This is a genomic window from Streptosporangium amethystogenes, assembly GCF_000721075.1.
GTDB classification, from domain to species: domain Bacteria; phylum Actinomycetota; class Actinomycetes; order Streptosporangiales; family Streptosporangiaceae; genus Streptosporangium; species Streptosporangium amethystogenes.
In genome coordinates this window covers 57672-115342 of the sequence record NZ_JOEQ01000023.1, presented here as the reverse complement: position 1 = coordinate 115342, position 57671 = coordinate 57672, and the positions used below count along the sequence as shown (strand labels likewise).

Annotated in this window: 46 protein-coding genes (2 of these 46 cut by a window edge); 24 read left to right on the top strand and 22 right to left on the bottom strand. The window is 71.2% G+C overall.

Annotation, left to right across the window (positions count from 1 at the left end):
- Both IG98_RS54385 and IG98_RS0128380 read right to left on the bottom strand, forming a co-directional pair.
- On the bottom strand, nucleotides 1-181 hold the 5' portion of the coding sequence (locus IG98_RS54385; protein WP_281178537.1) for a DUF5709 domain-containing protein. The gene continues 125 nt to the left of window position 1, outside the view; 181 of the gene's 306 nt are visible here — the first part of the coding sequence; the start codon lies at nucleotides 179-181; the stop codon falls past the left edge of the window.
- 111 nt (nucleotides 182-292) lie between these two features.
- Nucleotides 293-646, bottom strand: a complete 354-nt coding sequence (locus IG98_RS0128380; RefSeq protein ID WP_030918723.1) for a hypothetical protein — start codon at nucleotides 644-646, stop codon at nucleotides 293-295.
- A 252-nt stretch (nucleotides 647-898) separates the two neighbouring features.
- On the opposite strand from IG98_RS0128380, the gene IG98_RS0128375 reads away from it, so the two are divergent.
- Nucleotides 899-1753 (top strand): helix-turn-helix domain-containing protein, encoded by an 855-nt coding sequence (locus tag IG98_RS0128375; RefSeq protein ID WP_030918720.1) that lies wholly within the window; start codon nucleotides 899-901, stop codon nucleotides 1751-1753.
- Between the two features lie 5 nt (nucleotides 1754-1758).
- Complete coding sequence (locus IG98_RS0128370) at nucleotides 1759-2001, top strand: DUF397 domain-containing protein (RefSeq protein ID WP_051753080.1); 243 nt, start codon at nucleotides 1759-1761, stop codon at nucleotides 1999-2001.
- 48 nt (nucleotides 2002-2049) lie between these two features.
- Here IG98_RS0128370 and IG98_RS0128365 read toward each other — a convergent pair whose 3' ends face one another.
- The 3 genes from IG98_RS0128365 to IG98_RS0128355 form a co-directional block, all read right to left on the bottom strand.
- The gene (locus IG98_RS0128365) at nucleotides 2050-2526 is read right to left on the bottom strand and encodes an NUDIX domain-containing protein (protein ID WP_030918714.1); all 477 of its coding nucleotides are present in this window, start codon (nucleotides 2524-2526) and stop codon (nucleotides 2050-2052) included.
- Nucleotides 2527-2618: 92 nt separating this feature from the next.
- Complete coding sequence (locus IG98_RS0128360) at nucleotides 2619-3164, bottom strand: GNAT family N-acetyltransferase (RefSeq protein WP_030918711.1); 546 nt, start codon at nucleotides 3162-3164, stop codon at nucleotides 2619-2621.
- 86 nt (nucleotides 3165-3250) lie between these two features.
- On the bottom strand, nucleotides 3251-5038 hold the full coding sequence (locus tag IG98_RS0128355) for an ABC transporter ATP-binding protein (RefSeq protein WP_030918708.1): 1788 nt from the start codon (nucleotides 5036-5038) through the stop codon (nucleotides 3251-3253).
- Between the two features lie 362 nt (nucleotides 5039-5400).
- Between IG98_RS0128355 and IG98_RS0128350 the strand changes: the two genes are divergently transcribed.
- Together IG98_RS0128350 and IG98_RS0128345 are read left to right on the top strand one after the other, a co-directional pair.
- Nucleotides 5401-7449, top strand: coding sequence for a M6 family metalloprotease domain-containing protein (locus IG98_RS0128350; protein ID WP_084195715.1), 2049 nt, complete (start codon nucleotides 5401-5403; stop codon nucleotides 7447-7449).
- Nucleotides 7450-7637: 188 nt separating this feature from the next.
- Nucleotides 7638-10184 (top strand): tetratricopeptide repeat protein, encoded by a 2547-nt coding sequence (locus tag IG98_RS0128345; RefSeq protein ID WP_169750196.1) that lies wholly within the window; start codon nucleotides 7638-7640, stop codon nucleotides 10182-10184.
- A 46-nt stretch (nucleotides 10185-10230) separates the two neighbouring features.
- On the opposite strand, the gene IG98_RS0128340 is transcribed toward IG98_RS0128345, so the two are convergent.
- Nucleotides 10231-11103, bottom strand: a complete 873-nt coding sequence (locus tag IG98_RS0128340) for a hypothetical protein (RefSeq protein WP_051753061.1) — start codon at nucleotides 11101-11103, stop codon at nucleotides 10231-10233.
- A 160-nt stretch (nucleotides 11104-11263) separates the two neighbouring features.
- Between IG98_RS0128340 and IG98_RS0128335 the strand changes: the two genes are divergently transcribed.
- The gene (locus IG98_RS0128335) at nucleotides 11264-12061 is read left to right on the top strand and encodes a tyrosine-protein phosphatase (protein ID WP_030918698.1); all 798 of its coding nucleotides are present in this window, start codon (nucleotides 11264-11266) and stop codon (nucleotides 12059-12061) included.
- A gap of 70 nt (nucleotides 12062-12131) precedes the next feature.
- Here IG98_RS0128335 and IG98_RS0128330 read toward each other — a convergent pair whose 3' ends face one another.
- Nucleotides 12132-13178: a Gfo/Idh/MocA family oxidoreductase gene (locus tag IG98_RS0128330; protein ID WP_211264129.1), complete on the bottom strand. Its 1047-nt coding sequence runs from the start codon at nucleotides 13176-13178 to the stop codon at nucleotides 12132-12134.
- Nucleotides 13171-14079 (bottom strand): proteasome assembly chaperone family protein, encoded by a 909-nt coding sequence (locus IG98_RS0128325; RefSeq protein WP_030918694.1) that lies wholly within the window; start codon nucleotides 14077-14079, stop codon nucleotides 13171-13173. Before IG98_RS0128325 ends, IG98_RS0128330 begins: the two co-directional genes overlap by 8 nt.
- Before the next feature lie 101 nt (nucleotides 14080-14180).
- Here IG98_RS0128325 and IG98_RS0128320 point away from each other — a divergent pair, with 101 nt between their 5' ends.
- A complete protein-coding gene (locus IG98_RS0128320; RefSeq protein ID WP_157594567.1) occupies nucleotides 14181-14573 on the top strand; it encodes an ankyrin repeat domain-containing protein in 393 nt (130 codons plus the stop codon).
- 71 nt (nucleotides 14574-14644) lie between these two features.
- Nucleotides 14645-15634, top strand: coding sequence for a 4-epi-cubebol synthase (locus IG98_RS0128315; RefSeq protein WP_342666853.1), 990 nt, complete (start codon nucleotides 14645-14647; stop codon nucleotides 15632-15634).
- Nucleotide 15635: 1 nt separating this feature from the next.
- On the opposite strand, the gene IG98_RS0128310 is transcribed toward IG98_RS0128315, so the two are convergent.
- Nucleotides 15636-17747: an ATP-binding protein gene (locus IG98_RS0128310; RefSeq protein WP_037971516.1), complete on the bottom strand. Its 2112-nt coding sequence runs from the start codon at nucleotides 17745-17747 to the stop codon at nucleotides 15636-15638.
- 167 nt (nucleotides 17748-17914) lie between these two features.
- Between IG98_RS0128310 and IG98_RS0128305 the strand changes: the two genes are divergently transcribed.
- The gene (locus IG98_RS0128305) at nucleotides 17915-18097 is read left to right on the top strand and encodes a hypothetical protein (RefSeq protein WP_030918684.1); all 183 of its coding nucleotides are present in this window, start codon (nucleotides 17915-17917) and stop codon (nucleotides 18095-18097) included.
- A gap of 99 nt (nucleotides 18098-18196) precedes the next feature.
- Here the strand turns inward: IG98_RS0128305 and IG98_RS0128300 are convergent, their stop codons facing one another.
- Together IG98_RS0128300 and IG98_RS0128295 are read right to left on the bottom strand one after the other, a co-directional pair.
- Entirely contained in the window at nucleotides 18197-19090 is an 894-nt protein-coding gene (locus tag IG98_RS0128300; RefSeq protein ID WP_030918680.1) for an ABC transporter permease, read from the bottom strand.
- Nucleotides 19087-21678: a CocE/NonD family hydrolase gene (locus tag IG98_RS0128295; RefSeq protein ID WP_157594566.1), complete on the bottom strand. Its 2592-nt coding sequence runs from the start codon at nucleotides 21676-21678 to the stop codon at nucleotides 19087-19089. The genes IG98_RS0128300 and IG98_RS0128295 overlap by 4 nt, the downstream gene beginning before the upstream one ends.
- A gap of 223 nt (nucleotides 21679-21901) precedes the next feature.
- On the opposite strand from IG98_RS0128295, the gene IG98_RS0128290 reads away from it, so the two are divergent.
- Nucleotides 21902-23062, top strand: coding sequence for a hypothetical protein (locus IG98_RS0128290; protein ID WP_030918673.1), 1161 nt, complete (start codon nucleotides 21902-21904; stop codon nucleotides 23060-23062).
- Here the strand turns inward: IG98_RS0128290 and IG98_RS0128285 are convergent.
- From IG98_RS0128285 to IG98_RS0128265, 5 genes are all read right to left on the bottom strand, one after another.
- Nucleotides 23020-24051 carry a copper resistance D family protein gene (locus tag IG98_RS0128285; RefSeq protein WP_030918670.1) on the bottom strand — a complete coding sequence of 344 codons (1032 nt, stop codon included), beginning with the start codon at nucleotides 24049-24051 and terminating at the stop codon, nucleotides 23020-23022. The genes IG98_RS0128290 and IG98_RS0128285 overlap by 43 nt on opposite strands.
- Nucleotides 24048-24638: a copper resistance CopC family protein gene (locus tag IG98_RS0128280; RefSeq protein ID WP_030918668.1), complete on the bottom strand. Its 591-nt coding sequence runs from the start codon at nucleotides 24636-24638 to the stop codon at nucleotides 24048-24050. The genes IG98_RS0128285 and IG98_RS0128280 overlap by 4 nt, the downstream gene beginning before the upstream one ends.
- A gap of 98 nt (nucleotides 24639-24736) precedes the next feature.
- Nucleotides 24737-25924, bottom strand: a complete 1188-nt coding sequence (locus tag IG98_RS0128275) for a 2-oxo acid dehydrogenase subunit E2 (protein WP_030918664.1) — start codon at nucleotides 25922-25924, stop codon at nucleotides 24737-24739.
- A complete protein-coding gene (locus tag IG98_RS0128270; RefSeq protein ID WP_030918660.1) occupies nucleotides 25921-26907 on the bottom strand; it encodes an alpha-ketoacid dehydrogenase subunit beta in 987 nt (328 codons plus the stop codon). Before IG98_RS0128270 ends, IG98_RS0128275 begins: the two co-directional genes overlap by 4 nt.
- A complete protein-coding gene (locus tag IG98_RS0128265) occupies nucleotides 26904-27833 on the bottom strand; it encodes a thiamine pyrophosphate-dependent dehydrogenase E1 component subunit alpha (protein ID WP_245651747.1) in 930 nt (309 codons plus the stop codon). The genes IG98_RS0128270 and IG98_RS0128265 overlap by 4 nt, the downstream gene beginning before the upstream one ends.
- Before the next feature lie 493 nt (nucleotides 27834-28326).
- Here IG98_RS0128265 and IG98_RS0128260 point away from each other — a divergent pair, with 493 nt between their 5' ends.
- The 10 genes from IG98_RS0128260 (at nucleotide 28327) to IG98_RS0128220 (ending at nucleotide 46754) form a co-directional block, all read left to right on the top strand.
- The gene (locus IG98_RS0128260) at nucleotides 28327-33846 is read left to right on the top strand and encodes a non-ribosomal peptide synthetase/MFS transporter (RefSeq protein ID WP_030918653.1); all 5520 of its coding nucleotides are present in this window, start codon (nucleotides 28327-28329) and stop codon (nucleotides 33844-33846) included.
- The gene (locus IG98_RS0128255; protein ID WP_030918650.1) at nucleotides 33843-34022 is read left to right on the top strand and encodes an MbtH family protein; all 180 of its coding nucleotides are present in this window, start codon (nucleotides 33843-33845) and stop codon (nucleotides 34020-34022) included. The genes IG98_RS0128260 and IG98_RS0128255 overlap by 4 nt, the downstream gene beginning before the upstream one ends.
- Nucleotides 34019-34267, top strand: a complete 249-nt coding sequence (locus tag IG98_RS0128250) for an acyl carrier protein (RefSeq protein WP_030918647.1) — start codon at nucleotides 34019-34021, stop codon at nucleotides 34265-34267. The genes IG98_RS0128255 and IG98_RS0128250 overlap by 4 nt, the downstream gene beginning before the upstream one ends.
- Complete coding sequence (locus IG98_RS0128245; RefSeq protein WP_245651746.1) at nucleotides 34264-35757, top strand: class I adenylate-forming enzyme family protein; 1494 nt, start codon at nucleotides 34264-34266, stop codon at nucleotides 35755-35757. The genes IG98_RS0128250 and IG98_RS0128245 overlap by 4 nt, the downstream gene beginning before the upstream one ends.
- Before the next feature lie 2 nt (nucleotides 35758-35759).
- Nucleotides 35760-37343: a condensation domain-containing protein gene (locus IG98_RS0128240; RefSeq protein WP_030918641.1), complete on the top strand. Its 1584-nt coding sequence runs from the start codon at nucleotides 35760-35762 to the stop codon at nucleotides 37341-37343.
- A complete protein-coding gene (locus tag IG98_RS0128235; protein ID WP_084195712.1) occupies nucleotides 37340-38833 on the top strand; it encodes a condensation domain-containing protein in 1494 nt (497 codons plus the stop codon). The genes IG98_RS0128240 and IG98_RS0128235 overlap by 4 nt, the downstream gene beginning before the upstream one ends.
- Entirely contained in the window at nucleotides 38820-40316 is a 1497-nt protein-coding gene (locus IG98_RS49155; protein WP_051753060.1) for a condensation domain-containing protein, read from the top strand. Before IG98_RS0128235 ends, IG98_RS49155 begins: the two co-directional genes overlap by 14 nt.
- 56 nt (nucleotides 40317-40372) lie before the next feature.
- Nucleotides 40373-42223 carry a non-ribosomal peptide synthetase gene (locus IG98_RS49150; RefSeq protein WP_051753059.1) on the top strand — a complete coding sequence of 617 codons (1851 nt, stop codon included), beginning with the start codon at nucleotides 40373-40375 and terminating at the stop codon, nucleotides 42221-42223.
- Nucleotides 42220-45330 (top strand): non-ribosomal peptide synthetase, encoded by a 3111-nt coding sequence (locus IG98_RS0128225; RefSeq protein ID WP_037971513.1) that lies wholly within the window; start codon nucleotides 42220-42222, stop codon nucleotides 45328-45330. The genes IG98_RS49150 and IG98_RS0128225 overlap by 4 nt, the downstream gene beginning before the upstream one ends.
- 152 nt (nucleotides 45331-45482) lie before the next feature.
- Nucleotides 45483-46754: an MFS transporter gene (locus IG98_RS0128220; protein ID WP_030918631.1), complete on the top strand. Its 1272-nt coding sequence runs from the start codon at nucleotides 45483-45485 to the stop codon at nucleotides 46752-46754.
- Between the two features lie 34 nt (nucleotides 46755-46788).
- On the opposite strand, the gene IG98_RS0128215 is transcribed toward IG98_RS0128220, so the two are convergent.
- Together IG98_RS0128215 and IG98_RS0128210 are read right to left on the bottom strand one after the other, a co-directional pair.
- Entirely contained in the window at nucleotides 46789-47586 is a 798-nt protein-coding gene (locus IG98_RS0128215; protein ID WP_030918628.1) for an SDR family NAD(P)-dependent oxidoreductase, read from the bottom strand.
- On the bottom strand, nucleotides 47583-48590 hold the full coding sequence (locus tag IG98_RS0128210) for an AurF N-oxygenase family protein (protein ID WP_030918624.1): 1008 nt from the start codon (nucleotides 48588-48590) through the stop codon (nucleotides 47583-47585). The genes IG98_RS0128215 and IG98_RS0128210 overlap by 4 nt, the downstream gene beginning before the upstream one ends.
- A gap of 180 nt (nucleotides 48591-48770) precedes the next feature.
- On the opposite strand from IG98_RS0128210, the gene IG98_RS0128205 reads away from it, so the two are divergent.
- Nucleotides 48771-49703 (top strand): DMT family transporter, encoded by a 933-nt coding sequence (locus IG98_RS0128205; RefSeq protein ID WP_051753058.1) that lies wholly within the window; start codon nucleotides 48771-48773, stop codon nucleotides 49701-49703.
- On the opposite strand, the gene IG98_RS0128200 is transcribed toward IG98_RS0128205, so the two are convergent.
- Complete coding sequence (locus tag IG98_RS0128200; RefSeq protein ID WP_030918618.1) at nucleotides 49648-50250, bottom strand: TetR/AcrR family transcriptional regulator; 603 nt, start codon at nucleotides 50248-50250, stop codon at nucleotides 49648-49650. The two genes, IG98_RS0128205 and IG98_RS0128200, sit on opposite strands and share 56 nt — an antisense overlap.
- A gap of 17 nt (nucleotides 50251-50267) precedes the next feature.
- Entirely contained in the window at nucleotides 50268-51203 is a 936-nt protein-coding gene (locus IG98_RS0128195; RefSeq protein WP_051753057.1) for a sensor histidine kinase, read from the bottom strand.
- Nucleotides 51204-51368: 165 nt separating this feature from the next.
- On the opposite strand from IG98_RS0128195, the gene IG98_RS0128190 reads away from it, so the two are divergent.
- The 4 genes from IG98_RS0128190 to IG98_RS0128175 all read left to right on the top strand — a co-directional run bounded on the left by IG98_RS0128190 (nucleotide 51369) and on the right by IG98_RS0128175 (nucleotide 56146).
- On the top strand, nucleotides 51369-52547 hold the full coding sequence (locus tag IG98_RS0128190; RefSeq protein WP_030918612.1) for an acyl-CoA dehydrogenase family protein: 1179 nt from the start codon (nucleotides 51369-51371) through the stop codon (nucleotides 52545-52547).
- An 84-nt stretch (nucleotides 52548-52631) separates the two neighbouring features.
- Nucleotides 52632-53612, top strand: a complete 981-nt coding sequence (locus tag IG98_RS0128185) for an acyl-CoA dehydrogenase family protein (protein ID WP_030918610.1) — start codon at nucleotides 52632-52634, stop codon at nucleotides 53610-53612.
- 11 nt (nucleotides 53613-53623) lie between these two features.
- Nucleotides 53624-55099, top strand: a complete 1476-nt coding sequence (locus tag IG98_RS0128180) for an AMP-binding protein (protein ID WP_030918607.1) — start codon at nucleotides 53624-53626, stop codon at nucleotides 55097-55099.
- A gap of 291 nt (nucleotides 55100-55390) precedes the next feature.
- Nucleotides 55391-56146 (top strand): dienelactone hydrolase family protein, encoded by a 756-nt coding sequence (locus tag IG98_RS0128175; protein ID WP_245651745.1) that lies wholly within the window; start codon nucleotides 55391-55393, stop codon nucleotides 56144-56146.
- A gap of 50 nt (nucleotides 56147-56196) precedes the next feature.
- Here IG98_RS0128175 and menC read toward each other — a convergent pair whose 3' ends face one another.
- The gene (gene menC, locus IG98_RS0128170) at nucleotides 56197-57297 is read right to left on the bottom strand and encodes an o-succinylbenzoate synthase (RefSeq protein ID WP_030918602.1); all 1101 of its coding nucleotides are present in this window, start codon (nucleotides 57295-57297) and stop codon (nucleotides 56197-56199) included.
- A gap of 172 nt (nucleotides 57298-57469) precedes the next feature.
- Nucleotides 57470-57671: the 3' portion of a dipeptidase gene (locus IG98_RS0128165; RefSeq protein WP_030918598.1), read on the bottom strand. Its footprint extends 836 nt past the window's final position; 202 of the gene's 1038 nt are visible here — the last part of the coding sequence; the start codon falls outside the window, past its right edge; it ends in the stop codon at nucleotides 57470-57472.

Sequence of the window (57671 nt, the reverse complement as noted above, 5' to 3'; positions counted from 1 at the left end):
GGTCCTCCTCGCGTGGGGGCCGCCGTTCGTGGTTCGGGGCCTCACGCCAGAGACGTTCGTCAAGCGTGTCCTGATGTCCGGGATCGTCCGGGCGGATCTCGTGGTGAAGACCGAGGTCATCGGTCCACTCCTCGACTTCGATCGCTTGCTCGTCGCTTAGACCTTTACGGTCCGGGGGCATTTGACTCATATTCCGGCCCTACCCGTTTTGCGCCCGAAAACCCACAGGTCGGAGCATGGCCCGGCGGCCGCCTCTTCAGTCGCCGAGCCGTCCCCTGCCAAGCGGGTACGGTCACCCGTCGCCGTCGCCGTCGCCGAGCCAGACGAGGTCGGAGCCGAGCCGGTACGCCGCGCTCTGCGGGCTCTTCCACCGACCGAATCCCCGGGGCGTGCCGACGGTGGCCGCGTCGCCACCCGGCAGGGCCAGCCCGTAGGCCACCAGTCGCGCTATGATCTCCTCGTCCTCGGCCTCCCGGACCAGCGCGAACACGCGGGGCAGCCCTCCGGCCAGTGCCCGCACTTTCTCCCTGCTGAGCGGCGAATCGGACTGCCAGGACAAACCGCCTCCGCCTCCTCCGGTCTCGCCGTGCCACGAGGCCATGCCGTGGTAAACAGTCGGGTAGTCGGAACCGTTGAAGTGCTCCATCTCGGGTGCTTCCTTCCGGCATCGGGGCCGGGGCGGGCATGGCCTGTCAGCGAGGCTCGCCCCGGTCTCCTGCTCTTCCCTGGTGTTCCTGTGACCACGTGACCGTCCCGTGGTCGGACGCTGCCATTTCTTGCGCTCTCTGTGAGCGGGCGGCTACGTTGGGTATAGAGACACGCGGTTATCGAAGTTCACAAGCTGTATTTGCCAGGCTGGCGAAGCTCTGGCCTGTACAGCCCAGCCTGGAAGGTGGGTATGGCTGCTCCGAAGTGGGTGACGCTCCGAGCGCAGTGGCTCGGCCAGCAACTCCGAGAGTTGCGTGAGGCCAACTCCCTGTTGCTCAAGGATGTGGCCGAGTATCTCCAGCGAGACCCGTCCACCGCGGGCCGCTTCGAATCGGGGGAGTATCCGATCCGGCGCCCGGACCTGCTGGCTCTCCTTGATCTGTACGGCGTGGCCGACGGCAGGCGGCGCGAGAGCCTGATGAAGCTCAGCCAGGAGGTCTGGCAGAAGGGCTGGTGGGACGGGTACGCCAACGAGGTCGCCGGTGCGTTCGTTGACTATGTGTGGCTGGAGTCCCGCGCGGCCGAGATCCGCTCCTTTGACAACACACTGCTTCTCGGGTTGTTTCAGACGCAGGAGTATGCGCGGGCGGTGATTGCGGCGGCGGAGTTCGGTGCCGAAAAACAGCAGATCGAGCGATGGGTCGAGTTACGCATGACTCGTCAGGAGATCCTCCGAGGTGACGACCCTCCACGCCTGTCAGCGATCATCGATGAAGCGGTGTTGCACCGTGAGGTCGGTGGTCCGGAATGTCAGATGGCGCAGCTACGTCATCTGATCGAGTGCGCCGCCCGCCCGAATATCGAGATCCGAGTGCTCCCGTTCAGTGCTGGTGCGCATGCCAGCCCGACAGGTGCTTTCCGAATACTGGCGATGAGGAATCCCTATCCTGAGGTCGCCTATGCGGAGACCCCGAAGGGTGCTATTTACGTGGAATCACCCGATGCTGAGAGCTTCATGCTGACGTACGATAATTTACAGAAGCTCGCCCTCGGCCCTGAAGACTCGGCCGAGCTCATCTCCGCAATAGCAGAAGAAATGCGGTGAACGCGATGCAAGAGCACAGCAAGCCCAGCTCCGCTGAACTGGCCGGTGTGGCCTGGCACATCAGCACGAAGAGCGAGAACGGTGGCGGAAGCTGTGTGGAGGCCGGGCCGTTGCCTGACGGTAGTGGGCGGGTGGCGGTGCGGCACAGTCGTCGGCCTGATGGTGAAGTGATCGTTTATACCCGCGCGGAGTGGGAGGCGTTCGTCGGCGGCGTCAAGGACGGGGAGTTCGACTTCTCCGGCACCTGAGCCGAGGGGCCTGAACGCGACGACGGCCCGTCAGGCCCGGCCCGTCGGTCACTCGTCCGACAGATAGACGGCACGTCCTTCGCGCCGGGCGAGGCGGGCGGTGCTCAGGCGGGTGGCGGCGTTCTCCTCCAGGAGGGTGGCGGCGGTGTGCCACGGAAGGAACGCCACCTCGTCAAGCTCCTCGGCCTCCGGGCTGATCTGGCCGGGATCGCTCAGCACCCCGCCGTCGAACACGAAGTGGATCAGTGAACGGGGGCGTTCCCCCGACGGTGGCGCCCAGTGGACCACGAGGAGTTCACCCACCTCGACGGGCACGCCGAGCTCCTCGGTCACCTCGCGCCTCGCGCACGCGTGGGGCGCCTCGCCCTCTTCCACGACCCCACCGGGGAAGTCCCAGGTCGGCCGGTAATTGGGCTTGACCAGCAGCACCCGGTCCTCGGGGTCGGTGATCAGCAGGCAGGCGCAGGTGAACACGGTGGGCAGGGTGGCGTACCAGGTGACGGGGTCGAGGTAGGGCTTGCTCACCCTCGCCACGCTACCGCCGCGAGCCGCCGGTCACGGGCAAGGCCCGCCGAGCCGTCACCGGTCGTCCGCATCCGGACAGACGGCTCTCTCGCTCAGCCGAGCTTCTTGACCAGCACCTCGAACTCCAGGTCGTCCCTGGTCGGCAGGCCGAAGCTCTCGTCGCCGTAGGGGAAGGGGGCCGTCTCGCCGGTGCGGATGTAGCCCCGGCGCACGTACCAGGCCAGCAGTTCCTCGCGGACCGAGATCACCGTCATGCGCATCTCGTCCACCCCCCACTCGTCGCGGGCGAGACGCTCGGCCTCGGCGAGGACCGCCTTACCGAGGCCGCCGCCCTGCAGCGTGGGGCGTACCGCGAACATCCCGAAGTACGCGTGTCCGCCCCGGTGCTCCACCTGGCAGCAGGCGATGATCTCGCCCTCCGACTCCACGACCAGTACCCGGCCGTCCGGGTTCCGCACCGCGGCGGCCACGCCACCGGCGTCCGTCCGCTGCCCGCCCAGCAGGCTCGCCTCGCTCGTCCAACCGGCCAGGCTCGACTCGCCCCGATAGGCCGACTCGACCAGGGAGACCAGGGGGATGACGTCCGCGTCGGTGGCGGCGCGGAAGGTCGGTTGGGCGGTCCGCGAGAGGCTGTTCATGCGGATTGTCCTTCAACAGTCGATGGGGATGGCGAGGCGTCCGACGCCGTGGGGTCAAATCTAACGGGGGCCGCCGCTCACCCCGGTCAGGCCGTGGTGAGGGAGCGGTCGCGGTTGACCAGGGCGGCGTAGGGGCCGCCGGCGGCGAGGAGATCGTCGTGGCTGCCGCGTTCGACGATACGGCCCCGGTCGAGGACCACGATCTGGTCGGCGTCGCGGATCGTCGACAGGCGGTGGGCGATCGTGATGGTGGTCCGGCCGCGCGACAGGGTGTCCAGCGCCTCCTGGACGGCGCGCTCGGTCTGGGTGTCCAGGGCGCTGGTGGCCTCGTCGAGGACCAGTACGGGCGGGTCGCGCAGCAGCGTCCTGGCGATGGCCAGGCGCTGCTTCTCGCCGCCGGAGAAGCGGTAGCCGCGCTCGCCGACCATGGTCTCGTACCCCTCGGGCAGTGACGCGATGTGGTCGTGGATCCGGGCGGCCCGGGCGGCGGAGACGATCTCCTCGTCGGTGGCCGAGGGGTTGGCGAACCGCAGGTTGTCGGCGATCGAGGAGTGGAACAGGTAGGTCTCCTGGGAGACCACGCCGACCGTCTGGGCCAGGGCCTCGAAGGTCAGCTCGCGCACGTCCACTCCGTCGATGGTGATCCGCCCGCCGGTCACGTCGTACAGCCGGGGCAGCAGGTAGCTCAGCGTGGTCTTGCCCGAGCCGGTCTCGCCGACCACGGCCAGGGTGGTGCCCGCGGGAACGACGAGGTCGATGTCCGACAGGGTCGGGGTCTCTCCGTAGGAGAAGTCGACGTGCTCGAAGCGGATCTCGCCGCGTACGCTCTTCGGCGTGTGGGTGCCGGGGTGGATGTCCACGGCCAGGTCCAGGTACTCGAAGACCCGGGCGAACAGCGCCAGAGAGCTCTGCACGTCGACACCGAGCCGGAGCAGTGACACCGAGGGGCGGAACAGGTTCAGCTGCAGGGTGGTGAAGGCGACGACGGTGCCGATGGAGATCGCCGAGGTCAGTCCGGTGGCCCAGTAGATCATCGCGGGCATGGCCGCCATGATGATCTGGATGGTGGACTGCCGCCAGCGCCCGGCCATGCTGGAGCGGAGTTCCAGGACGGACAGTTCGTCCGAGGCGACGGAGAACCGTCTGGTGAGCTCGGGGCCCTGGCCCATCGTCCGTCCCAGCAGGATGCCGCTGATCGACAGCGACTCCTGGATCATCGACGACAAGGCGGCCATCTTCCGCTGCCGCTCGGAGGTGATCTTCCTGCGTTCCCGGCCGACCCTGCGGCTGATGCCGACGAAGAGCGGGAGCAGCAGCAGCGACACCACGGTCAGCCGCCAGTCCAGCACGAGCATTGCGATGACCGTCGCGATCACGGTGGTCAGGTTGGAGACGATCGCGGCGGCGGTGGAGGTGACCACCAGTTGCATGCCGCCGATGTCGCTGGCGATGCGCGACTGCACCTCGCCGGTCCTGGTGCGGGTGAAGAAGGCCATGGACATGCGCTGCAGGTGGCCGTAGACGGCGGTGCGCAGGTCGTGCATGACGCGCTGGCCGACCCCGTTGGAGATCAGCATCTGGATGACGTCGAGCACGCTGGTGGCGACGGCGACCGCGACCATGCCGAGGACGAGCAGTGTCAGCAGGCCGGTCCGACCGTGCGGGATGGCGTCGTCGAGCACCGCGCGGAGCATGAACGGCGAGGCCAGCGAGACGAGCGAGGACGCTCCGATGAGGGCGCCCACGATGATCAGCCGGCCCCGATAGGGGCGGAACAGGCCGACGACGCGCCGCAGCGGCGCGCGGGGCTCACTGTTCGCGGGGGATGCCTCGTCTTCGGGAGGCGCTTCGTCCGCGGGGGGATCGTCGGTCATACGAGGGTTTTCGTGCCGTTCGACACTTCTGGTCTGTTCCGTCATGGAACTCCCTTCTGGAGTTTGCTTGAACTAGAGATTACTGTGCTGGTCAGGCCCCTTCTCGGGCAGTCGACTCGTGGAGGAGTCCGCTCGGTGGGAGAGGGGCGGGGGAAGCGGCCCGCACTCGAACATGTCGCCGTCGGCCGTTCGTGCGGGAAACCTGACCCGTGAGGCTGGGAATCTCCCGGCTCCAGGTGGGGAGAAGATCGGCAACTTTCCTGACGGCGAATCGTTGATCTATCCGAAAGTGATCTATAACGTCATTTAGCGTGACTCGTCCCCCCAAGTTGCTTAAAGTGCTGATCGCCGCAGTTGTACTGATGCCTATCGGTCTCGCCTCCCTGCCCGCCTCCGCCGACCCCGCTCCGGACCCGGAGCACCCCTGGCGCCTGGAACACTGGCCCCAGACCCAGCCCTGGCAGCAGGACGCCCCCGAGGCCTCGGCCGCGCGGCGCGCCGAACCCGCGACCCCGGCACCGATCGACCCGCAGAACTGGAAGAACCCGGACCACATGACGTGGGCCGACTACCGCAAACCCCCCGGCACCAACTGGGCCGACCCCGCGGTCAAGGGTTCCAAGCGCACCTTCCGCGGCGCGCTCGTCCTGGCCGACTATCCCAACCAGCCGTTCGTGGTCACCCAGCCCAAGGGCTCGACGGTCTTCAGAAACCCCAGCGCCGAGGCCCACGACGTCCCCCGGGACCAGGTCGCCGGCTTCTACCGGGATTTCCTCAACACCCCCAACGACCTCAACCGGGGCCACACCATCCACGAGTACTGGATGGAGGACTCGCAGGGGCGCTACGGCGTGGAGCTGACCGCGTTCGGCCCCTACCAGATGCCGGGCAAGTCACACGAGTACGCCATGGAGTTCCAGGGAGGCACCGCCTGCCCGGCCGGTGACGCCTGCAACCGCAACATCAGGACCGACGCGCGGGCGGCGTGGGTCGGCGACGTCGGCCAGGAGGTTCCGGCGGGCTTCGACTTCGTCTTCTACCTGAGCGCGGGCCAGGACGAGTCGGCCACCTGGCAGGAGTTCGGCCCGATCAAGTTCCCCACCAAGGAGGCGGTGACCGACGACTTCGGCCCGCCCGACCCGGCCCTGCCCAACTGGGCCAAGACCCGCTACGTGGAGTGGACGTCCTGGGCCTCGGCCTCCTCCATCTGGCCCAACGCCGGGGGCGGGTCCTCCACCCAGGCGGAGAGCTCGGGACAGGGCGTCTACGCGCACGAGCTCAGCCACATCCTCGGCATCGGCGACAACTACAACAACCCGTTCGGGGTGCCGCCGCGCCGGGCGTACACCGGCGTCTGGGAGATGCTCAGCCGGGGTAGCTTCAACGGCCCCGGCGGCCCGCACAGCCGCTGGCTGATCCCGCCCACCTCCGGCGGCTCCATGGGAGCCCAGCACATGCTCCGCAACAAGGCCAAGCTGGAGATGGTGGACGAGGCCAACGTGCTCCGCCTGTCCAGAGAGGCCCTGGCCGAGTCGGGGCTCGTCGTGGCCAAGGTGACGGCCCGCGTCGCCCAGCCGGGACCGGGCGGTCTGTCCGGGGTGAACATCGCCTTCGCGGACGGCGACCGCAGCCCGGCCTGCGACGTGAACGCCGACCCGCTGTGCGACGGCGGCGGCTACAACAACTACACCGTCGAGGTCGTCGACAGGATGGGCGCCGACTCCTTCACCCCCGACTCCGGCGTCCTGCTGGCCAAGACGAAGAACCAGGACCGGGCTCCCTTCGAGTGGGTGATCGACGCCAACCCGCAGGACATCGGCATGACCGACTACGTCCTGCCGGACGGCACCGCCGTACCCATCACGGTCGGCGACTACCGCCAGCTGTCGGACGCCCTGTTCCACGCGGGCACCGGCTCGGGCTCCGAGTTCGAGTACGTGGACGAGGCCAACCGGCTCCACTTCTACGTCCTGGATCTCAAGCGCGACCGCAAGGGCGTGCTCTCCTACACGGTGGCGATCCGCTCGCTGGACGGCGCCGGCCCGAACAGGCGCGGGGTGAAGGTGCTCCCGTCCGTCGGCCTCCCGTCCGGCGACGGCCCTTCCACCTGCCGCTTCCCGCTGTTCAACACCGGCAGGGCCGCCCAGGCCGCCGGGCAGCACCCCGAGGACGTGAGCGCCTATCTCAAGAGTGACGTCTACCGGCTATCGGCGAAGGTCGAAGGCCGAGGCTGGACCGCCTCGCTGCCCAACGAGCTCGCGACCGCGGACTCGGGTAAGAGCACGTTGGTCGCCGTCAACGCCCTGCGGGCGGCGGGCGGCAGCCACCTCGCGAAGGTGACCCTGACCGCCACCTCGGAGAGTGATCCGGCCAAGACCGCCAAGGCGACCTGCCAGGTGCTGGGGCGCTGAGGCCCGGACCGCGTCACCCCCCGGTGGGGGTGACGCGGAAGGTGTCCGGAGCGAGGGCGCACAAAGCGTTCCTCGTGGAGAATGGAACTGACCGTCCGGTTGCCGGGGGTTGCCCGGCCACCGGACGGTCGTTCGCAGGGCGTGTCGTGGTCTTCCTACGAGGGGTGCGAATGGCCGGGCCGTCGAACGTGCCTGATCGGCGTGGCTCCAGAGCGCCGAGACGCCGGATCCCGCTGGCGGCGCCCGCGGTGGCGGGGATCGCCGCGGCCGTGGCCAGCGTCCTGGCGACCTCGCTGGACGTGTGGGAGCTGCCCACCGAGGCCAAGGTGGGCGTCACCGCGGTCGCCGGCCTCCTGGTCGGACTGCTCACCTGGGCGACGACCGGCAGGCAGTCCGAGGAGCAGGGCGCGGCCGCCACGGCGCCGTGGCGGCCGCCGGACCAGTGGCCGCCGGTCTCCGCGCACTTCACCGGCCGTACCGAGTCGCTGGCCGAGCTGCGCGAGGTCTTCGCCGCGCGCCGCCGCTCCAGGGACCACACGCAGAACGCCTCGCCGCTGGTCGTCTCGGTGTACGGCAGGGGCGGGGTGGGAAAGTCCGTGCTCACCGCCAGGTTCGGCCACGAGATCGCCGGGAGCTTTCCCGACGGCCGCCTCTACGCGGACCTGCGCGGCGAGGTGGAGGCTCCGGTCGGTCCCGAGGAGGTGCTGATCGGCTTCCTGCGCGCGCTCGGCGTCCGGCTCACCACCGACCCCGGAGGTCTCGCCGAGCTCCGCACGCTCTGGCTGACCTGGACCAAGGGCAGGCGCATCCTCATCTGCCTGGACAACGCCCACGACGGCGACCAGGTCAAGGACCTGATCCCGGCCGAGCCCGGGTGCGCGGTCCTGATCACCTCCAGGCAGCCGCTGTTCCTGCTCAACACCTACGACAAGCGGCTGTCGGTGTTCAGCGAGGCGCAGGGCGTCGAGCTGCTGGCCCGGCTGGCCGGAAACGACAGGGTCGCCGCGGACCTGGGGTCGGCCCAGGAGATCGTACGGATGTGCGACCACCTGCCACTGGCCATCAGCATCTGCGGCGGACGCCTGGCCACCCGGGAGAACTGGACGCTGCGCCGGCTCGCCGACCGGCTGCGGGACGAGCGCCGCCGCCTGGACCAGCTTGAGCTCGCCCGCAGGCTGGACAAGAGCGTGCGGGCCTCCCTCCAGCTGAGCTACGACGACTGCACCGGCCTGCAGCGCCGCCTGCTGCGCCTGCTCAGCCTGCTGAGCGCCCCCGATGTGCCCGGGTGGGTGGCGGGGGAACTGCTCGCCACCTCGGAACCCGAGGGCGCCGACCAGCTGGAGGCGCTCATCGACGCCCAGCTCGCCGAGTGCTCGGGTACCGACCTCTCCGGGGTGATGCGCTACCGGCTGCACGACCTGGTCAGGATCTTCGCCCGCGAGCTGGCGTTCTCCGACGATGACGAGAGTCACCGCCGGGCCGCCATCGAACGGGTCCTGTCCGGCTACCGCCGCCGCGCGGAGGCGGCGGCCGTGGCCCGCTGGCCACAGGACTGGGGACGCAGGGTCAGGGCCGCCGGGCCGGGAGGGACGACGCAGGCCCAGGTCTCGGCGGCCGACTGGCTCAACGCCGAGCGGCTGACCCTGGTCGCCGTGATCGGCCAGGCCAGGAGCATGGAGATGTGGGAGCTGGCCTGGGGGCTCGGCCGGGCCTTCTGCTCGCTCTGCCACTCGCTGCGGGCCTACTGGTCCGACTGGCGGGTGGTCGCCGAGATCCTGTGCGAGGCCGCGGAGCGGATGGACGACCGGCGGGCGCTGGGCATCGCGTTGCTGGACCGGGCGGCGGTGGCGGGCGGCCAGGGCGGCCACCACAGCGCCGCGGCGGACGCCGAACGGGCTCTGGAGATCTTCACCGACCTCGGCGAGTCCTGGTGGGCGGCGCGGGCGATGCGCACGGTCGGCATGACCCTGTTCAACAACGGCAACCTGGACCGGGGGCAGGGCTACCTGATCGGCGCGGTCACCGCCTTCAAGGGAGAGGAGGACCGCTGGTGGACGGCCAGGACCCGGCGCAACCTCGCGGAACTCAGGCTCGCCCAGCGCAGGCCCGAGGAGGCACGTGAACTGCTGGAGGAGGCCCTGGGGGTGTTCGAGCGCGACCGCAACCGCTATTCGGAGGCGCAGACGCTGCGTGCCTACGGAGAGGTGCTCGGTGTGACGGCCAGGGGGCTGCTCGCCGAGGGGGATCGCCACGCCGCCGAGGAGGACTTCGCCAGGGCCGGTTTCAGCCTGGACCGGGCGGCCGAGATGTTCCGGCTCCGCGGCGAGCTGTGGGAGGAGGCCAGGTGCCTGCGAGCGGCAGGGGAGGTCGGCAACCCGGCCAACGCGCTCCGCGAGCTCACCTACGTGCGCCGGGCCACCGAGATGCTGACCGCGCTCGGCGACTCGTGGGGCGTCGCCAGGGCCGAGCTGTCGGCGGGACGCGCCCACGGGCGGCTCGGCCGTACGCGGGAGGCACAGGAGTCGCTGCTGCGGGCGGTGCGCGACTTCGAGGAGCTGGGTGACCGCTGGTGGATGGCCAGGAGCCTGCGTTACCTGGGGGAGGCGTATCTGGAGGCGGGTGAGCGGCAGGCCGCGCTGGACGCCCTGCGCCAGGCCCAGGACATCTACCGCAGCCTCGGCAACCAGTCGGGGATGGGCCGCACCCTGGAACTCCTGCGCCGGGCGGAGGGCTGAGCGTCCCCCGGCGTACGTTCATCGGGCCGAGAGCGCGTCCGGGGCCTCAGGAGTCGGTGGCCGTCAGCAGGTGCCTGGCGGCGTCGCGGGCCTCGTCGATGCTCCGGTGGAACAACTCGCCGATCTGCCGGGCCTGCTCGGTCAGGCGTTCCAGGTCGGGGATGGCCGGCGCGTCCTCCGCCGTCTCGGCGACCAGCGCCTCGTACTGCGGGGTCCGTTCGGCGAGCACCTGAAGCTGCCGGTGGGCGAGGTAGAGACCGTCGGCCCGGTGGACCTGCCTGGCGTACTCCTCCAGCGCGCGGATCCGCCTGGTCAGCGAGCTCTCGGCGGCCTTCATCGCCCCGACATAGGGGGTGAACGCCTCGGCCACCTCCGGCGGGGGCGCGTCCGGTACGAGCCGGTGGTGCTCGGCCCTCAGCTTTGACAACCGCACCAGTCTCGTGGCGATCTGCCAGGTCTGGGCGGGTAGCGTCACCATGTTGTCGATCGTGTCGAGCAGTCCCGCCCGGTTGATCCAGGAGTCGAGCACCGTCTTGGTGGCGTCCTGCGCGCGGCGGAGCAGGTCGCCGCAGTCGGCGTCGAGATCCTCGGGCAGGATGAACCGGTCGCCGTGCTCCACGGCCAGCCGGACGCGCCGCCGCTCGCGTAGGCTCCGGGGGTCGTCGCTCAGGCCGCGCAGCGCGGCGATGAAGATCAGGATGAGGGCGGCGAGGAAGCCTCCCGTGCTGCTCAGCCACATCATGAGCAGCATGAGCCCGGCGATCGCGAGGGCCTTGACGGGATCGGGTATCCAGGCCCGGGGGACCTGTCCCAGCCGGGCCGCGCGCAGCGCCTGCGGGCCGGCGCGCAGGACCGAGGAGATCGAGTCGGGCAGAGCCGGATCGATCAGCAGATGCGGGGAGCGTCTCCTCGGATCCACGCGACCTCCTTGCATCAGGGCACGGACGGGCACCCTCACTCTTCCTCATCGAGAAAAATGCGGTGCATTTACGGACGCGGTACATGGACATCGGCAATTACGGAAATAGGTCCTATGTGTTAACTGGCCATACGTAAAGGGGCGTATAAACTTGGCGGCGATGAACGACTTCACGCGTTGGATTGATCTTGAAGGTGCCGTCAACGTACGCGACCTCGGCGGGCTCGCCACGGTGGACGGCGAGACCACACGCTTCGGCCGCATCTACCGGGCCGACAACCTGCAGCATCTGACCGAGCGGGACATTCAGCTGCTCGTCGCAGACCTGAAGCTCCGCAACGTCGTCGACCTGCGCTCGGGTCCCGAGGTGCGCCTGGAGGGGCCGGGGCCGCTCACCGGGGTGCCGGAGGTGAACATCCACCACCTCACCCTGTTCGCTGAGGGCGGCAGATACACCGATGTCGAGGCCGACACCATCGAGGGTGACAGGGTGCTGCCCTGGACGGCGCGGGACGAGGAGGACCTCGCCGAGTTGCGGGTGACCGGCTACTACTACGCCTACCTCCGCGACCGTCCCGATTCGGTCCTGGCGGCCCTGCGCGCCATGGCCCGCGACGACGGCGCGGCCCTTGTGCACTGCGCGGCGGGCAAGGACCGCACCGGTGTCGTCAGCGCCCTCGCGCTGGAGGTCGCCGGTGCCACCCGTGAGGCGATCGTCGCCGACTACATCGCCACGGGTGACCGCCTGGAGGGCATCCTGGCCCGGCTGCGTTCCAGCGCCACCTACCGTGACGACCTCGACAACCGCCCGGCCGACGACCACCGTCCGAGGCCCGAGTACATCGAGCAGTTCCTGCACGTCCTGGACAACCGGTTCGGCGGCCCGCTCGAATGGCTCGCCTCGCACGGCTGGAGCGAGAACGACTCCGGTCTCCTCCGCGCCCGCCTGCGCGACTGAGGACCTCTGTCAGATCGTGCGACCGGCCCGCGCCTCCGGATGTCGAGCGGTGGTGCGTCGTCAGGTCTCCTCAGAGGGTGACGACCCGGCGCTCGGCGGCCGAGCGCCGGGCCGCCTCCAGCACGGTGAGAGCCTCGACGACCTCCTCGGGGCCGACCGGCGGCGGAGCGCCCCGGCGCAGACAGGCGGCCACGGCCGGGTAGAACCCGGCGTAGCCGCCGGGTTCGGTGGGGACGGCGCGGTTGTCGTCGTCGGTGCCGAGGGTGCCCCACCGCTCCGGAGGCTCCACACCGAAGCCAAAAGAGGCGGGGGTGAGACCGGCGCGCAGCTGCTCCTCCTGCACGTCCAGCCCGTACTTCAGGTAGCCCGCCCGCGAGCCGAGCACCCGGAATCGGGGGCCCAGCCGGGAGGTGACCGCGCCGGCCCACAGGTGGGAGCGGGCCCCGCCCGAGTGGGACAGGGCGATGAAGGTGTCGTCGTCGGCGGTCACCCCCGGGCGCCGCACGTCCGACTCGGCGTAGACGTCGACGACCGGGCCGAGCAGGCGCAGAGCCTGGTCGACCAGGTGGCTGCCGAGGTCGTAGAGCAGTCCGGCGACCTCGTCGGTGCCGCCCGTCTCGCGCCAGCCGCCCTTCGGCACCGGCCGCCAGCGCTCGAAGCGCGACTCCAGCCGGGTGACCTCGCCGAGCTCGCCCGCCGAGACCAGCCGTCCGAGCGTCAGGAAGTCGCCGTCCCAGCGCCGGTTCTGGAACACGGTCAGCATCAGGCCCCTCGCGCGCGCCAGCTCCACCAGGCCGCGCGCCTGTCCGGCGGTCGCGGCCAGCGGCTTGTCCACCACGACCGGCAGGCCGGCCCTCAGGGCGACCTCCGCCAGCGGGACGTGGGTGCGGTTGGGGGAGGCGATCACGACCAGGTCGACCGGGTCGGCGCCGTTCCACAGGTCGGCGGCGTCGCCGACCACCCGCGCACCGTACTTCCCCGAGGCCTCGGCGGCCCGGCCGGGGTCACCGGTGACCACCGCGGACAGTCGCATACCGGGGGTCGCGGCGATCAGCGGGGCATGGAAGAACGCCCCCGCCACGCCGTACCCGACGAGGCCGACGCGCAGCTCAGTCACCGCGATGTTCGTCGCGTTCGGCCAGGAACGCCTCGAACTGGGCGGCGAGCTCGTCGCCGGTCGGCATCTCCGCGGACTCGGCCATCAGGCTCTCGCGCTCGGCGCCCGCGGCGAACGCGTCGTACTGCTGTTCCAGGCCGGTGATGGCGGTGGACAGCTCCTGGGAGGCCTCGATCTGCTCGGCGATCTCGGCGTCGGTCTTCCCTGCGGCCTCGCGCAGGCCTTCCAGCGGGAACACCAGCCCGGTGCTCTTGGTGACCGCCTCCAGCGCGGTCACCGCGGCCGAGGGGTATTCGGCCTGCGCCAGGTAATGCGGAACGTGCACGGCGTAGCCGAGGGCGTCGTGCCCCTTGGCGCCGAGCCGGAGCTCGATCAGCGCGGTCACGCTGCCGGGCACCTGGACCTTGCCGAAGGCGCTGGTCTGACCGGCGACGAGTTCGGGCCGGCTGGCATGTCCGGTGACGCCCAGCGGGCGGGTGTGCGGGACGGCCATCGGGATGCCGTGGAAGGTCACCAGTCTGCCGATACCCAGCCGGGTGGCCAGCATTTCGACGGCAGAGGTGAACAGCTCCCACTCGCGGTCCGGCTCGGGGCCGCTGAGCAGCAGGAACGGTGTGTCCATGCTGTCATGGACGAGGTGCAGCGTGAGCTCGGGGCTCTCCACGGCCACCCAGTGGTCGCTGTCGAAGGTCATGGTGGGCCGCCGGGAGCGGTAGTCGAGCAGGCGGTCCACGTCAAAGGTCGCCACAACCCGGTGCTCCAGCTCGTCGAGCAGATGGGTGATGGCGAGCCGTCCGGCGCCACCGGCGTCCACGAACCCGTCGAAGTGGTAGAGCAGCACCGGATCGGTCAGCTCAGGGACGTCTCCACTGAGCCGGTAGAGATCCGTCGGGTCGAACACCGTTTTCCAGCCTTTCGTCGATCGTCTCTTCAGCCCAACCCACGGGGGGCCCGCTGAATTCCGGATGCCCTCGGCGATCACAGGCACCCTATCGGGGCACAATGGGTCACATGCAGCCTGACCCTGAGCTTGAGGGGTTCGCAACCCGTCTGTTCGACCTGGCGAGAGCCGGTGAGACGGAGACGCTCCGCGCCTATGTCGAGGCAGGGGTTCCCGCCGACCTCACCAACGACAAGGGCGACACACTGCTGATGCTCGCCGCCTACCACGGCCACGCCGAGACGGTCCGGGCACTCGCCGCGCTGGGCGCCGACCCAGGCAGGGCCAACGACCGGGGGCAGACGCCGCTGGCGGGTGCGGTCTTCAAGAAGGAGCCCGACGTGATCAGGGCGCTCCTTTCGGCCGGTGCCGACCCGGATGCCAGAACTCCCTCGGCGACGGACACGGCCCGGATATTCGGCCAGGACGAATATCTGAAATGGTTCGGTCATTAACCTGAAAATTGCGATATCCAGGTGTTTACCGATGTATAGGAAAACTATCGTCCTTCAGCCATCCTTGAGGAGTGGGAACTACTACTACGCGTAGGTCAGGCCTACCGCTTCGCGTCCCCCCTTTACCCTGTCCCTTTCCCAGCGAGGTCAGCCCACATGTCGAAAGGGTCAACGCCGAGACCCTCGACTGGCTGGTGGGCACCGGCATCCTGGAGGATGCCGAGACCGTGGAGCGCTATCGGCGGGCGAAGTACGGCTGGCTGGGGGCCCGTACGTATCCCTACGCCGAGCACCACATGCTCCGCCTGGTGACCGACTGGTGCGTGTGGCTGTTCGCCTTCGACGACGCCTTCTGCGAGTCGGGCCGCGGCGCAGGTGAGATAACCCGCGCTCTGCCCCGGCTGTTCACCGTCCTCGACGACCTGGAGGCCGGGCAGCAGGTCGACGACGTCTTCGCCAGGACGCTCCTGGAGATCAAGGGCAGGATCGCCAAATACGGGGACGACGACCAGCTCGACCGCTGGTGCTCCGTTACCAAGGACTACCTCTTCGCCCAGGTGTGGGAGGCCGCCAACTGCGAGGCCGATGTGGTCCCGCAGGTGGACGACTACCTCTTCATGCGGCGGCGCACCGGTGCCATGCTCACGGTCTTCGCCCTCATCGACGTCGCGAGCGGACGCGCCCTCACCCCCGAGGAGTGGCGCCACCCCGACGTCAAGGCGATCACCGAGAGCGCCAACGACGTGGTGGTCTGGGACAACGACCTCATCTCCTACGCCAAGGAGAGCGAGGGGGTCAACTCCCGAAACAACCTGGTGAGCGTGCTCGCCAGACACCGGGGCTACTCCCGGCAGCAGGCGATGGAGGCGATCGGCGCCATGCGCAACCGGGCCATCGCCGACATGGTGGCGCTGCGCCCCTCCCTGGAGAGACTCGGCTCCGAGGCGGTGCTCGCCTACGTGCGCGGCCTGGAGTTCTGGATCAGTGGCAGCGTCGACTACTCGCTGACCAGTTCCCGCTATACGACGGCCTGGCAGCAGGAGGAACAGCCCGCCGGGTGACTCACCCGGAGACCTGACCGTCCTCGTGGTCTCCGAGCGCGAGGACGATCAGCTCCTCCAGGTTCAGCTTCCTGCCCCGGGAGAAGGCCTCCTCGTGTGCCTCGTCGCCGAGGATGCGCCTGCACTCCTTGACGCAGCGGTCGTGCTCGGAGTTGAAGAACGGGGAGCCCATCTGCGGCATCCCGAAGGTCCGCCAGTTGGCCTGACCACCGCCCATCAGCAGGGAGGCGAGCACCGGCTGGCCGTCCTCCAGCGCCTGCCTGGCGACCACCTCGATCGCCAGGCCGATGCCGAGCACGTCGTGGAAGTAGCGTTTGAGGCGGAGTGCCTCACGGGCGTTCGAGGTGGCCTCGGGCGAGCGGCCCATCGCCTGGCACACGCTGGCGAGCGCGTAGATGGCGTACGAGCGCAGCCACAGCTCGCCGCGCTGGGTGCAGACCGCGATGCAGTCGCGCAGCAGCACCTCGGCCTCGGCCGGCTCGTTCTGGATGAGCAGCACCATGGACAGCTCGACGATCGAGGGGAGCAGACCCGGGTTGAGCTCCCGCCCGCTCTTGTGGAACTCGATCGCCACGCCCAGCAGCGCGCTCGCCTTCTGCAGGTCGTTCTGGAGGAAGGCGGCGGTGCCGAGCATCTTGGTGGCCAGGATGACCGCGCCCGAGTCGCCGACCCTGACGGCGTCCGAGCTGCACTGCTCCGCGGCCTCGATGGCACCGCTGATGTTGCCCTGCGCGCTGTTGATGTAGGACAGCACCCAGAGCGCCTTGCACCGCTCGGTGCTCGGCTGGCGGGCCAGATCCAGGGTCTTCTCCAGATAGAGCCTGCCCTCGCGGGCCAGCCCGCAGGCGACCCACATGAACCACAGGGAGGACAGCAGCTTCAGCCCGGACTGCACCTCGCCGGGGGTGCGCAGGCAGTAGTCGAGCGCGACGCGGATGTTGTCGTGCTCGTGGCGCATTCTGACGTACCAGTAGACCTGGCGGGCGCCCGACCAGGCGTCCTCGCTCCTTGAGGCCAGCTGCAGGTAGTAGTCGCGGTGCTTCTCCCTGATCCGGTCGCGCTCGCCGAGCTTGTCCAGCCACTCCTCGCCGTACTGCCGCAGGGTGTCGATCAGCTGGTAGCGGTGCCCGGACGGCGTGCCGTTGCTCAGCAGGATCGACTTCTCCACCAGGCTGGAGATGAGGTCCATGATGTCCTCTGAGGGGAGACTGTCCCCTGAGCAGACGTAGCGGGCGGCATCGAGCTCGAAGTCTCCCGCGAAGACCGACAGCCGTGCCCACAGGAGCCGCTCGGCCGGCTCGCACAGCTCGTGGCTCCAGCCGATCGCGGCCCTCAGCGTCTGGTGCCTGGGCAGTGCGGTGCGGCTGGCCCCCGCGAGCAGGCTGAACCGGTCGGCCAGCAGGCCGAGGATCTGCTCCACGGAGAGCGCGCGCATCCGGACCGCGGCCAGCTCGATGGCGAGCGGGATGCCGTCGAGACGGCGGCAGAGTTCGGCCACCGGGCCGATGTTGCCCTCGTCCAGCATGAAGTTGGGCACCACCGCACTGGCCCGCGCGACGAAGAGCTGAACCGCCTCGTTGGTGAAGACGTCCTCGCCCGGGGAGTCGCCGGGGACGGTCAACGGCGGGATGGTGACCGTGTACTCGCCCCTGGCGTTCAGCGACTGGCGGCTGGTCGCCAGGATGGTCAGGCCCTTGGCGCTGCGGAGCAGGTCCTCGAAGAGCGCGGCGCACGCGTCGACCAGGTGCTCGCAGGTGTCGATGATCAGGAGGATCTCGCGGTCGCCCAGCCACTCGATCAGCGTCTCGTCCGCCGAGCGGGCGGACTGGTCGGCGATCCCGAGGGCCGAGGTGATCGTGTGGCGCACCATCCCCGAGTCCTGGAGGCGGGCCAGGTCGGCGAACCAGACGCCGTCCTTGAACTGGCTGCGCATCAGGTGCGCGATCCGCAGGGCGGTGCGTGACTTGCCGACCCCTCCGATACCGGTCACCGTGACCAGGCGGTGCTCGCCCAACCGCTGCCTGAGCGTGGTGAGCAACCTGGTGCGCCCCACGAAGCTGGTCAGCTCGTTGGGGAGATTGCCGTCTCGCCGCCATCCTGCTGGCGTTGTCATGGCGCCTCACGGGGGTCGCGGAAACCTGCCCTCGCATCGTACCCGCTGGGCTTTCGGCTGTCTCAGGCGTCGCCAAGCCCCGCCGCTCTTCTCCATGGAGAGACAAGCCCCGCCCCTCTTCCCCGCGGTGAGAGAAGAGGGGCGGGGCGGATGGCTAGCATGGGCATGTGACAGTGCTCGAACCCGATGACCTGCGTCCCGACGACCTGCGTCCCGTCGACCTCGCCGACGACGGCCTGCCGGTCCTGCCCGACCAGACCGCCGACGACACCGACGTCGGCTGGAGCGAGTGGCGCGAGGCCGACGACGACGCCCGCCTGATCGAGGAGCGTCCCCCGCACTGGGGCTAGGCCCTGGACCCTCTGCCCGCCGCGGTCGGTCAGGCGGCGCCTCGCCTTGCGAGACCCACCTGACCGATCCTCACCACGGCAGGATCCGCGGGACAGGGCTCAGGAGACCACGTCCTTGCTCCGGAAGCGGCGGAAGGCGAACGCGACCAGGATCGCCGAGTAGGTGACCGCGACGGCCACCCCCTTGAGCATGCCCTCGTACGAGGGCTGGGGTGCCAGGGCGTCCAGCCACGCGTTGTTCCAGAAGGTCGGCAGGAACTCCCTGAGCGAGCCGAGCGCCTCGACCGCCTGCAGGATGTTGCTGACGATCACCAGGCCGACCGCGCCGCCGACCGCGCCCAGCGGGGAGTCGGTGCTGACGGAGAGCAGGAAGGCCAGGGCCGCGACCACGAACTGGCTGACCAGGGCGTAGCCGATCACCACGCCGAACCGGGGCAGCACGTCCAGCGCGGCGATCGTCTCGCCGGTCCCCGGCACCCGGACGTCGTTCCAGCCGAAGGCGAGGGTGCCGGCCAGCAACGCCATCACCGGCAGGCAGACCACCGCCGCCGCGGAGTAGCCCATCGCGACGACCAGCTTCTGCCGCAGCAGCCGGTCGCGCGGGATCGGGGAGGCCAGCAGGTAGCGCAGCGACGACCAGCTGGCCTCGCTGGCCACGCTGTCGCCGCAGAACAGCGCCACCGCGATGACCAGCAGGAAGCTCGCGGACACCGACAGGGCGAACGCGGCGAAGTTCAGGCCGCCCTCGACGGCCAGGTCGGAGATACGCAGCGAGGTGCCGGGCGGCGCCGACCCGGCGCCGACCTTGAAGGCGATCACCAGGATCCATGGCAGCGCGAGCAGCAGGCCGAACATCACCAGCGTGCGGCGCCGCTTGAACTGGCGGACGATCTCCACGGCGAGCGGCAACGTACGGCCCGGCGCGTACCCGCGCGCCGAGCCGTTCCGCGAGAGGCCGGCCGGGACGGTGAGGGCGGCGTTGGAGTCGCTCATGTCGTGTTTCCGATCAGGTCCAGGAAGACGTCCTCCAGGCGGGTGCCCGAGCCGTTGACCGGGGTGCGGCTGGCCAGCAGCTCGCTCACGGTCCCGGCCGTGACCAGGCGCCCGCGGTGCATGACCACCGCGCGGCTGCAGGTCTGCTCGACCTCCGACAGCAGGTGGCTGGAGACGATGACGGTGCGGCCCTGTTCCGCGTAGCGGATCAGGACCTCGCGCATCTCGCGGATCTGGGGCGGGTCGAGTCCGTTGGTGGGCTCGTCCAGTACCAGCAGATCGGGCAGGCCGAGCATGGCCTGGGCGATGGCCAGGCGCTGGCGCATGCCCTGGGAGTAGGTGCGGACGGCGCGGTCCAGGGCCTTGCCGAGCCCGGCGATCTCCAGGGCCTCGGCGAATCCGGCGTCCTCGGCGGGCCGCCCGGTCGCCTTCCAGTACAGCTCCAGGTTCTCGCGGCCGTTGAGATGCGGCAGGAAACCCGGGCCCTCGACGAACGAGCCGAGCCTGGACAGCACCGGTGCGCCGGGCACCACCCGGTGACCGAAGATCCGGATCTCGCCGCCGTCGGGCCGGATCAGGCCCATCAGCATGCGCAGGGTGGTGGTCTTGCCCGCCCCGTTGGGGCCGAGCAGGCCGAGCACCTGGCCGTGCTCCACGGTGAACGACAGGTCGTCCACCGCGCGCTCGCCGTTCCGGTACGCCTTGGTCAGCCCGCTGATCCGCAGCGGTACGGAGGCCAGTTCGGGATCGTGCTCGTCGGTGGTGCGGCGGCGCCCGGCGAGCAGCAGGACGGTCGCGACGACGAGGGATGCCAGCGGCAGCGCCCAGATCCACCAGGCGGGGTTGGTCGAGGGGGTGCGCAGAGCTGCGTGGGTGGGGACGGTCACGGCCGGCGAGGCCAGGGCGACCCGGTAGACGGCCGGGGCCGCCGGGGTGCTGTAGCCCAGGTCGGTGGTGGTGAACGCGACCCGCAGCCGGTGTCCGACGTCGAATCTGTGGTCGACGGCGGGCAGGGTCACCGTGGCCTCGCCCGAGCCGTCCGCGCCGGTCGTGATCCTGAGCGGGGCGACGAGCCCCTCGGGCAGGACCGGCGCCTGGGTCGCGCCCGCGACGTCGTAGAGCTTGGCGAACAGGGTGACCTCGCCCGCCGTGCTCTTCGCCTCGCCGCTCCCGGTCCGCGCGTCGGGCACGGGTTCCAAGGTCACCCGGACCCGTACCGTCGAGCTGCCGGTGACCTGGAGCGGGGCGGTCAGCGGGGAGGAGTCGAAGGTGGCGCTCTGCCCCGCCATGTCGAGGGACAGGTTCACACCTGAGCCACCGGCGAGGCCGCCGAAGCCGGGCACCGCGGAGATCGAGGAGGGAGAGCCGCCGGGAGGGTTGGCCACCGGCTGGTCGGGGCCGCTGAGCGGTACGGAGGTCTGGCCGCTGCCCGACAGCCCGGGGTAGCCGTCGGCCGTGGCGTGCAGCTGGAGCGGGCGGCGGGTGCCGGGATCGCGGCCGCCGTCGCGGGTGACCGTGAAGGCGCCGCCGGCCTGGGCCGCGTCGCCGATCTCCTTCAGGTGGCGGTCGAACCAGCCGAGCGTTTTTTCGTGCAGCCAGTCGACCTCGCCGTTGCCGCCGTCGTGGCCGCCGTCGAACCAGGCGACCTGCACCGGGGCGCCGGTGGCGGCGACGGCCTTGGCGTTGGCGTCCGCGTGGCCCAGCGGGAACAGCGAGTCGCGCTGCCCCTGCAGCAGCAGCGTCGGAATCCTGATCTTCCCGGGCACCGAGATCGGGCTCGACCTGCGCAGCGTCTCCACCGCGCTCGCCGTCGCCCGGCCGCTCTGGGCCACCTGCTGGTACATGTCGCAGATCTCCGGCAGGAACCGGCCGCAGCGCACCTCCTCGGCGGTGAGCGGCCGCTCCTCACCCTCACCGTCCCCCTGGCCGGGGCCGAGGGCGGCCGGGGCGGGGCCGCCCCTGCTGAAGAAGAGCCCGGCCCACATGCGCTTGAACACCCCGTTCTGGGGCCCCTGCCCGGTGGCGTCGGGGAACAGCGCGTCGGCCAGGTCGTACCAGGTGATCTGCGGGACGATCGCGTCGATCCTGGGGTCGTGGGCGGCGGCCATCAGCGCGATGGCCCCGCCGTACGAGCCGCCCGCGATGCCCACCCGCGGGTCGCCCGCCGCGTCGAGCCGGACCTCGGGCCGCTTCGCGACCCAGTCGACCAGCTGGCGCACGTCCTTGACCTCGTAGTCGGGGGAGTTCAGCGCGATCTGCCCCGAGGAGCGGCCGAAGCCCCGCGCCGACCAGGTCAGCACGGCGTAACCGTCCTGGGCCAGCCGCACCGCGGCGTCCCTGACGCTCTGCTTGCTGCCGCCGAAGCCGTGCGCGAGCAGCACCGCCGGAGCCCTGCCGCCTCCGGCGGGAGGGAAGAAACTCGCGTCCAGCGTGACCCGCTGGTCGTCGCCCGGCCCGTCGAGCACTGTGATCATCTGCTCCTGGGCCCGTACGTCCGGTGCGGACGGCCAGACCAGCCAGGCCACGACGCCGACGGCCAGCACGGTGACCACCGCGATCCAGGTGACCCACCTTGCCGCACGTTTCACCGGTTCTCCTTGAGCGTGGGAATCCCCCCTTCGAAAGAGGGAGGGGTGTCACGGGAGCTTACTGATCCAGGCTGAGATGCTCCTGAGACGACTCTCAGGAGCATCCCCGCCGGTCATCCGGGAAAGGACGATCGCCTGTGTCGGAAGGGTGGGCGGTCGCCCCGATCACTCGGGGATGTCCCTGATTGCGGACCGAGGTGAAGGAGCGGCATCATTTCGACACGTGAAGCCAGTAGAAAGCCTCCGAAGAAGAGCCACTCCGGTCATCGAGTGGGCTCTGCCGTATTGGACGCGAGGAAAGGCCGGCAGGGAGACCCCGGAGGACCTGTTCAGGCTCCTCTACTTCGGGTGGCTGGTGGCTTTTTCCTTCAAGGTGCTCGGGGCCTCCTGGGACGTCTCCTGGCACTTCAAGTGGCTCCGTGACGACCTGGCCCCGCCGCACCTGCTCAACAGTGTCGGCACCGCCATCGCCCTCGCGCTCACGATCATCCACATCTACACCGGTTACGGCGTCGACAAGCTCGCGCAGCGCCTCATCGCCTGGGGTACGGCGATCTTCCTGATCGCGGTGCCGCTCGACCTGATCAACCACCGGGTCAACGGGCTCGACATCACCTCGTGGAGCCCGTCCCACCTGATGCTCTACATCGGCACGCTCTTCATGCTCTGCGGCGTGACCTGGGGCTGGTTCATCCGGGCGGTTCCCGGCCGGACGCGCACGCTGGTCCTCGGCGGGCTCTTCGTGTTCCTCTTCGAGAACGTCTGGTTCCCGGAACAGCACCAGGAGTACGGGGTCTACGGCCTCGCCGCCTGGGACAGGGGCGAGCCGGACGCGGAGCCGATCCTGATCAGGTTCGCCGCCGACCAGATCGGCCTGCCGGTGGACGACCGGGCGGTGGCGCTGCACTTCACGCTGCCCGTGCCCGACCAGCTCTACCCGCTCTACGCCGTGATCGCCGCCATGCTGGTGGCCGTCTGCGCCCGCGCGATGATCGGCCGGATGTTCTCCGCCACCGCGGTGGTCGGCGCCTACGTGGTCTTCCGCACTCTGATCTGGCCCCTGCTCGCGGTCGTCGACTTCCCGCGCTCGGCGGTGCCGGTCTTCCTGATCGCCGGGGCACTCGCCGTCGACCTGGCGTTCCTGATCAGAATGCCCGTGGTCAGGGCGCTGGTCGGCGCACTCGGCGTCACCCTCATCGTCGACCAGGCGCTCCGCTTCCAGCACGCGATGTTCATGGCGCCCCCGCTGGTGCCCCCCGCGACCATGCTGATCGGGGGGGCGGGGCTGGCCGTCCTGTGGCTGGCGTTCGAATGGGCGTGTGGCCGCTACACGCTCCGGGCTCAGGACAGGGAGGCCGTGGTCAGCGCCACCGCCACCCCGTAGGCGAGTCCCATCACGGTGATCTCGGCCGCCGCCCACGCGACGACCGCCGTCGCCCGCCGCTCCGCGATGTGCGGCAGCAGGCGGAAGCGGATGTGGGCGGCGAACGGGATCAGCAGGGCCACGCAGGCGACCTTGGCCACCACCAGCGGACCGTACTGACCGCTCAGCAGCGCCCCCGGCAGCTCCACCCCGGGGGTGAGGGCCATCGTGGCGAGCCCGGTCACCAGCCCGGAGACGCTGACCAGGACCAGTGCCAGGGTGGCCAGCCTGGAGAACTTCGGCAGCACCCGCGCCAGCAGCTCCCGGTCCGCGGCGACCAGCAGGATGACGGTGAGCAGGCCGCCGGTCCAGGCCGCCGCACCCATCACGTGCAGTTCCATTGAGATCATGATGGGGTCGTGCCAGACCGAGTTGACGGCGTGGCCGGTGACCGGGATCGGCAGCAGCCCGAAGAAGGCGATCACGATCCGCAGCTCGGCGGGGACCTTCTCGCCGTACCGTACGGCCAGCAGCCCGATCCCGGCGTAGGAGAGCGCGCAGGCGGCGCTGAAGAGCATGCCCTGCCCGGCACCGACGCCATCCACGTACTCGGCGATCATCGACGGGGTGGGGATCAGCCCGGGGTTCAGCTCGGCCGTCTGGAAGACGATGATGAGCAGTGCCAGCAGCGCCCACGCCCAGGCGAAGGTCACGGCCATCGGCCGCGCCCGGCGCATCACCGGTTCGGTCCGCTCGGGGTCGTCGAACCCGAGCATCTTCGGCAGCAGGCTCAGCCCGACCACCGCCACCGTCGCCAGGTCCAGCAGCACCCGCAGCACCGGCAGGCCGTACTCCACCAGCGGCCCGGGGATGACGATCCCCGGCACCGCCTCCTGCGCGGTGAACGCGGTCGCGGCCAGCACCGCCAGCACGCCCCCCGACACGAACCCGCCGGCCACCAGCCTCCTGGCGGTGCCGGCCTCGGGGACCCGCTCGGTGGTCACGGTCATCCCGCGCCCCCCTCCTTCGTACGGCGCATCGCCACGACGGTGGCCCCGCCGAGCAGGACGATGGAGGCGGCGATCCACAGCACCGCCATCCCGGCCCCGCCGTTCTGCGCGGCCTCGGCGGCCTGGGCGCCCAGATCGGGGCTCTGAGCTGCGGCGGCCGGGTCTGTGGGTGCCGGGTCCGTGGGTGCCTGCCCGGTACCGGCCTGCGCGGAGGAGGCCGGGCCGGGTGCCGTCAGGGTGAAGGTGATCTTGCTGGAGACCGGGTGGCCGTCGGCGGAGAGGATCCGGTAGCCCACCACGTACTCCCCGGCGGGGCCGAGGGCCTTCACGCGGACGCTGGCCTTCGTCCTGTCGACCGCCGTCTTGCCGTCCTCCCACCGTGTGCCGTCGGGACCGGTCACGCTGATCTGCGCGAAGCCCTGCCGGACGGGCTGGTCGAAGGTGAGCGTGATCGTCTCGGGTCCGGTGGCCAGCTCGGCACCGTCCTTGGGGTCGCTGTCGATCAGCACGTTGTGGGCCTGAGCCGGGGGGACCGCGCAGAGCAGCGCGGCGCACGCGAGCAACAGGACCGTGAGTAGCCGCCTCACCGGTCGTGGCCTTCCGTTGGGTACTTCATGACCTCGACATGTTCCCACCTTCACCTCGCGCTGGGGAACGGCGTCCGGAGGCAGGGGCGGCCGGGGCGTCAGACGTCGCCGTTTCCCGGTTTCTCCAGGGCGGACCTGAGCGCGCCGAGGAACTCCGCCGCGTCGCGGCCGTTGACGAAGCGGTGGTCGTAGGCGAGGCCGAGGGAGACCACCTTCCTGGTGACGAAGGCGCCTTCGCGGGTCTGCACCACCTCGGGGCGCGGGGCGCCGAGGGAGAGCGCGCAGATCTGGCCGGGGAAGACGATCGGGATCGCGGTGATCACCGAGGTGTCGGTGTGCAGGGTGAGCATGATGTTGCCGCCCACCAGGTCGCGTTCCCTGAAGGTCCCGCTCAGCGCGGTCTTACGGAAGCCCGCCAGGTCGCGGGCGATCTCGTCGAGCGGGCGCCGGCCCGCGTCGCGCACCACCGGTACGTACATGCCGCCTCCGACGTCGACGGTCACCCCCACCTCCGCCGTCGTGGCGCGGCGGGCGCGGCGGCCGTCGACGGGGGTGGCGAAGAAGAGGGGGAAGCGGTCGAGCAGTCGCCCGGTCGCCCGGACGAGCAGTTCGGGCAGGCCGATGAGAGCACGTAGCCGCTTCGTCTCCGCTCGGGCGAAGGGCAGCGCGTCCGTCACGTCCACCCGCATGACCGTGAAGGAGGCGGGGATCTCCCGGTGCGACCGCTCGACCACCTCGGCGGTACGCCGCTGTGCCCTGGACGGCTCGATCAGCTGGGAGTCGTCCTGGTCAGGCGGGATGAGCGGGGCGGTACCCCTCATCGGTTCGATCGGGGGAAGGGTGACGCTCACCGCGCCGCCCGTTCTGGCCCGCGAGGTGTGCGGCGGGACCAGGTCGGCCCGCCTGACCACCTTCCTGCCGAGGGCCCGGACCTGATCCATGGAGATGCCGTACTCCGCCATGGCCTGCCGGGCGGGGGCGGTGATGACGATCTCCTCCGGCTCCGCGCCGGTCTCGGCGGGTGCGGATGCGAGATCGTCTCCGGGGTCCTCGCCGTCGGGCAGCAGGCGGGCGATGACCTGGCCGGGAGAGCACTCGGCGCCCACCTGAAGCAGGTGCCGCAGCGTCCCGTCCCGTTCGGCGGTCAGCTCCTCGGCCGCCTTGGAGGTCTCCAGCACCGCGAGCGGTTCCCCGGCCCGTACGGCCTGGCCGTCCTTCGCCTCCCACTCCACCAGCAGGTACGAGGCGTCGTTGTTGTTGAGCTTGGGTACCCGGACCTCGGTCAAGACAGGACCTCCGCGACGGCGTGCCGGATCCGGCCGGACTGGACGAGGATCTCGCGCTCCAGGTGGGGGGCGGCCGGGATGACGCTGTCGGCCGCGCTGATGAGGCTGATGGGGCGGCGCAGGGTGGACCAGAGCCGGGGGTGGAGCACCCGCGCCACCTCGGCGCCCCAGGTGCCGCCCTCCGAGCCGTCCTCGACGACGCACACGTGCCGGGCACGGTCGAGCCCGGGGAGGGTGGGTAGCGGGTAGAGCCGCGCGGGGACCAGCAGCTCGCAGGCCACGTCCTCCTCCATCAGCAGGGCGCGCATGGCGTCAAGCGCCCGGTGGGTCATGCCACCGTGGACGATCAGCGTGCAGTCGGGCTCGGTCACGCCGTCCACGAAGACCCGGGCGACGCCGTCGGTCAGTTCGTAGCGGAACAGGTCGTCCACGACACCGTCCTCGTACCTGCGCCGGGTGTAGAGGACCTTGTCCTCGAAGAACAGGCAGGGCTGTTCCAGGGCGAACATCAGGGCGAACAGCTCGCCCGCGTCGTGGAAGGGGGTCATCTCGAACAGCGAGAGGCCGGGCACGCCGATGAAGTGCTTCTGCGGGCTCTGGCTGTGGGTGGGGCCGTAGCCGCGGTTGCCGCCCGACGGGCAGCGGACGACCAGCGGGACCGGGACCTTCCTGCCGTACATGGCGGTGGACTTGGCGGCGAAGTTCACCAGCTGGTCGAAGGCGAGCGCGGCGAAGTCGGCGAACATGATCTCGACGATCGCGCGGTCCCCGGCCAGCGCCAGGCCCGCGCCGATCCCGGCGATCGCCCCTTCGCTCAGCGGGGTGGACCGGACGCGGCGGCCGAACCGGGTGGACAGGCCCTTGGTGACCTTGAAAGCCCCGCCGTACGGATCGCTGATGTCCTCACCGAGCAGGTGTACGCGCGGGTCGGCCTCCATGAGGTCGTGCAGTGCCCGGTTGAGGTGTTCGGAGACGCGGGTCACGGGCGCTCCCAGACCGACGGGGGGCGGGCGGCGACCTCGGCGGCGATCCGCTCGACCCGCTCACGGGCCGCCAGGTCAAGGGCGGCGAAGTGCTCGGGAAAGTCCCGCGCGTAGCGGGCGTACCAGTCGTGGGCGGCGGCCAGGGCGATCTCCTCGGGGGTGCGGGTGTCGTCGCCCTTGCTGTGCGGGCCGATCCGGTGGGTGACGAACTCGACCACCAGCGGGCGCGACTCCCCGCGGACCACGCCGAGCAGGGGCGCCAGCTCGGCGCGGATCTCGCCGACCTCGGTGGAGGTCACCCGGTGGTGCGGGATGTCGAACGCGGCGGCACGGGCCGCGATGCTCCCGGCCATCTGCGCCGACGTCGGGGTGGACTGGGCGATGCCGTTGTTCTCGACGACGACCAGCAGCGGGACCTTCCAGAGCCGCGCCATGTTGAGCGCCTCGTAGACCGCCCCCTCGCCCCAGGTGCCGTCACCGACGTAGGCGCAGGTGAGCGCGCCCGTCTCGGTGAGCTTCAGCGCCACGCCGACCGCGACGGGCAGGCTCTCGCCCTGGACGCCGGTGGACAGGAAGCGGCGGTGGTAGACGTGCTGGCTGCCACCGACCCCGGCGCAGAGCGCGCCCTCGCGACCCATGATCTCGGCGAGCAGTCCGTGCGGCTCGGTGTACCTGGCCAGGAAGTGCCCGTGGCCGCGGTGGTTGCTGAGGACGAAGTCGTCATCGTGGAGCAGCGGCGAGAGCGCGACCGGGATGTACTCCTGGCCCAGGCAGGTGTGGGTGGTCCCGCTCAGCTCACCCGCCTCGAAGAGCCTGAGCAGGGTCAACTCGAAGTGCCGGATGAGCAGGAGGAGCTCCAGGTCCTCTCTCGGCGGCGGGGACGGCGGCTGCCGCAGGCACGGGGGGATGGGGGCGGTGACGACCACGTGTGCGCTCCTGGCATCGAACGATCTTGGGGAACACGCTCGGCCACTGGGGCGGAGGCGGCATGGGAGCGCTCCCATCCGGAGCGTAGGAGGCGTACGAATGAGAGTCAATGACTGTGCGGATGACAGATATTCAAGAAATGAAGAATAGGTGCATTCATCTGCAAAAATGGCCTAAAAGGTGGTTTGTTTGGGTTTATCGGGCTCGAAAACAGCGCTGTAACCTTGACGAATTCGGCGGGAGATCTCTAGCCTCCTCCGTGGGAGCGTTCCCACGACGCCGTGCATCCGCGCGGTGACATGAGGCGCCCGGTCGGGCGCCTCCATCTCGCCCGAACGCTCACATCTTTCGGCGCCGGGGTGACTCCGCGCCGCGCAGGTCCTCTTGGCCGCGCCGATCCGGCCGGCCGACATGGGATCGCACACTCGGGCGATCCCGTTCCCCGCCGCGGGGGAACGCTCACGGGTTCCTCTTCGCCAGTACGGAGGTGTCTTGACGCGAACCGGCCTCTCACCGGCCAAGAAAGCACTGCTCGCCCAGCGACTGGGCGGCCGCGTCGTCGCGGCGGCGATTCCGCCGCGCCCTTCCGGAGCGGAGCCCCCGCTCTCCCCGGCGCAGGAACGGCTCTGGTTCCTGGAGCAGTACGCCCCCGGCACCTCCGCCTACACCGTGGCCTTCGCGGCCACGCTGGAGGGGGAGATCGACGCCGAGGCACTCGCCCGAGCACTGACCGAGGTGGCACTCCGGCACGAGAGCCTGCGCACCCGGCTGGTCACCACCCCCGACGGCGGTCCCGCGGTCGTCGTCGACGACGCGCCCGCGGTCGTGCTGCGGACCACCGGTGACCTCGCGGAGATCGACGAGGAGCTTGCCAGGCCCTTCGACCTCGCCGCGGGCCCGCCGCTGCGGGCGCTCCTGGTCCGGCGTGGACCGTTCGAGCACGTACTGCTGCTCACCATGCACCACGCGATGACCGACGGCTGGTCGTGCGACATCGTCATGGAGGAACTCCTCATCCTGCACGCCGCGTACCGTGCGGACCGCGACCCGGAGCTGCCGCCGGTGCCGGTGAGCTACGGCGACTACGCGCACTGGCAGCGGGAGCGCGACCACGCCGAGGAGATCCGCTACTGGCGGCGGCGGCTGGACGGGCTGCCACCGCTGGAGCTCCCCGCCGACCGCCCGCGTCCCGCCGAGCAGAGCTGGGAGGGCGCCGCCTGCGGGGTGGCCCTGGACGCCGAGCTCAGTGCGGCGGTCACCGCGCTGGGCCGCGCCCACGGCGCCACCCCGTACATGATCCTGCTCGCCGCCTTCGAGGTGCTGCTCTCGCGCTACTCGCGGCAGTACGACTTCGCGGTCGGCTCGCCCGTCTCCGGGCGGGACCTGCCCGAGCTGGAGCGGGTGGTCGGAGTGTTCGTCAACTCGCTGCCGATGCGCGCGGACCTGTCCGGCGACCCCACGTTCGCCGAGCTGCTGGCCAGGGTCAGGGAGACGGCGCTGGACGCCTACGCCCACCAGGAGCTCCCCTTCGACCGGCTGGTCAACGAGCTGGGCGTGGAGAGGGACGTCAGCAGGTCACCGGTGTTCCAGGTGATGTTCGCCCTGCAGAACTACCGCTCCAGGCCGCTGGACACTCCGGGCCTGGCCATGACCCCCTACCCGGTGAAGGCCACGGCCAGCCGGTTCGACCTGGCCCTCTACCTGTTCGAGACCCCCCACGGGATCGCCGGCCACCTCACCTACAGCACCGCGCTGTTCGACCCCGGCACCGCCGAGCGGATGTCGGCGTGCTTCGAGAACCTGATGAGGTCGGTCGTCGCCGACCCCGGCGCGCCGATCTCCGGGCTTGAGATCCTCCCGCCGGACGAGCGCCGCCGGGTCCTGGCACTCGGCGAGTCCACCCCCGTGACCCCCTTCGGCACCGGGCTGCTGCACGAGGCCGTGTCCGAGCGGGCCCGGCTCACCCCGGACGCCGTCGCGGTCGTGGCGGGCGGCACCTCACTCGGCTACGCGGAGCTCCAGGGGCGGGCGGAGCGACTCGCGCGCCTGCTGCGGCGGGCCGGCGTGCGCCGTGGCGACCGGGTCGCCGTCTTCCTGGAGCAGTCGGCGGACACGGCCGTCGCGGTACTCGGCGTGCTCAAGGCGGGTGCCGCCTATCTCCCGCTGGAGCCCGACCACCCCGTTGACCGGATCGCCTACGTGCTCTCCGACGCCGGGGCGCGGGCGGCCGTGACCGCGCCCGGCCTCCGCGACCGCCTGCCGGAGGGGCTGCCCACGGTCGGAGTCCCCGCCTCGGCCGACCCGGAAGGCGCCGAGGATTCCGGCGGGCCGGACGCGGGGCCGGTGGAGAGCGGCGTGACCCCCGACGACCTGGCGTACGTCATCTACACCTCGGGGACCACCGGGCGGCCCAAGGGCGTGGCCGTGCAGCACCGACAGGTCATGGTCTATCTCGCCGGGGTACGGGAGCGGCTGGAGATCGAGCCGGGCGGGGTGTTCGGACTGCTCCAGTCGCTCGCCTTCGACTTCGGAGTGACGATCTTCTACCTGTGCCTGATGACCGGGGGCGCGCTGCACCTCATCCCCCCGCGCACGGCCGCACCGGAACTGGCGGCCTACTTCCGCAGGCACGGCGTCGACCATCTCAAGATCACCCCATCCCACCTGGCGGCGCTGCTCGCCGACGCGACCCCGGACGAGCTGCTCCCCGGCAAGCTGCTGATCCTCGGCGGCGAGGCGGCACCGCGCGCCTGGGCCGCGGAGCTCGCGGCGGCCGGGCGGTGCCGGGTGATCAACCACTACGGCCCCACCGAGGCCACCGTCGGCGTCACCACCTACCCCGTCGAGCCCGGAGCCGCGTCCGGCGCCGCGGTGGACGGCGCCGCCCCTGCCTCGGGGGCCGGGACGGCGCTGCCCATCGGATCGCCCATGCCCGGGGCGTTGGTACACGTGCTCGACGACAACCTGCGGCCGGTCCCGGCCGGGGTTCCCGGCGAGCTCTACCTGGGCGGTGACCGCCTGGCCCGTGGCTACCTGGGCCGTCCCGGGCTGACCGCCGACCGCTTCCTGCCCGACCCGTACGGCGCCCCCGGTGCCCGGATGTACCGCAGCGGCGACCTCGGCCGCTGGTTGCCCGGCGGGGAGCTGGAGTTCCTCGGCCGGCGTGACCTGCAGGTGAAGGTCCGCGGCTACCGGGTGGAGCCGGCGGAGGTGGAGGCGGTGCTCTCCGAGCATCCGGGGGTGACGGGCGCCGTCGTGGATCTGAGAGGCGGGCGCCTGGTCGCCTACCTGGTCGGGCAGGCCGCCCCGGAGGCCGCCGAGATGCGGTCCTGGCTGGCCGAGCGGCTCCCCGACTACATGATCCCGGCTCGCTACGTGTGGCTGGACGAGCTGCCGCTGAAATCCCACGGCAAGGTCGACAGGTCGAAGCTGCCGGATCCCGCCGCCGAGGTCTCGGCAGCGGGGTTCGTGCCGCCGGAGACCGCGCTGGAGGAGACGGTCGCCGGGATCTGGGCCGAGATCCTGGAGGTGGAGCGGGTCGGCGCGCTCGACGACTTCTTCGATCTGGGCGGCCACTCGCTGCTCGCCATGCGGGTGATCGCCCGGCTGCGCGCGCAGGTCCCCGAGCGGGCGGTGACCGTGCTGGAGCTGTTCAAGAACCGCACGGTCAGGGAACTGGCCCGGCTGCTGGAGACCGGCGGCGACGGCGGGCGAGAGCTGCTGCACCGGCTCACCCCGCCCCGCGCCGCCAAGGCCACCATGGTCTGCGTGCCGTTCGGCGGCGGCAGCGCCGTCGTCTACCAGCCGCTGGCCGACGCGCTGCCCGCCGACTGGGCGCTGTACTCGGTCGCGGTCCCGGGACACGAGCTCGGCGAGCGGTCACGGCCGTTCGACGAGGTCGCCCGGGAGTGCGCCGAGGAGATCCTCGCCGGGGTGCGCGGGCCGCTGGTGCTCTACGGGCACTGCGGGCTCGGTGTCATGCTGATCGTGGAGATCGCCCGGCACCTGGAGGCGGCGGGCCGCCCGGTCGACGCGATCTACCTCGGCGGCGTGTTCCCCTTCGCCCGCCCGGGGCGCGGCCTGGGCTGGCTCGGCACCCTGATGGACCGCATGACCAGCGACCAGGGCAGGATCAACGCGCTCTCCGCGGCGGGGCTCGACGTCGAGGAGTTCGAGCGCGACCAGCTCAGACTGATCATCGAGAACCGCCGCCAGGGCACCCGCATGGCGGAGCGCTACTTCACCCGGCTGTTCGAGGAGGAGGACGCCCGGCCCTTCGCGGCACCGGTCATCGCGGTGGTGGGGGAGCGGGACCCGGCGACCGAGTTCTACCAGGAGCGCTACCGCGAGTGGCTGCGGCTCTCCGGCACCGCCGCCTGCGTGGTGCTGGACGAGGCCGGGCACTTCTTCGTGAAGTACCGGGCGCGGGAACTGGCCGACATCCTCACCGGTACCCACCTGGCCCTGGCCCGAGGACGGACCGCGCCGCTGGAGCGCACCGAGGACTCCACCTGGTGGCTCCAGGGTGTTTCCGGTGAGCTCCACCACTCCGACGCGTCCCCCGCCCTCGTCCCCGACTCCGGCGCCACGGGTGCGGGCGGCGCCACGCGGCCCGACCTGCGGATAGTCCGCCCCGACGAACCTGTCACCGCCCCCGGCGGGCCTCCGCCCGGCATGCGGCGGTTCCTGCTGGTCTCGGTAGGGCAGCTGGTCTCGATCACCGGGTCCGCGCTGACCGAGTTCGCCATCCCGATCTGGATCTACCTGACCACCGGGTCGCTGGCCAGGTTCGCGCTGTTCGCGGTGCTGGGACTGGTGCCCGGCATGCTGGTGGCGCCGCTCGCCGGAGCGATCGTGGACCGTTACGACCGGCGCAGGGTCATGCTGTGCGGGGACATCGGCGCCGGGAGCACGCAGCTCGCGCTGGGCGTACTGCTCTGGACCGGAAATCTGCAGATCTGGCACATATATCCGCTGCTCGTCTGCCTGTCGATCGCGCTGACCTTCCAGCGGTTCGCCTACGGCTCGGCGATACCGCAGCTGGTCCCCAAGCGGTTCCTCGGCCACGCCAACGGTGTCGTCCAGATGGCCACGGGCACCGCCCAGCTCGTCGTGCCGCTGATCGCGACCGGGCTGATGGCCACGATCGGGCTGGAGGGCATCCTCCTCATCGACGTCGCCAGCTACCTGGTCGCCACGCTGGTCCTGCTGTTCGTCCGCTTCCCGACCGCCATGCCCTGGCGGCGCAGGGAGAGCGTCCTGGCCGAGATGGCGAACGGCATCCGCCACTCGTGGGGCAACCCCGGCTTCCGCGGCATGCTCGTGTTCTTCGCGGTACTCAACGTCTTCCTGTCGCCGCTCTTCCTGATGATCTCCCCGCTGGTCCTGTCGTTCGCGACGCTCGACGACGTCGGCAGGGTCGCGTTCGCGGGAGGGCTCGGGGTCTTCCTCGGCGGCCTGCTGATGACCGTCTGGGGCGGGCCCCGCAGGCGGCGCCTGTACGGGGTGCTGCTCGCCACGCTCGCCCTGGCGGTGTTCTGCGTGCTCACCGGATTCCAGCAGAATCTCGCCCTGATCGCGGTCGGCTCGTTCGGCATGTCGTTCTGCCTGACCCTGCTCAACGGCGTCTACGCCACGATCATCCAGGTCAAGGTGGCACAGCGCTTCCACGGCCGGGTCATCGCGCTCAACACCCTCGTCGCCTGGTCCACGCTGCCGATCGGCTTCGGCCTGGTCGCCCCGTACGGCAGCGCCCTGTTCGAGCCGCTGCTCGCCCCCGACGGGCCGCTGGCCGGCACCGTCGGCCTGCTGATCGGCACCGGCCAGGGCCGCGGCATCGGCTTCATGTACGCCTGCTTCGGGCTGGCCATCGCCGCCATCGCGCTGGTCGCCATGCGCGTGCGGGTGCTGGCCCGCTTCGACGCCGACGTACCCGACGCGCTCCCCGACGACCTGGTCGGTTTCGAGGCTCTGCGGAGCCGTACCCGCAAGAAAGAGGAGGTTGGGTCATGAGTTTCCTGGTGGTGCTCAACGACGAGGAGCAGTACTCGATCTGGCCGGCGGGCAGGGAGTTGCCCGCCGGGTGGCGGGCCGAGGGCTTCGAGGGGGACAGGGAGGACTGCCTCGCCCACATCGACGAGGTGTGGACGGACATGCGCCCGCTCAGCGCGCGCGGGGAGGGGGCATGACCGACCCGCTGGCCTCCAGGATCGCCGGAATGATCTCCGTTGCCTGTGACGGGCGGCTCACCGCCGACGAGATCGTCGGCTCCGACGCCTCCCTGTCCGCGCTGGGCGTCACCTCGCTGGCGCTGCTCCGGCTCATCGACGCCGTCGAGGACGAGTTCGACGTCGCCCTCGACCTCGGCGGGGGCGCCGCCTACCTCGACAGCTTCCCGCTGCTGGTCGGTTACGTGAGCGAGCGGACCTCGTGAGCCCGGGGACCGTGCCGCAGATGCTCGCGCTCCGCGCCGGGCAGGACCCCGAGCGGGAGGCGGTGATCGTCGAGGGGGTCGCGTCGATGACGTTCGGCGAGTGGGACCGGCGCTCGGACGCCGTCGCGCACGGGCTGCTCGACCGCGGCGTGCGGCGGGGCGACCGGATCGGGCTGCTCTTCGGGAGCCGGGACTGGGTCGACTTCGCCGTCGCCTACTGCGCGGTGCAGAAGGCCGGCGCCGTCGCCGTGCCACTCTCCGACCGGCTCGCGCCCGCCGAGGTGCGGCACATGCTGGAACACTGCTCGGCCTCGGCACTGCTGTGCGGGCGCGACCTCACCCCACCGGAGGGCGACCGGTGGGGCGCGGCTGTGGCGGACCTGGAGGGTGGGACGGCGGGGCCGCCCGGGGTGCGGGTCGAACCCGCGGACCTGGCCCAGATCCTCTACACCTCGGGTACCACGGGGCTGCCCAAGGGCGTGGGCGCCAGCCACGCCAACCTGGCCTTCGGCTGCGAGACCCGCCCCAACCGCCGCAGGTTCGGCCACTCGCGCCACCTGCTGCACGCCTTCCCGATCGGTACCAACGCCGGTCAGACGATGCTGATGAACGCGCTGGACGCCCGCCCGGCCATGCTCACCCTCGGGCGCTTCACTCCCGGCCGCCTCGCCCGGCTGATCGAGTCGCGCCAGGTCGGCACCGTGTTCGTCGTACCCGCCATGGCCATCGAGTTCCTCAACGCGGGCCTGCACGAGCGCCACGACATGTCGAGCGTCCTGCTGCTCGGCTCGGCCGCCTCGGCCCTGCCGCCCGCGGTGGCCGCGCGCCTGGCCGACGCCTTCCCCAACGCGACGATCGCCAACTACTACACCTCCACCGAGGCCGCTCCCGCCCAGACCATCATGATCTTCGATCCGTCCAGGCCGGGGGCGCTGGGACGGCCCGCGTTCGGCGGGGCCCTGCGCATCACCGACGCGCACGGCGACCCGCTGCCCCCGGGCGAGACCGGCGAGGTCTGGATGCGCTCACCCACCACCACCCGCTTCTACTACCGGGACGAGCAGGCGGGCGCCGAGGCGTTCAGGGGTGGCTGGGTGCGGATGGGGGACATCGGCCGCCTGGACGCCGAGGGCTACCTCCACCTCGTCGACCGGGAGAGCGACGTGGTCAAGTCGGGCGCGTTCAAGGTCTCCACACTCCAGGTGGAGGCGGCGCTCCACGAACACGAGGCCGTCGCGGAGGCCGCGGTGCTCGGTGTCCCGCACCCGGTACTCGGCAGCGTGCTCGCCGCGGCGGTGGTGCTGCGGTCCACCGGGACCTCCGGCGGGGATCTACGGGCCTTCCTGATGGACCGCCTGGCCGGGCACGAGCTCCCCGAACGGGTGCTCGTCGTCGACACCCTGCCCAGGAACCAGTCGGGAAAGGTCGTCAAAAGGGAGCTGCGGGGCCTGTTCGAGGCCGCCGCGACAGGTCAGACGGAAGGCACGTGAAAATGTCGATGTCGCTCACAGCGGGATGGGACCGGGCGACCTTCGCCCAGCACGGGATGTGGATCACCGAGCGGATGGGCGCCGGTGGCCGGGTCTACGCGATGCCGCTCACCGTACGCTTCGACGGCCCGCTCGACACCGGCGCGATGCTCGCCGCCTGTGCCGCGGCCGTCGAGCGACACCCCGTGCTCGCCGCGGTCCTGGCGGAGCGGGACGGCGAGGTCCGCCTGCTCCCCGGCAAGGCGGTCCCGCCGATCCGCTTCGAGGAGACCCCGCCCGGGCCCGGCCGGCTTGAGGACGAGGTGGCCCGCCCCTTCGACCTGGAGTCGGGCCCGCCGGCCAGGTTCACCCTCTTCAGGCTGGGGGCCGAGCGGCACCTGCTGCAGATCGTCGCCCACCACGCCGTCTTCGACGGCGTCTCCAAGGACCTGCTGCTCCGTGACATCGCCGCCGCCTACGGGGGCTCCGCCCTCGCCCCCCTGACGCTGTCCTGCGACGAGATCGCCCGCGCCGAGCAGGGCCGGGTCGCCGCCGCGCTGGAGGAGGCGGCGGAGTTCTGGCGGCCGAGATGGCAGAACGGGCGGGACCTGCTGCTGCCCGGCCTCACCCGTACCTCGCTGCGCGCCGCGCCCGGCGACACCGTGGAGTTCCGCCTCGGCGGCGAGGTCGCCGCCATCGCCGCCCACCTGGGCCTGACCCGCTTCGAGGTCCTGCTGGCCGCACTGCACACGCTCCTGTACGGGTACGGCAACACCCGCGTCACGGTGGCGGTGGACCTGTCCACCAGGACCGAGGAGACGCGCGAGCACGTGGGGGCGTTCGTCAACGAGCTGCCTGTGGCCTCCAGCCCGGCCGGCACGTTCGCCGAGTTCGCCCTGTCGATCAGAAAGGAGCTGCGGGCGATCTACCGCTATCGCGAGGTTCCCCTGGCCAGGGCGCTGGGCGGGATCAGCCCGCGCTCCGCGCTCACCCCCGTCTCGGTCAGCTACCGCAGACGCCCGGCCGGCGACCCCTCCTTCGCGGGACTGGACGCCTCGGTGGACTGGACGGCGTCCAACGGCGCGGTCCGCAACACCCTGCACCTGCAGGTCGTCGACGGCGCCGACGGCACGGACGGGGCCGAGGCCCGCCTGCGGTTCAACCCCGAGATCCTGGACCGCGCCGCCTGCGAGGACGTCGCCGAGCGGCTGCGGATCCTGCTCGCCGGCATCGCGGCCCGCCCCGGCGCCCCGCTCGACGAGCTGCCACTGCCTCCCCGGGCCGTCCCCGCCGTCCCTGTCGGCCCCGCCGTCCTGGACGGTCAGGACGGTCACGGCGCCGTCACCGGTCCGGTCTCCGGCGGCGAAGACGCCGGGGGAGAGGACGCCGAGCTCCTCGGGCAGGTCACCGCGATCTGGTGCGAGGTGCTCGGCGTGGACACGGTCCAGCCGGACGACGACCTGTTCGACCTTGGCGGTCACTCGTTGACGATCACCCAGATCATCGCCCGCGTCCGGGACGGGATGGGGGTCGAGCTCTCCTTCGAGGTGTTCATCGACTCCCCGACCGTCGAGGGCGTCGCCGAAGAGATAGCCAGGGCCCGATGACGGCCCGATCCGGACGGTCATCGACGGTGACCGTCGAGTTCTCCGGCGCGCGGGGCGGCGAGTCTCCGCTCACCTGGGGCCAGCTGGCCTTCTGGAGGCTCACCCGGTGGCTTGAGGACGGCGACCCGTACTTCAACATGCCCTGGGTGCTGCCTGTCTACGGCAGGCATTCCCTTGAGGTCGTCATCGGTGCCCTGCGCGGCCTCGTCGAGCGGTACGAGACCCTCAGGACCACCTGCGAGGAGACCGCCGGCGGACCTGTCCAGCGGGTGGCGAGCCGGGGCCGGTTCGACGTCGAGGTGGTCGACGCGGGGGAGGACAAGCCGCTCGCCGCCGCCAGGAGGGTCTCCGCCCAGCTGGCCGCCAGGGGATTCGAGTACGCGGTCGAGCTGCCGTTCCGCTGCGCCGTCGTGACCGTCGACGGCCGCCCGCGCGCGCTGGCCTTCGCCCTGTCCCACCTGGCGGTGGACGGCTGGGCGCTGGACCTGATCGCGGGTGACTGGCGGGCGCTGCTGGCCGGCGACGAACTGCCCGCTCCCGGGTGGCAGCCGCTCGACCAGGCCGCCTTCGAGCACGGGGAGGCGGGATCGGCCCGCGGCGAGCGGGCACTCCGGCACTGGCGCGCGGAGCTTTCCAGGGTGCCGGAGACCATGTTCGACGTTCCCCGCATCACGGCGGAGGAGCCGAGGTTCGTCCGGGTCGGCATGGAGTCGGCAGCGGTCGCCGCCGCCACCGAGATCCTGGCCGAGCGGTGGTCGGTCAGCACGGCCAGCGTGCTGACCACGGCGAGCGCGGTGCTGCTGGGCGCGCTCACCGGGCACCGTCGGGTGGTCATGCAGCTGATCGTGGCCAACCGGCACGACCCCAGGACCGCGACCATGGTCGGCACCGCCGTGCAGGACGGGCTCCTCGTCCTCGACCTGCCCGGCGGGACGTTCGCCGACGCGGTCCGTGCCGGGCACCGGCGGGCGCTGATCGCCTACCGCAACGCGCACTACGACCCGTACCGGATGATGGCGCTGCGCGAGGAGATCGGAAGGGAACGCGGCACTCCGGTCGATCTGTCCGCCTACTTCAACGACACGCGGACCGTCGCCCACTGGCCCAACCTGCCCGGGGTGGAACCCGCGGGCGACCCGGCCGCGGTCGCCGCCCTCACCGAGCGGACCAGGTTCTTCCTCGTCGGAGCCTGGGCCGAGGTGGACGCCACCGCCTTCTTCGCCACCGGTCCCGCCACGAACAACTGCCAGCTCTACCTGCTGACGGACACCGGCTGCCTGCCGCGCTCCACCGCCTACGCGCTGCTGGGCGGGGTGGAGAGGCTGCTGGTCAGGGCCGTGGCCGAGGAGGTGGCGCTGGACGAGGTCGCCGAGCTGTGCGGCATCGTCCCGATCGAGCGCCCCGCCGTCCGGGAGGCGGCTCTTCCCGGTACGCCGGAGAGCGGCCCGGCGACGGTGAGATCCAGGGAGGTGGCCGGTGACCACGCCTGACCCCCGCGTCGCCGCGGAGACGGACCTCGCGGTGCGGGAGCCCGCGCCGGACCCCGCCCCACGGGAGCACCCGGCGCGGGACCGGCGCGAGGAACTGCTCGAACGGCTGGCGCGGCTGTCGCCGGAACGGCGCGCGGCGCTGCTGGCAGAGGCGCGCCAACGGGACGGAGGCAGGCGGTGGCCCCTGTCGTTCGGGCAGGAACGCCTCTGGTTCCTCAGCAGGTTCGACCCCGACGACACCACCTACCACACCCCCTGGTGCGTGCGGCTGCGCGGCCGGGTCGACGTGCAGGCGCTCGCCGCCGCCTTCACCGGCGTCGCCGAGCGGCACCACGTGCTGCGCACCCGGTTCCGGCTGGCAGGCGACCGTCCCGTCCAGATCGTCGCGCCCGTCGCGCCGGTGCCGGTGGAGCGGGCGGACGTCACCGGCGACCCGGCCCCGGCCGTCGTGGAGTTCGTGAACCGGCCGTTCGACCTCGAAGGCGGCCCGCCGCTGCGTGTGGCGCTGCTGCGGCTGGGCGAGGAGCACTTCCTGCTCTGCATCGTCCTGCACCACATCGTCGTCGACGGCTGGTCACTGGACGTCCTCATGCGGGAGGTGACCGAGTGCTACGCCGCGCACCGCGAGGGCAGGCCGCCGGCACTGGCGGAGCTCCCGGCGCAGTACCCGCAGCTCGCCGAGGAGGACAGGCGCCGCGCCGAACGGGACGAGGACGCCTCCCATCTCGACCACTGGACCCGCACGCTCGCCGGGGTGCCGGCGCTCGACCTGCCCGCCGACCATCCTCGTCCCGCCCGCTGGAGCGGGCGCGGCGGGCAGGAGAGCCTGCTCGTGCCCGACGAGGTGATCACCCGGCTGGAGGACGTCGCCAGGGGGGCGCGCTGCACGCTCTTCATGGCGCTGCTCGCCGCCTACCAGGCGACCCTCTCGCTGGCCTCCGGGCAGCGGGATCTGTGCGTCGGGGTGCCGGTCTCCGGCCGGGACCGCACCGAGACCGAGCCGCTGATCGGCTACTTCGCCGGCACGCTCGTGCTCCGCGCCGACCTGTCGGGCGACCCCACCTTCCTCGAACTGATGAAACGCACCCGGCTGACGCTCTTCCGGGGACTCCAGCACGCCGGTACGCCGTTCGAGCGGATCCTCGCCTCGCTGCGCCTGCCCCGTGACCTGAGCAGGCCGCCGCTCTTCCAGGCCATGTTCAACCTGCACAACCTGCCCAAGGACGACCTGCTGCGGACCACGATGGGCGACCTGTCGGCCGAGGTCTACCCCGTCCCCGCGACGGGCCGTACCAAGGCCGAGGTGTCCGTGGACGCCTGGCGGGGGCCCGAGGGCCTCGGCGGCGTCCTCGACTACAGCAGTGACCTGTTCTCCGCCGGAACCGCGCGGCGCCTGGCCCGTACCTTCACCGACGTGGTGGAGCGGGCCGGGACCGACCCGGGCCTCCGGCTGTCCGACCTGAGAGGTGTACGACCGTGGTGATGTCCTCCCCGGCGCGAGAGCCGGGCCTCACGGCACCAGACCCACGCCGGGAGGGCATGGTGACGGTGCCGGACCTGATCCGCGACCGGCTGGAGACGGCGCCCGACGCGGTGGCGGTCAGCGGGCAGGGAGGCGAGCTGACCTACCGGGAGCTGCACCGGCGGGTCGACGACCTCGCCGCGGTGCTGCGCGAGTGGGGGGTGGGCCCCGAGGTCCCGGTCGGGCTGTGCATGGAGCGCACCACGGGGATGGTCGTCGCACTCCTGGCGGTCTGGGCCGCCGGAGGCGCGTACGTCCCGCTCGACCCCGCCTTCCCCGAGGACAGGCTGCGGCTCATGCGCCAGGACGCCGGGATCGGCCTGGTGCTGACCCAGGCCGGTGTGGACCGGCGCCTGCTGGCCGGAGTCCCCCGGATCCTGGTGCTCGCCCCGGACGGCACCGCCCCCACCGTCCGCCGCGGCGCGCCGCGGGGACCGCGGGGCGACCTGGCGTACGTGATGTACACCTCGGGCTCCACCGGGCGGCCCAAGGGGGTGGAGGTCCCGAGGCGCGCCGTGCAGAACCTGCTCGGCTCGTTCGCCGAACGGCTGAAGCTCACGCCCGAGGACCGCTGGCTCGCCGTCACCACCCTGTCGTTCGACATCTCCGTCCTGGAGCTGCTGCTCCCCCTGGCGTGCGGGGCACGGGTCGTCGTGGCCTCCGCGGGCCAGGCGGCCGACGGCCAGAGGTTGCGGGCACTGGCGGTCGCCGAGCGGATCACGGCGCTGCAGGCCACCCCGGCCACCTGGCGCATCCTGTTGGAGGCCGGCGGGGTGCCGGAGACGATCCGTACCCGGCTCTGCGGGGGAGAGGCGCTGCCGCGCGACCTCGCCGACGCGCTCCTCGCCCCGGGAACGAGCCTGTGGAACGTGTACGGGCCGACCGAGACGACCGTGTGGTCCACCGCGGGGATCGTCGCGCCCGCACCGGCCCGGATCGTGCTGGGGGAGCCGATCTCCGAGACGTCCCTGTACCTCCTGGGCGACGACGGCCTGCCGGTCGCGGACGGCGAGGCCGGGGAACTGCACATCGGCGGGGCCGGGGTGGCCCGCGGCTACCGGGGCATGCCCGCCCTGACCGCCGCCCGCTTCCTGCCCGACCCCTTCGCGGCCGGCTCCGGGACGCGCATGTACGCGACCGGCGACCTCGTCCGGCGCACCCCGGACGGCCGCCTGGAGTACCTGGGCAGGGCCGACAGCCAGGTCAAGGTGCGGGGGTTCCGCATCGAACTGGAGGAGATCGAGACGGTCCTGCGTTCGGTGGAGTGGGTGCGCCAGGCCGCAGTCGGCGTCCATCCGGGACCGGACGGTCTGCCCACGCTGGTGGCGTACCTGGCCGCCGCGGAGGGAGCGGTGCCGGAAGGGGCATGGGAGGCGCTGCGCACCCGGCTGCGGGCGAGCCTGCCCGAGTACATGGTGCCCGCGCGCCTTGTCACCCTCGACGCCCTGCCGCTCACCCCCAACGGCAAGCTCGACCGCGCGGCGCTGCCGGCACCCGACAGGGCATGGGCCTCGACGGCCCCCTACCGGGCGCCGTCGAGTTCGGTGGAGGACGAGCTCGCCGCGATGTGGGAGGAGGTGCTGGGAATCGAGCGGCCGGTCGGGGTCGACGACGACTTCTTCGAGCTCGGCGGGCACTCGCTGACGGCCGCCCAGATCATCGCCAGGGTCCAGTCGCGCTTCGGTGTCGCCGTGCCGCTGGTCGCGCTCTTCGAGCATCCGACCGTCGCCGGGCTCGCCCGGCAGCTGGACCGCCTGGACGACGACGACCTGGACCTCGTCGAGATCGCCGCGCTGCGCGAGCGGCTCGACGGCCTCGACGCCGAGGAACTGGCGGCGATCTTCGACGAACTGGGGCCGGGCGCATGAGGGCGCCCCTGTCCCCGGCGCAGGAGCGGCTCTGGATCCTGCAGCGCGTCGATCCGGACGACGCCTCCTACAACATGTACCTGGTACGCCTGCTTCGCGGCCCCCTCGACCAGGCCGCGCTGATCTGGGCGCTCACCGACGTGCTGACCCGCCACGAGAGCCTGCGCACCAGGTTCACCGAGGAGGACGGCGTCCCCTGGGCCGTGGTGGAGAGGGGGGCACCCGGGATCGAGTGGCTGCGCTCCGGAAGCCGTGAGGACGCGGAACGCCTGGTGGCCGAGCGGACCAACGAGCCGTTCGACCTGGGGGCCGGGCCTCCGCTGCGGGTGGCGGTGATCCGGATGACCGACGACCGGCACGTGCTCTGCGTCACGATGCACCACATCATCTCGGACGGCTGGTCGCTCAACGTCATCCTGGACGACCTGGCCGACTGCTACACCGCGCGCCTCGCCGGGACCGAACCCCGGCTGCGGCCGTTGCCGGTCCAGGCGGGCGACTACGCGCGCTGGCAGCGGCGCAGGGCCGAGCGGGCCGTGTCGTACTGGCGGGAGAGGCTCGCCGCGCCGCCCTCGGTCGAGCTGCCGTTCCGCCGGGAGGGGGAGGGGAGCGGGCGGGGCGAGTTCCAGCGTGTCCGGTTGTCACCCGAGACGGCGCGGAGGCTGGAGCGGCTGGCCGCCGAGCAGCGCACCACCCTGTTCACCGTGCTGGTCGCCGCCTACCAGACGTTGCTGCTGCGGCACACCGGGCAGACCGACGTCCTGGTCGGCACCGTCGTCGCGGGCCGGGACCGGGTCGAGCTGGAACCGATGGTCGGATACGTCTCCCAGACGGTGATCCTCCGCGGGGACCTGTCGGGTGACCCGCCGTTCACCGGCCTGATCGGCCGCAGCCGTGGCGAGGTCCTCGCCGCGCTGGGCAACTTCTCGGTCCCCTTCGAGCAGCTCGGCCACCCGGTGGAGTCGCTGCTGTCCTCCATGCTCATCCTGCACAACCAGGACGCCGGTCCCCGGCGGGCGTTCGGCGAGCTGACCGTGACCGACGTCGACGCCGGGTTCCGGCAGGCCAAGGTGGACCTCCTCGTCGAGGCGTGGTCCGACGAGAACGGGCTCGGGCTCTCCTTCTGCCACGACACGGGCCTGTTCGAGGCGGCGGAGGTCGGCCGCCTGGCCGCCAGGTTCGCCCTGCTCCTGGAATCGGTCGCGGCCCGCCCCGACACCCCGCTCTCCGAGCTGCCGATCTGGACCGACGCCGACCGTGCCGACATCCACACCCTGTCAGCCGGACCGTCCGATCCCCGCGCCCTGTCCGCGGGGGTCGTCGGGGGTGCCGGGGACGTCCTGGTCCCCGAGATGATCCGCCGGGCCGCGCGGCGGGCGCCCGAGGCCGTCGCCGTGGTCTGCGGGCGGGAGAGCGTCACGTACGGCGAGCTGCTGGCCCGCGCGGGCGCGCTCGCCGGGGTTCTTCGCGAGGGCGGGGTCGGCCGCGGCGACGTCGTCGGGGTCTGCCTGCCCCGCTCGATCGAGGCGATCACCGCGCTGCTCGCCGTCTGGTGGGCGGGTGCCGCCTACCTGCCGTTCGACCCCGACGTCCCGGACGAGCGGCTGGCCTTCTCGATGGCGGACAGCTCTGCCACCCACCTGATCACCCTGCGCGAACCGCCGCCGGGCCGCGTCGCCGTCGCCCCCGCGCTTGCCGGTGGCGCCCGCGCTGTCCTCCAGGACGCGACCGTGCCGCGGGACGCCGCGTACGTCATCACCACCTCGGGCTCCACCGGTGTGCCCAAGGGCGTGCTGGTGGAGCACGGCGCGGTGGCCGCGCGGGTGCGGTGGATGCGCGCGGACTACGGGCTGACCTCCGGCGACCGGGTTGTACAGTTCGCCTCGCTCAGCTTCGACGCCCATGTCGAGGAGGTCTTCCCGGCGCTGGCCGCGGGGGCCACGCTGGTGCTCCTCCCCGACGGGGCGACGAGCCTGCCCGACCTGCTGGCCGCACCGGAGGGCGAGGCGGTCACCGTGCTCGACCTGCCGACCGCGTACTGGCACTCGCTGGCCGAGGAACCGGGCGAGACCGCCTGGCCCGCCTCGCTCCGCCTGGTGATCCTCGGTGGCGAGCAGGTCTCCGCGGCGGCGGTGGAGCGCTGGCGCGGCCTGCTCGGCGACCGGGTCCGGCTGGTCAACACCTACGGCCCGACCGAGGGGACGGTGATCGCCACCGCCGCCGACCTCGGGGCACGCGACGTCGTGGGCCGTCCGCCGATCGGCGGCCCGATCGCGGAGACCACCGTCCGGGTGCTCGACGACCGGGGAGAGCCTCTGCCGCCCGGTGCGGCCGGGGAACTGGTCATCGGCGGGGCCGGGGTGGCCCGCGGCTACCTCGGCAGGCCGGCGCTCACCGCCGGCGCCTTCGTCCCCGACCCTTACGGCGCCCCGGGGGCGCGCCGCTACCGGACGGGGGACCGGGCGCGGTGGCGCTCCGACGGGCGGCTGGAGTTCCTGGGGCGGCTGGACGCGCAGCTGAAGATCCGGGGTTTCCGGATCGAGCCGGGTGAGGTGGAGAGCCGCCTGCTCGCCCATCCGCAGGTGGGTCAGGCCTTCGTGACCGGCCGGGGCGAGGAGCTCGTCGCCTACGTCACCGGCACCGCGGATCCGGCGGACCTCAGGCAGCACCTGGGGCACTCGCTGCCGAGCCAGCTCGTCCCCACCGCCTGGGTGAGCCTGGAGGCGTTCCCTCTCACCCCGGGCGGCAAGATCGACCGCGCGGCGCTCCCCGAACCGGCCGCCGCCGTAGTCTCCTCCGCCGAGCGGGTCGCGCCGCGCACGGACGCGGAGAGGCTGGTGGCCGGGATCTGGGACGAACTGCTCGGCACGGGGGCGGTCGGCGTCTTCGACGACTTCTTCGCGCTCGGCGGGCACTCCCTGCTGGCGACCCGGGTGGCGGCGCGGATCAGGCGGGCCACCGGCATCGAGGTCCCGATCCGGACCGTCTTCGCCATGAGCACCGTCGCCTCGCTCGCCGAGGCGCTGGAGGAACTGCTGATCAGGGAGCTGGACGCGCTGACCGATGAGGAGGCCATGGATCTGCTCGCGGGCACCGACCACTCCTGATCTCGCCGGTGGCGCTCTCCGGCGCGCTCCCGGCGGGAATCCGGTGTCGATCGGGGGCTGTCGACAAGGGCGTGAGACGGCGTAGCATCCGGGCACGCCTCGTGTTGTCGGGCGCTTGTTCGGAGTCGTGAGTCACGAAGATGCGAGGCCCCATGAGCGTTGTCCAGCCCGTTCCCGACCCGAGGGCGGCGCTCGCGGAGCCGACGCGCCGGGTGGGTCCCTGGTGGGTGGCCGGCATCTCGCTGGCCAATCTGGCGCTCTGGATGGGGTACTTCGGGCCACTCCAGGTCCTGCTTCCCTCGCAGGTGGCGGTGATCGACCCGGCGGGCAAGGAGGGGGCGCTGGCGCTGGTGACCGGGGTGGGGGCCGCCGTCGCGATGCTGCTCAACCCCGTCGCGGGGGCGCTGTCCGATCGCACGGCGGGGCGGTTCGGACGCAGGCACCCGTGGTCGCTGGCCGGGGCGTTGGTCAGTGCGGGAGCGCTGGTCCTGCTGGCGGGGCAGGGGTCGATCGCCGGCATGGCGGTCGGCTGGTGCCTCGCGCAGGCCGGGCTCAACGCGATGCAGGCCGCGCTCAACGCCGGGGTGCCCGACCATGTGCCGGTGAGCCAGCGAGGTGAGGTGTCGGGCTGGATCGGGATTCCCCAGTCGCTGGGGGTGGTGCTCGCGGTGGTCCTGGTCACCATGGTCGCCACCACCACCGAATCCGGATATCTACTGATAGCGGTGCTGATCCCGCTCTGCGTGCTCCCCTTTGTTCTCACCACCTCCGACCCCCGCCTGCCGGCCAGGCCGCCCTTCGAGCCCGGGGCCTTCCTGAGAGGTTTCTGGATCAGTCCCCGCGCCCACCCCGACTTCTTCTGGGCCTGGCTGACCCGCTTCCTGATGCAGCTCGGCAACGCCATCGCCACGCTCTACCTGCTGTACTTCCTCAGCGACGAGGTCGGCTACGAACGGCTCTTCCCCGGCGAGAGGGCCGAGGACGGCCTGCTCGTGCTGATCCTGATCTACACCGCGACGGTCGTGCTCACCACCGTCGTCGCGGGCGTCGTCTCCGACCGGCTCGGTCGCCGCAGGGCGCTCGTCACGGCCTCCGGCCTGATCAGCGTGGTTCCCGCGGTGATGCTCGCGTTCTGGCCGCAGTGGCCGGTGGCGACGGTCGGTGCCGCGATCATGGGGATCAGCTTCGGCATCTACCTCTCGGTGGACAACGCACTGGTCACCCAGGTCCTGCCGGCCGCCGAGGGACGTGCCAAGGACCTCGGTGTCATCAACATCGCCAACTCGGGACCCCAGGTGCTCGGCCCGGTCATCGCCGGTCCCATCGTGGCCGGCCTCGGCGGCTACCCGGTCCTCTACCTGACCTCCGCGGCCCTCGCCCTGCTCGGCGCCGCCCTGGTCTGGAAGATCCGCTCGGTGCCCTGACCGTACGGGCGCCGACCGGCCGGTCGGCGCCCTTTCAGCGCCCGCTCAGGCGGCGGACGGCGAGGGAGGCCACCCGGACGGCGGCCGAGGGGGAGAGGCGGGTACCGCGCCAGGCGAGGCGGCCGGTGGCGGGTGCCACGATGAGGGCGCGGTTGCGGGCCATGCCCCTGATGATGTCGGCGGCCAGCGCGTCGACGGAGTAGAGACGGCCCGTGGTCCGGCTCGCCGACTCGCGGGCGCCGGCACCGGTCGGGGTCTGCGGCAGGCCGGGGTTGGCGTTGTCGAGCAGCGGGGTGTCGGTGAACCCGGGGCAGACCACGCTCACCCGGACACCGTGGGCGGCGGCCTCGGCGCGCAGGGCGAGCGAGAGCCCGACCACCGCGTGCTTGGTCGCCGTGTAGGGCGCCATCAGTGGCGCGGGGACCAGTCCGGCCAGGGAAGCGGTGTTCACGATGTGCCCGAAGCCCTGCCGCTTCATGATCGGGTAGGCCGCGTGGACGCCGTGGACGACGCCACGCAGGTTCACGTCGATCGTCCGGTTCCAGTGGTCGAGGGTGAGCTCGTCGACGGTGCCGCCGACCGCGATTCCGGCGTTGTTGAAGACGACGTCGAGCCGTCCCCGCTCGGCCGCCACCCGCTCGACGAGGTCGGCCACGGCTCGCGCGTCGGAGACGTCGAGCGTCGCGGCCGAGCCGTTGAGCTCCTTGGCGGCGCGCTCGGCCCCGGCGCCGTCCAGGTCGGCGATGACGACGTGCGCGCCGCGCCTGGCGAACTCGCGGGAGACGGCCAGGCCGATGCCGGAGGCGCCCCCCGTCACGATCGCCGTTCTCATCCGCCCGCCTTTCCGGTCCGTGTGGCGCCGGGCGCCGGGGGCGCCCAGATGCCCATCGCCTTCCACACCCGGCGCTGGAGAGGGTTCGTCAGGCCCAGCTCGGCGCAGAGCTCGCGGGTCTTGCCGATCGAGTCGCGGATCTCCGCGGCCATCTCGGGGTTGCCGGTGTAGACCTCCCTGACGACGTCCTCGGGGATGCCGAACGCCCTGATCATCGAGCTTGGCGGGGAGAGCATGATCCGGGCCATGATGCCCAGGATGACAGGGGAGACGAGGCCCAGGGCGAAGCGCCGGTAGCGGGGCATCCGGGGCACCCGGCGGCGCAGGTAGTGGCGGGCGAAGGAGATGTGCCTGGCCTCCTCGGCGATGTGGATCCGTATGATCGTCTCCTCCAGCGGATGCCGGGTCCTGCCCGCCTTGATCATCTTGCGCTGCACGTGGTCGATCGGGTCCTCGCCGCCGAGGACGAAGACGAAGAAGAGCTCGGTGGAGATCAGCGGGATCCACGGGGTGATCTGCGCGAGCAGGCTCAGCGGCCCCGGCATGCCCTTTATTGGAAGTTTCGTGCGGTTCACGAACTCTTGGAACATCATCCCGTGATGTCCCTCTTCGATGGTCTCGTGGTAGACGTAGCGGAACTCGGGGGAACCGTTCGGCAGCCGGTAGGCGTAGTTCAGCAGTCCGCGTTTGAGCAGGTTCTCGAACTGCAGGCCGATCTTCATGGCGGTCGCCACCCGCCACAGCCCGATCCTGGCGCGGATCTCGGGGGGCTGTGCCCGGTACCAGGCGTGGCCGCCCAGCCTGTCGACCTCGGGCAGTTCCCAGCGCGGGTCGTCGGCGAAGACGAGGAACTCCTTCTCGTCCCAGGGGATGTCGACGTACGGCTCCCAGTGTTTGTCGACGGATGCCTTCGAGAGGCGCTCTATGACCGCCTCGTACGCACGTCTCTCGGTGACCTGCTGGTCACCCTCTCTGTCCGCGGCGGTCTTCGGGGCCGGTGTCATCGCTGCCCTCCCATCGGATGTCTGCGCTAATTGTACGAAGCATCCAATAAGACGGAAAGACCCGCGGAGGTATGAGGTCCCTCGCGCCGGTGTGACGTCCTTCACTCAGCGTGGTATCAGGACCACTCCCGCTCCGGTCGGTGACCTGTCCGTCGCTGCAGGTGATGTAACCCTTCGACTATGGCAGTGCCCGCAGCCCCCCGGCCCCTCCTGGGAATCGCGCTCCTGGCCTTCGTCAGCGCCGCCTGGGGGTCGGCCTTCCCGCTGATGAAGGACCTCATCGTCCGCATGCCCGTGGCCGACCTCCTCGCCGAGCGGTACGGCATCGCCGCGGTCGTGCTGGTCGCGCTCCGTCCGAGTAGCCTGCGGGGGCTTTCCGAGAGCACCTGGCTGGTCGGCATCCTGCTCGGCCTGCTGTTCGGCGTCGGCCAGACGGTCCAGGCGGTCTCGCTGCACGACCTGCCCTCGTCGGTCTCGGGGTTCACGGTCGGCTCGTACGTGGTGATCACTCCGGTCCTCGGGCTGGTCCTGCTCGGCGCCAGGACCTCGGCCAGGATATGGGTCGCGGTGGCGCTGGCGACCGTCGCGATGACGGTGTTCACCCTGCTGAAGGGGGTGGAGGGCGACATCTCCCCGCCCGCGCTGGTCGCCACCCTGGTGTCGGCCGTTCTGTACGCGGCCCACACGCTGGTGCTCGGCGACTCCGCCGAGGCGCGGCGACACGCCTACGCGGTCACGGTCATCCAACTCGGCGCCATCGCCGTGATGACGGGCGTCCTCGCCGTGCCGGACGGCCTGACCCTGCCCGCCACGCCGGGAGACTGGGCGCTCCTCGGCCACCTGTCGATCGTGGCCTGCGCCCTGGGTTTCCTGGCCCGCTCGTGGGGCCAGGTCCACGTGCCACCGGTGCCCGCCGCGGTGATCCTGTCGACACAGCCGCTCTGGGTGACCGTCCTGGCCGTCGCACTGTACGGGGAGTCGCTCACCCTGAGCGTCTTCCTCGGCGGAGGACTGATCGCCCTCGCCATGCTCCTGGTCGTGCTGCCCAGGGGGCTGTTCAGCTCAGTTCGGCGGGGGAGAGACCCAGTTCCGCCGCGGTGGCCCTCTGAATGAACTCGGTCATGCGCGCCCGGGAGAGCAGCCGCCTGTGCACCGTCACTTGGGTGGCCAGGCCGTCGATGAGGGACATGATCCGCCAGGTCGAGCCCTCGGGGTCCGCGCAGACGAAGGTTCCCGCCTCCACGCCGTCATCGATGATCGCGTGGAGCGCCTCCTTCCACCGCATGTCGATCCTGCGGGACGTCTCCTCAAGCTCGGAGTTGCGCATCGACTCGGCCCAGGCGTCGATCCACAGGGCCCATGACTTGGTCTTTCCGCCGGGGGGATAGAACCTGAGCAGGGCCCGCAGCCGGTCGAGGGGTGAGCCACCCGACCCCTCCACCTTGGCGAGCGCGTCCAGATGGAGTTGGGCCGCGTAGGAGAAGGCCTGGGCGAACAGCTTCTCCTTGGTCTCGAAATGGTAGAAGAGCAGTGCCTGGCTGACGCCGGCCGCCTGTGCGATGTCCGCGGTTCGGGTATGACCGAACCCCTGGGCCGCGATGACATCGCAGGCGGTTCGGAGCAGATCTTCACGACGTAATCGCCCAAATCCCCTTGCCACAAGGGAACACTAGCGGGTCAGGGGTCGCCGTCCTGGTCGGGGTGCAGGGGGATCCGCAGGACGAACCGCGCGCCCCGGGGGCTGTCCTCCAGCCTCAGGATGCCGCCGTGGGTGCGGGCGATCTCCCTGGCGATGGGGAGCCCCAGTCCGGTGCCTCCCGCGTCCCTGTTACGGGAGGCGTCCAGCCGGGTGAACCGCTGGAAGACCAGCTCCCGCTGCTCGGGCGCGATTCCGGCGCCGTCGTCGAACACCTCCACAACGGCCGTTCCGTCGTCCCTGGTCACGCTCACCGAGACCTTGGAGTCGGCGTGCCGTTCCGCGTTGTCCAGCAGGTTCGTCAGCAGCCGGGCCAGCCGGAGCCAATCGCCGGTGATCTCCACCCCCGGCTGCAGATTCCTGTCGATCCGGACATTGCGCCTGCGCCGGTCCAGCTCATCGCAGACCAGTGCGCTCAGGTCGATCCGCTCGTAATGGGCGGGAACCCCGGAGTCGAGCTTGGCCAGTGTCAGCAGGTCCGAGACGATCGCCTGGAGCCGGTCCAGGCTGGCGAGCATCGCGTGGGCCTTGGTCTTCCAGTCGACGTCGTCGGGGTAGCGCAACGCCTCCTCCACCTGGGCGCGCATGGCGGTGAGCGGGCTGCGCAGGTCGTGCGAGGCGTCGGAGGCGAACCTGCGCTGCTGCTCGGCCGCGGCCTCCAGCCGGTCCAGCGTCTGGTTGATCGTCTCGGCCAGTTGCCTGATCTCGTTCTGGGCGGCCGGTACCGGCACCCGGCGGCCGATGTCGGTCGCGGTGATCTCCTCCAGCTCGCGTCTGATCGCCTTGACCTGCACGAGCGCCGTCTTCACGGCCCTGAGTGTCGCGATGGTGAAGACGGCGCCCCCTGTCACGATGGCTGTCGTGACGGCGGTGAGCGTCAGCCGACGCCGTACCGACCACGCGTTCCCCGAGAACACTTCACTCCTCGGCGCTAAATAGGACCATTAGACGGATTAATTGCCGTTTACTGGTGATTGATGGCCAAGAATGGGCAAATATCCTTTCATCTTCCCCTGTAGAGCATTGCTCTGTACGGCTGATCGGGTGCTGGCTAGAGTAAGTGAGCACTGATTGGAGCGGACATGAATCTTCAGGAGTACCGGCGGCGTGCCAGGACCTGGCTGGAGGCCAACGCCCAGGACACCGAGGCCGAGGGCACCCCGGACGCCGGCGGCGTCGCCGCCGCGAAGGCCTTCATGGCGCGGATGTACGACGCGGGCTATTCGGGGATCAGCTGGCCGGGCGAGTGGGGCGGCCAGGGGCTGACCCAGGCGGAGGAGCGGGCCTTCGCCGAGGAGGCCGCGGGCTTCACGCTGCCGACCTACGTCTTCTCCATAGGACTCGGGATGTGCGGGCCGACCCTCGTCGACCTCGGCACCCCCGAGCAGAAGGCCAGGCACCTGCGTCCGCTGCTGCGTGGCGAGGAGATCTGGTGCCAGCTCTTCTCCGAACCCGGCGCCGGCAGCGACGTCGCCGCCCTGCAGACCCGGGCCACCCCGGCCGAGGACGGCTGGACGGTCACCGGGCAGAAGGTCTGGACCTCGGTCGCCCAGCACGCCTCCCACGGGCTGCTGCTCACCCGCACCGACGTGGACGCGCCCAAGCACAAGGGCCTGTCGATGTTCATCGTGGACATGCGCGCCCCCGGCGTCACGGTCCGCCCGCTGCGGGACATGACGGGCCGCGCCCACTTCAACGAGATCTTCTTCGACGACGTGCACATCCCCGCGGAGAACCTGGTCGGCCAGGTCAACGACGGGTGGAGCTGCGCGGTCACCACACTCCTGCACGAGCGACTGTCCATCTCCAGTGGCGTCGGCATGGGCGGCCGCAGGGACAACCCGGTCGCCTTCGAGGCGCTGCGCCACACCGCCGACACCGCCGACCCGGTGGTCCGGGACCAGCTCGTCGAGCTGCACATCCGTTCCCGCGCGCTCGCCCTGTTCAACGAGCGCCTCTCCCAGGAGACCAAGGCCGGTGTCTTCCCCGGGGCCAGGGGCAGCGCCGCCAAGCTGCTGCTGGCCGAGCTGACCATGTTCCAGGCCGACCTCGCCACCTCGCTGGCCGGACCGGGGGCCGTCGCCTACGAGGAGGGCGGCGGGCGGTTGGCCGAGGCCATCTCGCTCGCTCCCGCCATGGCCCTCGGCGGCGGCACCAACGAGATCATGCGCAACATCATCGGCGACCGGGTGCTCAACCTGCCGCCCGAGCCGCGGGTGGACAAGAACGTGCCGTTCAAGGACCTCAAGGTGAACGGGTGACCTCCGGGCTCGCGCAGAAAGGCCGAAACACTTGACTTCCTCCCAACGCCTAAAGGCGGGGGTCTGCACGCTGAAAGGATTTCGATGAAGCTCGTGCTTACCGAGGAGCAGCGGGAACTGCGCGGCGCGGTCCGCGCCTTCCTCGCCGCCGCCTCGCCGCTGCCCGAGGTCCGGCGGGCCGTCGAATCCGAGACCGGCCACGATCCCGAGGTCTACCGCAGGCTCAACGGTGAGCTCGGGCTCGCCGGTCTCGTCGTCGGCGAGGAACACGGCGGCGCGGGAGCCGGGTACGCCGAGCTCGCGCTGGTCCTGGAGGAGACCGGCGCGGCGCTGCTGCCGGGCCCCTTCCTGGCCACCGCCCTCGCCACGATCCTGCTGACCGAGGTGGGCGACAAGGAACTGCTGCCCGGCATCGCCGCGGGGACCACGCTCGTGACCGTCGCCCTCGACGGCGGCCGCGCGCTCAACGGTGCCGAGGCCGACGTGGTCCTGGCGATCGAGGGGCCGCGGGTCCTGGCGATCAGAGGCGGCGACCGCACCCCGCTGACCACCCTGGACATCACCCGCAGGCAGGCGAAGGTGGATCTGGGCGCGGGCGAGGAGATCGCCTCCTCGCCGGAGGGCGTGGCGAGGGCCAGGGACCTGTTCGCGGTCGCGGTGGCCGCCGAGCAGCTCGGCGTGCTGCGCGCCTCGTTGGACGCCATCGTCGGCTATGCCAAGCTCCGGGTGACCTTCGGCCGCCTGATCGGCTCCTACCAGGGCGTCAAGCATCGGCTCGCCGACATGCACTGCAAGCTGGAGCAGGCCGAGTCGATAGTCCGCTACGCGGCATGGGCCGCGGACGAGGCGCCCGACGAGCTCTCCTCGGCCGCCGCGCTCGCCCAGGCCTACGTCGGCAGGGCCTGCTTCGAGGTAGCCAGGGACAACCTCCTGCTGCACGGCGGCATCGGTTTCACCTGGGAGCACGACGCGCACCTCTACTACAAGCGGGCCAAGGCCGACGAGGTGCTGCTGGGTCCGCCCCGCACGCACCGGACCCGCCTCGCGGGACTGCTGGAGCTCTGAAGGAGGAACCCATGGCCGACATCAGCGGGCTGCCCAGTTTCTACCGGATCGCCGAGGCCGACCCCGGCCGCCGCGCCCTGATCGACACCGACGGCACCGTGACGACCTACGGCGAGCTGCTCGCCACGGTCAACCAGGTCTCACACGGCCTGCGGGCCCGCGGGCTCGGCCCCGGCGACGTGGTCGCCGGGGTGCTGCCCAACGGCATCGACCAGGTGGTCATGCTGATGGCCACCGGTCAGGTGGGGCTGTACTACGTACCGGTCAACTGGCACCTCACGGCCGCCGAGATCGACTACATCCTGACCGACTGTGACGCCCGGGTCGTGGTCGCCGACCCGTCGTACTCCGTGGAGAAGGCCGTCGGGGTGGCCGAGCTGGCCGAGGGGCAGCCCACGACCGCCCCCGAGGACCGCTCCGGCGGCGCCGTCATGTGGTACACCTCGGGCACCACCGGGTTCCCCAAGGGCGTGCAGCGCCCGCTCTCCGGCCAGGAGCCGGAGGCGATCCTGCCGCTCTACACCTGGTTCCTGGGCGAGGTCTGCGACCTGCGGGCCGGTGACGGGATCCACCTGGTGACCTCGCCGATGTACCACTCCGCGCCGTGCGCGCACACCATGTTCGCCCTCCACTTCGGGCACACCCTGGTGATCGCGCCCAGGTTCGAGCCGGAGACCATCCTGGAGCTGGTCGACAGGTACCGGGTCGACAACGCGCTGATGGTGCCGACCATGTTCCACCGGATGCTGCAGCTTCCGAAGGAGGCCAGGGCGCGCTACGACGTGTCGTCGCTGCGGCAGGTGGTGCACACCGGCGCGGCCTGCCCGGTGGCGGTCAAGAAGGGCATCATGGACTGGTGGGGCCCGGTGCTGTACGAGTACTACGGCTCCACCGAGACGACCATCGCCTTCTCCGTCAAACCGCACGACTGGCTGGAGCGTCCCGGCACGGTCGGCCGCCCGGCCCCGACCTTCGAGGCGAAGATCCTCGGCGCGGAGGGAGAGGAACTCCCCGCGGGCGAGCCCGGCATGATCTACGTCAGGTCGGGCACCGGCGGTTTCGAGTACCGCAAGGACCCGGAGAAGACCGCCGCCAGCATGCGCGGTGACTGGTACGCCCCCGGTGACATCGGCTTCATGGACGCGGACGGCTTCCTGTTCCTCTGTGACCGCCGCACCGACCTGATCATCTCCGGCGGGGTGAACATCTACCCCGCGGAGATCGAGGCGGCGATCCTGGAGCACCCGGCGGTCGCCGACGTCGTGGTGATCGGAGTGCCCGACGAGGAGTGGGGCCACCGGGTGGTCGCCCTGATCCAGCCGGTGCCCGGCCCCCGCCCCTCTCCCGAGGAACTGCTGGAACACCTCGGCCCGCGGATCGCCCGCTTCAAGCACCCCAGGGTCATCGAGTTCCGCGACGAGCTGCCCCGCACACCCACCGGGAAGCTCTCCCGCTCCAAGGTCAGGGAGGAGTATCTGACCTCCTGACGGTCCCGTGTCCGTACGCCCGGCGGACCGGGGCGCTCGCCTCCGGCCGACGGGGACGCCGGAGAGGGGCTCCCCGATCCGCCCGTGCCGGGCCGCCGCGCGAAAAAGGCGCGAATCAATCTTGAAGCGTTTTTCGTGACCACTGTTTAATCATTTGTATATTAATAATTAATTTAGTCATGATATCATGTTAAAAATTGCCGGATAAGTGCGGCTAATGTTTCGGGCGTAAACTCCAGTCACTTCGAAGGAGTGTCGTCCGTGTGTTACGACGCAGCTGCCACCCCGCCTGTGCCGAATTCCCCGACCACCCGGGCGGAGGCCGCGCAGGCCACCCTGATCTCGGGTGACGGCACGCGCGTCGGAGCGTTTCTCGCCCGGCCCGAGAAGCCGTCAGGGGTGGGGGTGCTCATCCTCCCCGACAATCGCGGACTGTCGGGCTTCTACCAGCAGCTCGCCGTACGGCTGGCGGAGCTGGGGCACACCGCGGTCGCGATCGACTACTACGCGCGCACCGCCGGAACCGACTACCTCGACCGGCCCGAGAGTTTCGCCGACATGACCACGCTCATGCCGGACCATCTCGCCAGGCTGACCTCCGAGGGACTCTCCGCCGACATGTCGGCCGGTGTCGAGAGGCTCCGCGAGAGCTGCCACGCCGTGGTCTCCCTGGGGTTCTGCATGGGGGGCAGATTCGCGTTCAACACCGCCGTCCCCCGGTTCGGCCTCGACGGGGTCATCGGGTTGTACGGCTTTCCCGGCGAGCTCAACGGAGCTCCCGGCCCCATTCAGCTGGCCCACCTGATGACCGCGCCGGTCCTCGCCCTGTGGGGAGGCGGCGACGAGAACATTCCGCCGGCCATGGTGGCCGCCTTCGACGACGCCCTCACCGCCGCCGGGGTCGGGCACGAGTTCGTCACCTACCCGGACGCGCCGCACGGCTTCTTCGATGATCGGCTTCCCGGCTTCGCCGACGCCTCGGCCGACGCCTGGCGGCGCATCACCCGCTTCATCTCCGCCACCGCCCAGCAAGCCGCGGCGAAGTGAGACCGGTCGCCTCTCCGTGACCGGGCCGGCCGCTTCGCCGGAGCCCGGGGTCAGAGGGTGATCCACTCGGTGGAGGTGGTGACCTCCCGCAGCACGTCGGGGATCGGCTCGACGCCGATGCCCGGCCCGCGGGGGACGTCCAGATGGCCGTCGCTCAGCTCGAAGGGCGGGGTGATGTCCGTCGTGTAGTAGCGGCGGGAGGCGGAGATGTCGCCGGGCAGCGTGAAGCCGGGCAGGGCGGCCAGGGCGACGTTGGCGGCGCGGCCGAGGCCCGTCTCCAGCATGCCGCCGCACCAGACGGCGACGCCGTGGGCCCGGCACAGATCGTGGATGCGCAGGGCCTCCAGGTAGCCGCCGACCCGGCCGGGCTTGACGTTGACCACGGAGCAGGCGCCCAGTGAGATGGCGGCGGCCGCGTCGGCGGCCGACTCGATGGACTCGTCCAGGCAGATCGGGGTGGCGATCCGGCCGGCCAGCCGGGCGTGCTGGACGATGTCGTCATGGGCCAGCGGCTGCTCGATGAGCAGCAGTCCGAAGGGATCCAGCCTGGCCAGGTGGGGCGCGTCGCTGAGGGTGTAGGCGGCGTTGGCGTCGACCTGGAGGAGCAGGTCGTCGCCGAAGCGCTCCCGTACCGCGCGGACCGGTGCCAGGTCCCAGCCGGGCTCGATCTTCAGCTTGATCCGGACATAGCCCTCGTCGAGATAGCCCGTGACGGTGTCCAGGAGCTCGGGGACGGAGTTCGTGATCCCGATCGACACCCCGGCGGGGACGCGGTCGGCGGCGGCGCCGAGGAAGGAGGCGAGGGACTGACCGGACGCGCGCAGCCGGGCGTCCAGGACCGCGCTCTCCAGGGCCGCCTTCGCCATCCGGTGGCCCTTGAAGGGCTCTAGCGCGCGGCCCACGCCATGGACGTCGAGGTGGGCGGGCAGGGCCGGGATGAGGAAACGGCGCAGCACGTCGGCGGCGGCGTCGACGTACTCGGGGGAGTAGAGCGGGTCGGACATGGCCACGCACTCACCCCAGCCCTCCGCCTCGGGGGTGACCACGCGGAGCAGGAGCACGTCGCGTTCGGTCTCCGTGCCGTAGGAGGTACGGAAGGGCGTGACCAGCGGCATCGCGACCCGCCTCAACTCGATCCCGGTGATCTTCAAGCTTCCTTCTCCCATTCGTCGCACCGGATTCCATTGTCGTGCCGGGTGCCGTCGTCGTGTCGGGCGTCGTCGTGCCGGGGGTGACCCGTCTCACGGCCGAAGCCGGTCACCCCCCTGCGGCAGGCCGCCCGACATCTCGCGGAGGAGCGGCCGCCCCCCGTCCCACTTCGGCTCAGGCGGGCCTGCCCAGCTCGGCGCGGAACAGCCGGTGCACGTTCCCGCCGATGATCTTCACGATCTCCTCGTCGGCGAAGCCGTGCTTGAGCAGGGCCTCGGTGACCAGGGGCAGGCCGCTCGGGCCGGACAGGCCGGGCAGGGTCGCGCCGACGTCGATGCCGCTGTAGCCGGGCTCCTCGCAGCACGGGGGAGTGACG

Excerpts from the sequence above, each read along its gene's own strand:
- IG98_RS0128380 (WP_030918723.1), bottom strand. The coding sequence starts at position 646 with ATGGAGCACTTCAACGGTTCCGACTACCCGACTGTTTACCACGGCATG.
- IG98_RS0128375 (WP_030918720.1), top strand. The coding sequence starts at position 899 with ATGGCTGCTCCGAAGTGGGTGACGCTCCGAGCGCAGTGGCTCGGCCAG.
- IG98_RS0128370 (WP_051753080.1), top strand. The coding sequence starts at position 1,759 with ATGCAAGAGCACAGCAAGCCCAGCTCCGCTGAACTGGCCGGTGTGGCC.
- IG98_RS0128360 (WP_030918711.1), bottom strand. The coding sequence starts at position 3,164 with ATGAACAGCCTCTCGCGGACCGCCCAACCGACCTTCCGCGCCGCCACC.
- IG98_RS0128355 (WP_030918708.1), bottom strand. The coding sequence starts at position 5,038 with ATGACCGACGATCCCCCCGCGGACGAAGCGCCTCCCGAAGACGAGGCA.
- IG98_RS0128350 (WP_084195715.1), top strand. The coding sequence starts at position 5,401 with ATGCCTATCGGTCTCGCCTCCCTGCCCGCCTCCGCCGACCCCGCTCCG.
- IG98_RS0128335 (WP_030918698.1), top strand. The coding sequence starts at position 11,264 with ATGAACGACTTCACGCGTTGGATTGATCTTGAAGGTGCCGTCAACGTA.
- IG98_RS0128320 (WP_157594567.1), top strand. The coding sequence starts at position 14,181 with ATGGGTCACATGCAGCCTGACCCTGAGCTTGAGGGGTTCGCAACCCGT.
- IG98_RS0128310 (WP_037971516.1), bottom strand. The coding sequence starts at position 17,747 with ATGACAACGCCAGCAGGATGGCGGCGAGACGGCAATCTCCCCAACGAG.
- IG98_RS0128300 (WP_030918680.1), bottom strand. The coding sequence starts at position 19,090 with ATGAGCGACTCCAACGCCGCCCTCACCGTCCCGGCCGGCCTCTCGCGG.
- IG98_RS0128285 (WP_030918670.1), bottom strand. The coding sequence starts at position 24,051 with ATGACCGTGACCACCGAGCGGGTCCCCGAGGCCGGCACCGCCAGGAGG.
- IG98_RS0128255 (WP_030918650.1), top strand. The coding sequence starts at position 33,843 with ATGAGTTTCCTGGTGGTGCTCAACGACGAGGAGCAGTACTCGATCTGG.
- IG98_RS0128250 (WP_030918647.1), top strand. The coding sequence starts at position 34,019 with ATGACCGACCCGCTGGCCTCCAGGATCGCCGGAATGATCTCCGTTGCC.
- IG98_RS0128240 (WP_030918641.1), top strand. The coding sequence starts at position 35,760 with ATGTCGATGTCGCTCACAGCGGGATGGGACCGGGCGACCTTCGCCCAG.
- IG98_RS0128235 (WP_084195712.1), top strand. The coding sequence starts at position 37,340 with ATGACGGCCCGATCCGGACGGTCATCGACGGTGACCGTCGAGTTCTCC.
- IG98_RS49150 (WP_051753059.1), top strand. The coding sequence starts at position 40,373 with ATGGTGACGGTGCCGGACCTGATCCGCGACCGGCTGGAGACGGCGCCC.
- IG98_RS0128225 (WP_037971513.1), top strand. The coding sequence starts at position 42,220 with ATGAGGGCGCCCCTGTCCCCGGCGCAGGAGCGGCTCTGGATCCTGCAG.
- IG98_RS0128220 (WP_030918631.1), top strand. The coding sequence starts at position 45,483 with ATGAGCGTTGTCCAGCCCGTTCCCGACCCGAGGGCGGCGCTCGCGGAG.
- IG98_RS0128215 (WP_030918628.1), bottom strand. The coding sequence starts at position 47,586 with ATGAGAACGGCGATCGTGACGGGGGGCGCCTCCGGCATCGGCCTGGCC.
- IG98_RS0128210 (WP_030918624.1), bottom strand. The coding sequence starts at position 48,590 with ATGACACCGGCCCCGAAGACCGCCGCGGACAGAGAGGGTGACCAGCAG.
- IG98_RS0128205 (WP_051753058.1), top strand. The coding sequence starts at position 48,771 with ATGGCAGTGCCCGCAGCCCCCCGGCCCCTCCTGGGAATCGCGCTCCTG.
- IG98_RS0128190 (WP_030918612.1), top strand. The coding sequence starts at position 51,369 with ATGAATCTTCAGGAGTACCGGCGGCGTGCCAGGACCTGGCTGGAGGCC.
- IG98_RS0128185 (WP_030918610.1), top strand. The coding sequence starts at position 52,632 with ATGAAGCTCGTGCTTACCGAGGAGCAGCGGGAACTGCGCGGCGCGGTC.
- IG98_RS0128180 (WP_030918607.1), top strand. The coding sequence starts at position 53,624 with ATGGCCGACATCAGCGGGCTGCCCAGTTTCTACCGGATCGCCGAGGCC.